Origin of the sequence: Kitasatospora sp. NPDC096140 (assembly GCF_040303045.1) — a bacterium.
In the GTDB taxonomy this organism is placed as follows: domain Bacteria; phylum Actinomycetota; class Actinomycetes; order Streptomycetales; family Streptomycetaceae; genus Kitasatospora.
Genome location: NZ_JBEOUW010000007.1, coordinates 1 through 56015, shown reverse-complemented (window position 1 = coordinate 56015; position 56015 = coordinate 1). Strand labels below are relative to the sequence as shown.

At 74.3% G+C, this 56015-nt stretch carries 50 protein-coding genes (1 of these 50 running past the window's edge); 20 read left to right on the top strand and 30 right to left on the bottom strand.

The genetic code is table 11. From position 1 onward, the window contains the following. Positions 1-1325, bottom strand: partial view of a helix-turn-helix transcriptional regulator gene (locus ABT048_RS08970; RefSeq protein WP_502893987.1) — the 5' portion only. The gene continues 1564 nt to the left of window position 1, outside the view; 1325 of the gene's 2889 nt are visible here — the first part of the coding sequence; its start codon is at positions 1323-1325; the stop codon falls past the left edge of the window. A 158-nt stretch (positions 1326-1483) separates the two neighbouring features. Here ABT048_RS08970 and ABT048_RS08965 point away from each other — a divergent pair, with 158 nt between their 5' ends. After that, positions 1484-2041: a TetR/AcrR family transcriptional regulator gene (locus tag ABT048_RS08965; protein ID WP_350520648.1), complete on the top strand. Its 558-nt coding sequence runs from the start codon at positions 1484-1486 to the stop codon at positions 2039-2041. 292 nt (positions 2042-2333) lie between these two features. Next, a complete protein-coding gene (locus ABT048_RS08960; protein WP_350520647.1) occupies positions 2334-3380 on the top strand; it encodes a hypothetical protein in 1047 nt (348 codons plus the stop codon). Positions 3381-3536: 156 nt separating this feature from the next. On the opposite strand, the gene ABT048_RS08955 is transcribed toward ABT048_RS08960, so the two are convergent. Then, entirely contained in the window at positions 3537-4646 is a 1110-nt protein-coding gene (locus ABT048_RS08955; protein WP_350520646.1) for a DUF5937 family protein, read from the bottom strand. 237 nt (positions 4647-4883) lie between these two features. Between ABT048_RS08955 and ABT048_RS08950 the strand changes: the two genes are divergently transcribed. The 3 genes from ABT048_RS08950 to ABT048_RS08940 all read left to right on the top strand — a co-directional run bounded on the left by ABT048_RS08950 (position 4884) and on the right by ABT048_RS08940 (position 7769). Continuing rightward, positions 4884-6578 carry a DUF885 domain-containing protein gene (locus ABT048_RS08950; RefSeq protein WP_350520645.1) on the top strand — a complete coding sequence of 565 codons (1695 nt, stop codon included), beginning with the start codon at positions 4884-4886 and terminating at the stop codon, positions 6576-6578. A 68-nt stretch (positions 6579-6646) separates the two neighbouring features. Next, positions 6647-7123, top strand: coding sequence for an HIT family protein (locus tag ABT048_RS08945; RefSeq protein WP_350520644.1), 477 nt, complete (start codon positions 6647-6649; stop codon positions 7121-7123). Positions 7124-7217: 94 nt separating this feature from the next. Continuing rightward, a complete protein-coding gene (locus ABT048_RS08940) occupies positions 7218-7769 on the top strand; it encodes an SMI1/KNR4 family protein (RefSeq protein WP_350520643.1) in 552 nt (183 codons plus the stop codon). On the opposite strand, the gene ABT048_RS08935 is transcribed toward ABT048_RS08940, so the two are convergent. Both ABT048_RS08935 and ABT048_RS08930 read right to left on the bottom strand, forming a co-directional pair. Then, positions 7747-10329: an alpha-amylase family glycosyl hydrolase gene (locus tag ABT048_RS08935; RefSeq protein ID WP_350520642.1), complete on the bottom strand. Its 2583-nt coding sequence runs from the start codon at positions 10327-10329 to the stop codon at positions 7747-7749. The two genes, ABT048_RS08940 and ABT048_RS08935, sit on opposite strands and share 23 nt — an antisense overlap. A 288-nt stretch (positions 10330-10617) precedes the next feature. Further along, positions 10618-11832 (bottom strand): serine hydrolase domain-containing protein, encoded by a 1215-nt coding sequence (locus ABT048_RS08930; protein ID WP_350520641.1) that lies wholly within the window; start codon positions 11830-11832, stop codon positions 10618-10620. Positions 11833-12052: 220 nt separating this feature from the next. On the opposite strand from ABT048_RS08930, the gene ABT048_RS08925 reads away from it, so the two are divergent. Further along, complete coding sequence (locus tag ABT048_RS08925; RefSeq protein WP_350520640.1) at positions 12053-12799, top strand: GbsR/MarR family transcriptional regulator; 747 nt, start codon at positions 12053-12055, stop codon at positions 12797-12799. A gap of 25 nt (positions 12800-12824) precedes the next feature. On the opposite strand, the gene ABT048_RS08920 is transcribed toward ABT048_RS08925, so the two are convergent. Next, complete coding sequence (locus ABT048_RS08920) at positions 12825-13769, bottom strand: helix-turn-helix transcriptional regulator (protein ID WP_350520639.1); 945 nt, start codon at positions 13767-13769, stop codon at positions 12825-12827. A 49-nt stretch (positions 13770-13818) separates the two neighbouring features. On the opposite strand from ABT048_RS08920, the gene ABT048_RS08915 reads away from it, so the two are divergent. Together ABT048_RS08915 and ABT048_RS08910 are read left to right on the top strand one after the other, a co-directional pair. Beyond that, complete coding sequence (locus ABT048_RS08915) at positions 13819-14601, top strand: SDR family NAD(P)-dependent oxidoreductase (protein WP_350520638.1); 783 nt, start codon at positions 13819-13821, stop codon at positions 14599-14601. Positions 14602-14745: 144 nt separating this feature from the next. Continuing rightward, a complete protein-coding gene (locus ABT048_RS08910; protein WP_350520637.1) occupies positions 14746-15318 on the top strand; it encodes a hypothetical protein in 573 nt (190 codons plus the stop codon). Positions 15319-15376: 58 nt separating this feature from the next. Here ABT048_RS08910 and ABT048_RS08905 read toward each other — a convergent pair whose 3' ends face one another. Further along, positions 15377-15730, bottom strand: coding sequence for a hypothetical protein (locus ABT048_RS08905; protein ID WP_350520636.1), 354 nt, complete (start codon positions 15728-15730; stop codon positions 15377-15379). 144 nt (positions 15731-15874) lie between these two features. Between ABT048_RS08905 and ABT048_RS08900 the strand changes: the two genes are divergently transcribed. Beyond that, positions 15875-16642: a hypothetical protein gene (locus tag ABT048_RS08900; protein ID WP_350520635.1), complete on the top strand. Its 768-nt coding sequence runs from the start codon at positions 15875-15877 to the stop codon at positions 16640-16642. 106 nt (positions 16643-16748) lie between these two features. On the opposite strand, the gene ABT048_RS08895 is transcribed toward ABT048_RS08900, so the two are convergent. After that, positions 16749-17750, bottom strand: coding sequence for a hypothetical protein (locus tag ABT048_RS08895; RefSeq protein WP_350520634.1), 1002 nt, complete (start codon positions 17748-17750; stop codon positions 16749-16751). 363 nt (positions 17751-18113) lie between these two features. Between ABT048_RS08895 and ABT048_RS08890 the strand changes: the two genes are divergently transcribed. Then, the gene (locus tag ABT048_RS08890) at positions 18114-18620 is read left to right on the top strand and encodes a hypothetical protein (protein ID WP_350520633.1); all 507 of its coding nucleotides are present in this window, start codon (positions 18114-18116) and stop codon (positions 18618-18620) included. Between the two features lie 129 nt (positions 18621-18749). Here ABT048_RS08890 and ABT048_RS08885 read toward each other — a convergent pair whose 3' ends face one another. After that, positions 18750-19052 (bottom strand): hypothetical protein, encoded by a 303-nt coding sequence (locus ABT048_RS08885; protein ID WP_350520632.1) that lies wholly within the window; start codon positions 19050-19052, stop codon positions 18750-18752. 573 nt (positions 19053-19625) lie between these two features. After that, the gene (locus ABT048_RS08880; protein WP_350520631.1) at positions 19626-20159 is read right to left on the bottom strand and encodes a GNAT family N-acetyltransferase; all 534 of its coding nucleotides are present in this window, start codon (positions 20157-20159) and stop codon (positions 19626-19628) included. Between the two features lie 70 nt (positions 20160-20229). Between ABT048_RS08880 and ABT048_RS08875 the strand changes: the two genes are divergently transcribed. Beyond that, a complete protein-coding gene (locus ABT048_RS08875) occupies positions 20230-21138 on the top strand; it encodes a hypothetical protein (protein WP_350520630.1) in 909 nt (302 codons plus the stop codon). Beyond that, complete coding sequence (locus ABT048_RS08870) at positions 21111-22319, top strand: tetratricopeptide repeat protein (RefSeq protein ID WP_350520629.1); 1209 nt, start codon at positions 21111-21113, stop codon at positions 22317-22319. The genes ABT048_RS08875 and ABT048_RS08870 overlap by 28 nt, the downstream gene beginning before the upstream one ends. A 191-nt stretch (positions 22320-22510) precedes the next feature. On the opposite strand, the gene ABT048_RS08865 is transcribed toward ABT048_RS08870, so the two are convergent. Beyond that, on the bottom strand, positions 22511-23869 hold the full coding sequence (locus tag ABT048_RS08865) for a helix-turn-helix domain-containing protein (protein WP_350520628.1): 1359 nt from the start codon (positions 23867-23869) through the stop codon (positions 22511-22513). A gap of 224 nt (positions 23870-24093) precedes the next feature. Between ABT048_RS08865 and ABT048_RS08860 the strand changes: the two genes are divergently transcribed. Then, complete coding sequence (locus ABT048_RS08860; protein ID WP_350520627.1) at positions 24094-25266, top strand: glycosyltransferase; 1173 nt, start codon at positions 24094-24096, stop codon at positions 25264-25266. Between the two features lie 86 nt (positions 25267-25352). Here ABT048_RS08860 and ABT048_RS08855 read toward each other — a convergent pair whose 3' ends face one another. From ABT048_RS08855 to ABT048_RS08845, 3 genes are all read right to left on the bottom strand, one after another. Further along, a complete protein-coding gene (locus tag ABT048_RS08855; RefSeq protein ID WP_350520626.1) occupies positions 25353-26438 on the bottom strand; it encodes a hypothetical protein in 1086 nt (361 codons plus the stop codon). Between the two features lie 83 nt (positions 26439-26521). Further along, a complete protein-coding gene (locus ABT048_RS08850; protein ID WP_350520625.1) occupies positions 26522-28576 on the bottom strand; it encodes a protein kinase domain-containing protein in 2055 nt (684 codons plus the stop codon). 235 nt (positions 28577-28811) lie between these two features. Further along, positions 28812-29510, bottom strand: coding sequence for a hypothetical protein (locus ABT048_RS08845; protein WP_350520624.1), 699 nt, complete (start codon positions 29508-29510; stop codon positions 28812-28814). Positions 29511-29757: 247 nt separating this feature from the next. Between ABT048_RS08845 and ABT048_RS08840 the strand changes: the two genes are divergently transcribed. Next, entirely contained in the window at positions 29758-31359 is a 1602-nt protein-coding gene (locus tag ABT048_RS08840; RefSeq protein WP_350520623.1) for a sodium:solute symporter, read from the top strand. A gap of 244 nt (positions 31360-31603) precedes the next feature. Then, entirely contained in the window at positions 31604-32578 is a 975-nt protein-coding gene (locus ABT048_RS08835; RefSeq protein WP_350520622.1) for a DUF1906 domain-containing protein, read from the top strand. 74 nt (positions 32579-32652) lie between these two features. Here the strand turns inward: ABT048_RS08835 and ABT048_RS08830 are convergent, their stop codons facing one another. Continuing rightward, positions 32653-33273 (bottom strand): TetR/AcrR family transcriptional regulator, encoded by a 621-nt coding sequence (locus ABT048_RS08830; RefSeq protein WP_350520621.1) that lies wholly within the window; start codon positions 33271-33273, stop codon positions 32653-32655. Between the two features lie 196 nt (positions 33274-33469). Here ABT048_RS08830 and ABT048_RS08825 point away from each other — a divergent pair, with 196 nt between their 5' ends. Then, positions 33470-34921 carry an amidase gene (locus ABT048_RS08825; RefSeq protein WP_350520620.1) on the top strand — a complete coding sequence of 484 codons (1452 nt, stop codon included), beginning with the start codon at positions 33470-33472 and terminating at the stop codon, positions 34919-34921. A gap of 61 nt (positions 34922-34982) precedes the next feature. Here the strand turns inward: ABT048_RS08825 and ABT048_RS08820 are convergent, their stop codons facing one another. The 5 genes from ABT048_RS08820 to ABT048_RS08800 form a co-directional block, all read right to left on the bottom strand. After that, complete coding sequence (locus ABT048_RS08820) at positions 34983-35873, bottom strand: NAD(+)/NADH kinase (protein WP_350520619.1); 891 nt, start codon at positions 35871-35873, stop codon at positions 34983-34985. Next, a complete protein-coding gene (locus ABT048_RS08815) occupies positions 35870-36877 on the bottom strand; it encodes an SPFH domain-containing protein (protein ID WP_350520618.1) in 1008 nt (335 codons plus the stop codon). The genes ABT048_RS08820 and ABT048_RS08815 overlap by 4 nt, the downstream gene beginning before the upstream one ends. A gap of 154 nt (positions 36878-37031) precedes the next feature. Continuing rightward, complete coding sequence (locus tag ABT048_RS08810) at positions 37032-37361, bottom strand: hypothetical protein (RefSeq protein ID WP_350520617.1); 330 nt, start codon at positions 37359-37361, stop codon at positions 37032-37034. A gap of 96 nt (positions 37362-37457) precedes the next feature. Then, on the bottom strand, positions 37458-37844 hold the full coding sequence (locus ABT048_RS08805) for a hypothetical protein (protein WP_350520616.1): 387 nt from the start codon (positions 37842-37844) through the stop codon (positions 37458-37460). Positions 37845-38644: 800 nt separating this feature from the next. Then, complete coding sequence (locus ABT048_RS08800; RefSeq protein ID WP_350520615.1) at positions 38645-39514, bottom strand: hypothetical protein; 870 nt, start codon at positions 39512-39514, stop codon at positions 38645-38647. Positions 39515-39772: 258 nt separating this feature from the next. On the opposite strand from ABT048_RS08800, the gene ABT048_RS08795 reads away from it, so the two are divergent. Continuing rightward, positions 39773-40474, top strand: coding sequence for a LysM peptidoglycan-binding domain-containing protein (locus ABT048_RS08795; RefSeq protein ID WP_350520614.1), 702 nt, complete (start codon positions 39773-39775; stop codon positions 40472-40474). A 170-nt stretch (positions 40475-40644) separates the two neighbouring features. Here the strand turns inward: ABT048_RS08795 and ABT048_RS08790 are convergent, their stop codons facing one another. The 6 genes from ABT048_RS08790 to ABT048_RS08765 all read right to left on the bottom strand — a co-directional run bounded on the left by ABT048_RS08790 (position 40645) and on the right by ABT048_RS08765 (position 47901). Beyond that, the gene (locus ABT048_RS08790; protein ID WP_350520613.1) at positions 40645-41736 is read right to left on the bottom strand and encodes a Fic family protein; all 1092 of its coding nucleotides are present in this window, start codon (positions 41734-41736) and stop codon (positions 40645-40647) included. Then, a complete protein-coding gene (locus ABT048_RS08785; protein WP_350520612.1) occupies positions 41733-42404 on the bottom strand; it encodes a DUF6426 family protein in 672 nt (223 codons plus the stop codon). Before ABT048_RS08785 ends, ABT048_RS08790 begins: the two co-directional genes overlap by 4 nt. 178 nt (positions 42405-42582) lie before the next feature. Further along, a complete protein-coding gene (locus ABT048_RS08780) occupies positions 42583-45636 on the bottom strand; it encodes a helix-turn-helix transcriptional regulator (protein ID WP_350520611.1) in 3054 nt (1017 codons plus the stop codon). A gap of 223 nt (positions 45637-45859) precedes the next feature. Then, positions 45860-46354 carry an ABC transporter substrate-binding protein gene (locus tag ABT048_RS08775; RefSeq protein WP_350520610.1) on the bottom strand — a complete coding sequence of 165 codons (495 nt, stop codon included), beginning with the start codon at positions 46352-46354 and terminating at the stop codon, positions 45860-45862. Continuing rightward, positions 46351-47082: a 2OG-Fe(II) oxygenase gene (locus tag ABT048_RS08770; protein ID WP_350520609.1), complete on the bottom strand. Its 732-nt coding sequence runs from the start codon at positions 47080-47082 to the stop codon at positions 46351-46353. Before ABT048_RS08770 ends, ABT048_RS08775 begins: the two co-directional genes overlap by 4 nt. A 165-nt stretch (positions 47083-47247) precedes the next feature. Then, positions 47248-47901 carry a TetR/AcrR family transcriptional regulator gene (locus ABT048_RS08765; RefSeq protein ID WP_350520608.1) on the bottom strand — a complete coding sequence of 218 codons (654 nt, stop codon included), beginning with the start codon at positions 47899-47901 and terminating at the stop codon, positions 47248-47250. Between the two features lie 205 nt (positions 47902-48106). Here ABT048_RS08765 and ABT048_RS08760 point away from each other — a divergent pair, with 205 nt between their 5' ends. Both ABT048_RS08760 and ABT048_RS08755 read left to right on the top strand, forming a co-directional pair. Beyond that, positions 48107-49081, top strand: coding sequence for an alpha/beta hydrolase (locus ABT048_RS08760; RefSeq protein WP_350520607.1), 975 nt, complete (start codon positions 48107-48109; stop codon positions 49079-49081). A gap of 62 nt (positions 49082-49143) precedes the next feature. After that, entirely contained in the window at positions 49144-49968 is an 825-nt protein-coding gene (locus ABT048_RS08755) for an AAC(3) family N-acetyltransferase (RefSeq protein ID WP_350520606.1), read from the top strand. A gap of 39 nt (positions 49969-50007) precedes the next feature. Here the strand turns inward: ABT048_RS08755 and ABT048_RS08750 are convergent, their stop codons facing one another. Both ABT048_RS08750 and ABT048_RS08745 read right to left on the bottom strand, forming a co-directional pair. Further along, complete coding sequence (locus tag ABT048_RS08750) at positions 50008-51006, bottom strand: hypothetical protein (RefSeq protein ID WP_350520605.1); 999 nt, start codon at positions 51004-51006, stop codon at positions 50008-50010. Positions 51007-51137: 131 nt separating this feature from the next. Further along, positions 51138-52061 (bottom strand): NADP-dependent oxidoreductase, encoded by a 924-nt coding sequence (locus ABT048_RS08745; protein ID WP_350520604.1) that lies wholly within the window; start codon positions 52059-52061, stop codon positions 51138-51140. Between the two features lie 124 nt (positions 52062-52185). Here ABT048_RS08745 and ABT048_RS08740 point away from each other — a divergent pair, with 124 nt between their 5' ends. Beyond that, the gene (locus ABT048_RS08740) at positions 52186-53262 is read left to right on the top strand and encodes a GlxA family transcriptional regulator (RefSeq protein ID WP_350520603.1); all 1077 of its coding nucleotides are present in this window, start codon (positions 52186-52188) and stop codon (positions 53260-53262) included. A gap of 58 nt (positions 53263-53320) precedes the next feature. On the opposite strand, the gene ABT048_RS08735 is transcribed toward ABT048_RS08740, so the two are convergent. From ABT048_RS08735 to ABT048_RS08725, 3 genes are all read right to left on the bottom strand, one after another. Beyond that, a complete protein-coding gene (locus ABT048_RS08735) occupies positions 53321-54067 on the bottom strand; it encodes a hypothetical protein (RefSeq protein WP_350520602.1) in 747 nt (248 codons plus the stop codon). Between the two features lie 127 nt (positions 54068-54194). Beyond that, positions 54195-54761, bottom strand: a complete 567-nt coding sequence (locus ABT048_RS08730; RefSeq protein WP_350520601.1) for a Uma2 family endonuclease — start codon at positions 54759-54761, stop codon at positions 54195-54197. 229 nt (positions 54762-54990) lie between these two features. Further along, a complete protein-coding gene (locus ABT048_RS08725; RefSeq protein ID WP_350520600.1) occupies positions 54991-55470 on the bottom strand; it encodes a ricin-type beta-trefoil lectin domain protein in 480 nt (159 codons plus the stop codon). Positions 55471-56015: the final 545 nt, after the last annotated feature.

Below are 56015 nucleotides of genomic sequence, written 5' to 3'. Positions count from 1 at the left end.
GTGGAGGCGGCCTGTGCGAGGCTGCGGGCCTGGCCGAGCCGGTCAGCTTGCCCGGCGACGTACGCCGCGTCGCCGAGCCGCCGGGAGCGGTCGGCCCGGTTCTCGCTGAGCTCGGCGGCACGGGTGAGCCAGGACACGGCCATGCGCGCGCCCCCGCGCCGGGTCGCCGACCGGGCGGCGGTTTCGAGGGCTGCGGCCACCTCCTCGTCGGGGTCGACGGTGGCGGCCGCGAGGTGGGTCGCGCGCCGTTCCGGGCTCTCCCGGTGGAGGTGCGCCAACACCCGGTGGGCGGCCCGGCGTTCGTCCGTGGTGGCGAGCTGGACGACGGCCGACCGGACCAGCGGGTGCCGGAAGACGAGGTTGCCGGTGGCCGGCTCGACGACCAGCAGGCCGCACCCGACCGCCTCGTCGACGCCGCGCATGCGGTACCCCGCGGTCGGGGCGTGGCCCTCGCCCGGCCGGGCCGCCGTGCCGTCGAGGGCGCCGGTCAGCAGTTGCGCCCGGACGGTGTCGCCGAGGCGGGCGAGGCGGGTGGCGTAGATCTCCTGGATCCGCCGGGGCAGCGGCACGCCGTGCGGGCCGAGCAGGTCCTCCGGCGCCCGGTCGCCCGGCTGGGAGGCGGTGTGGGCGGGCAGCTCCAGCAGTGCCAGCGGGTTGCCGCGGGCCGTCTCCAGCACGAGGCCGCGCAGGTGCCTGCCGAGCTGCGGGTGGTGCCGGTCCAGCAGGCGGGTGGCGTCCGTGTCGGCGAGCGCGTGGACCGGTGCCTCGGGCAGGGCCGCGGTGTCGAACCGTGAGGCGATGTCGCTGCGGACGGCCACCAGGAGCTTGACCCCGGGGCTGCCGGCCAGCCGGCGGCCGACGAACCCGCAGACGTCGGCGCTGGCCTCGTCCAGCCACTGGCCGTCGTCGAGGACGAGCAGCAGGGGCCGGGTCGCGGCGGTCGACGACAGCAGGTTGAGGACGGCGATGCCGAGGGCCATGACGGACGGCGGCGAGTCGTCCGTCCGGTCGAACACGGCGTCGAGCGCGGTGCGGGCGGCGGCGTTCAGCGGTGGCCGGCCGGGCTGTCCGCCGTCCGCGAGCAGCGGGTAGAGCAGCTGGTGCAGCCCGGCGTAGGGCAGTTCGGTCTCCGCCTCGACGCCGGTCGCGCGGATCACCAGGTGGCCGTCCCCGGCCGCGATCCCCGCCGCCAGGTCGAGCAGGGTGCTCTTGCCGACGCCGGCCTCGCCCCTGAGCAGCAGGGCCTGTCCGTCGGGGGCCTGCACGAACGCGGACAGCCTCGCCCGCTCGCCGTCCCGACCGACCATCACCGTGCCCGGTTCCACGCCCGGTCCCCTCCCCTGCCCCGAGGTGCGCGACCCCGCCCCGAGATGCGTGACCCCACCCCGAGGTGCACGCCCGTCCATATTCAACTGGACGGTTAGTTGATTAGACTGTGTCGTGGTGACCCTGTCAAGTAAACGGTTAGTTAGGAGCTGGGTAGATGGAGCGCGACGCCGAAGCCACCAAGCGGAGACTCATCGCGGCAGGCCGGGCCGAGTTCGCCGCGCACGGGCTGAACGGTGCCCGCGTCGACCGCATCGCCGCCTCCGCACGCAGCAACAAGGCGCAGATCTACCACTACTTCGGGAACAAGGCCGGGCTGTTCGACGCCGTCTGGAACGAACTGGTCGAGCAGATCGTCGTCAACGTGCCGCTCGACGTGAACGACCTGCCCGGGTTCACGGCAAGCCTGAGCGACCTCTACGCCGAGCACCCCGACATCCCCCGGATCATCACCTGGCAGCGGCTGGAACACGGCGACGCGCTCAACGACCTCGGCATCGCCGAGGTGCGCAGCAGGAGTGCCGCCATCGCCGAGCTGCAGGCCGAGGGCCGGGTCTCGACCCGGTTCGACCCCCGGGTCCTGTTCGCCCTGCTCGCCCACGTCGCGATGCTGTGGGCGGCGTCCAACCCCGAGGTGCTGGCGGTCCTGGACCCCGCCGACCGGGCGCAGCGCCGCGAGACGATCCGCCGCATCGCCGCCGCCCTGGTGGAGTGAGCCCCGGGGCGCTGCCGGGTCCCCAACCTCCGCTGCACGTCGGGTCGTTCTTCCCCCCCGACGGGGTGGGAGTTTCGGGCGAACGCTCATCGCGTCCGGTCCGCGGCTGCGAGCATGGAGTCATGCCGCAGGATCACCCGGAACCGCCCTCGACCTCCTCGGTGGAGAACCTCCTCGCCGACGGGGCGACCGTCAACGGCTCGGTGCTGCAGGCCGGAAGCGTGCACGGAGACGTGCACCTCCACCCGGCGGCGCGGCCGGTGCGGCCGGCGCGGCCGACGGGCCCGGGACGGTGGACGTCCTCGTCGAGTACTTCGAGCCCGGCCAGTGGCTGGTGATCCCCTCGCGAGCGGCGCTCGACGAACCCCCGGTGCTGTTGCCGGGGCAGCGCCCGGGCCAGGAGGACGTGGCCGAGTGGGCGCGCGGGCACGGTGGCGTGGACTTCGCGACCACGGAACTGTCCGTGACCGTGACCAACCGCTCGGACGCCCACCTCACCCTGCGCGGCATGTGGGCCGAGGTCGTCGACCGCGCCGAACCGCTCACCGGAGCGCTGGTCTCCCGGCTCCCGCAAGGTGTCAGCGGCGTACCGGAGCTGGAACTCGACCTCGACCAGGAACGCCCGGAGCTCTGGGAGGTGGACGAGTTCACCCGCCGACGTGTCGGTGCCCGTCCGTTCCTCGACCGTACCCACGTGCGGCTGGCCCCGGACGAGTCCCAACGCTTCATCGTCACCGCGCGGATCCGCAGCTCCTGCTGCACCTGGGAGCTCGTCCTGGCCTTCCGCGGCGACGACGGCACGGAGTTCGCCGTCCGACCTGCGCCAGGCTTCCGCACCACCGGGCTTCCGGTGACCGGACTCGCCCCCGTCGTGCGGTGGGCCTGGTTCGAGGATCCGCCGCGGTTCTGGCGGGACACGGCCCGGCTGGACTGGTGCAGTCAGGGCAACCCCGATCCGGAACTTCCCCCGGCCCCGAGGGAATTACGCAAGCTGGCCGGGCGCTTCGGCCCGCATCTGACGCACTTCCTCAGCACGGGCACCACCGGCCCGGAGCAGCAGCTCCGGCTGGCCACGGTGCTGCCCGCGGTACGGCTGGCGGTCGACCTCGTCAAGGCCGACCGCAAGGGCCGGCACGCCGACGCCGCCCGGCTGCGCGCCGAGCTGCGCCGGCGGTTCCCGCGCCCGGTCCTGGAGCAGGCCTACGTGGCCGCCCTGCTCGCCGCGGGCCTCACCCACGGAATCCCGTCCGGCCACCGCGAGAAACTGGTCGGCTACCTGGCGAGCACCCCCGCCGCCGAGGTCCTGCGCCCGATGATCGCCGCCGCCGCCCGCCGCTGAGCCCCGGCCTCCGCGTCACCCGCGGCTCGGCGGGAGCACGGCACATTGCGCGCCGGCCCCGCCAATATGAGACCCCGCCGGCACGAGGCTCCCCGGCGCGTGACCCCGGCGGCGCCGGGTCGGGGGTGCGCCGGGGCCGTGGGTGGGGCGGGCCGGTCAGCGGAGGACGCCCTCCAGGAAGTCGCTGCCCAGCCGGGCGACGACGGTGACGTCCAGCTGGTGCAGTGCGTAGCGTCCGCGGCGCTGTGTGGTGACCAGGCCCGCCTTCTTCAGGACGCCCAGGTGCCGGGAGATCTCCGGGGCGGTCAGGCCGTGGATCTGGGCGAGTTCACTGGTGGTGAAGGCACCGCGGGCGAGGTGGCGGCAGAGGCGGATGCGGACGGGGTGGGAGAGGGCGGCCAGGCGCCGGGTGACCTGCTCGACGGAGGGCGGCGGTGTCGCCAGCTCGGGGGAGGCGATCGGGTAGTGCACCACCGGCTGCCAGCCGTCGCGGTGCAGGACCATCAGGTGCGGCCAGCCCATGCTGGTGGGCACGAGGAGCAGGCCGTGGCCCGCCGTGGCGGTCCGGCCGGCGCCGACCTTGTCGACCGTGACCAGGGCCTCCGCCTCGTCCAGGGTGACGGCCGCCGACAGGGAGGTGAGCGCCTCGGCCACCCCCTTGCGGCGCAGCAGTTCGGTCCGGTGGCGGGTGTCGGCCGCGAGTCGGGGGCACAGCCGGGCCCAGGTGTCCGCGAAGAACGCCTCGTCGCAGTCCTCCAGGAGGCGGCGCAGCCAGTGCCGGATCCGGGGCGGGTCGGTCAACAGGCGGTCGGTGAAGCTCATCTGGCGCGGGCCGCGCAGTGCGGCCAGCTCCAGGACGCGGCGGTGCTGTCCGGGGTCGTCGAGCGGTCCGTGGCTCGGTTCGCCGTACGCTGTCGGGTAGTTGAACTCCAGCGCGGCGTCGACGAACTGCTCGTCGGTCAGCTCGTCCAGGAGGTCGAGCTCCTCGCCGAGCGTGGCCCCGGGGCGGGCCGCGTCGCCGGGGATACCCGCGTAGGGGAGGAAGAGATCGGAGAAGGTGGTCCGCCAGAGGAAGTCGACCTCGTACAGCCGGTCGGCCAGGTGCGGGTCGAGGCGGGCGGTCACGCCGGCCGCCCAGCCCTGGAGCCCCGGGTGGTGCCCGGGCTCGGCGAGCGCGTGCAGCGCCATGCCGAGTTCGGCCAGCGGGGAGGGGGCGGCGGCGACCTGCTCAGGTCGAAGCCCCGCGATGTCGATGCGCACGCTCATGCACCCATGCTGCACCTGACGCACCCGCGACACGGTGCTCGTTTGACGGAATCCGTCAAACGACGGGACTATTCGCGGCGCATCCGGGCAGGATGGCGACCGCCACCCCCGCAGCCACCGCCGTACCCGTGCGCGCCCACCGATCCGACCCCGACCCCGACTCCGAGACCAGCGGCACCAGCCTCGGTCGGAGGGCTCCCTCCGGCCGCCCGAGGCCGACCGAGCGAGAAGGACGACATGCCCGACCAGGTGATGACCCCCCGACAGATCGCCGACGACTACGTGGCCCGGGTCGCCGCACACGATCCCGTCACGTCCACGGCCCTGGGCCTGGCACCCGGCGACGACACGATGCCCGACCTGTCGCCGGACGGCATCGAGGAGCAGGTCCGCCTCGCGCGGCAGGCGCTGGCCCGACTCGACGCCCTGCCCGCGGCCGGGCCCGGCGGGGACCCGGCGGAGCACGCCTGCGCCCGGCTGCTGCGCGAGCGGCTGGAGGCCGAGCTGCGGGCGCACGACGCCGGCGAACACCTGCGGACCGTGGCCAACCTGCACACGCCGGTGCATCAGCTCCGGAACATCTTCACGATGATGCCCACCGCCGCCGGCGAGGACTGGGCCCCGGTGCTGGGACGGCTGCGGAACCTGCCCGCCGCGCTGGACGGCCACCGGTCCACCCTGACCGAGGGCGTCGCGCGCGGACTGCTCGCCGCGCCCCGGCAGGCCGACGTCCTCGGCGCGCAGCTCACCGCGTGGACCGGGGAGACGGCCGGCGGCCCCGGCTGGTTCGCCGACTTCGTCGCCCCCGCGCCGCAGCGGCTGCGCCCCGACCTCGACGCGGCCGCGAAGGACGCGACCGCCGCCGTCGCCGCGTTCCGGGACTGGCTCCGCGACACCTACCGGCCCGCCGCGCAGGGCACGCCGGACGCCGTCGGCCGCGAGCGCTACCTGCTCGGCGCCCGCCGGTACACCGGCGCCGACCTCGACCTGGACGAGGCCTACGGCTGGGCGTGGGAGGAGTTCCACCGGGTCTGGGCCGAGCTGCGCACGGAGGCCGGACGCGTGCTCCCGGGCGCCACCGTCGGGCAGGCCCGCGCCCACCTCGACGAGCACGGGCACACCGTGCAGGGCGCCGAGCGGATGCGCGCCTGGCTGCAAGGGATCACCGACGAGGCGATCGAGGCGCTGGACGGGCGCCACTTCGACATCACCGGCCCGCTGCGCCGGGTCGAGACCCGGATCGCTCCGGCCGGCGGCGCGGCCGCGCCGTACTACAACGGGCCGAGCCTGGACTTCGCCCGCCCGGGCCGGACCTTCCTGCCGCCGGCCAACGGCGACGCCGAGGAACGGTTCCGCACCTGGCGGCTGGTCAGCACCTGGTACCACGAGGGCGTCCCCGGCCACCACCTGCAGCTCGCCTCATGGACGGCGGCGGCAGGGCAGCTGTCCCGCTACCAGGTCACCCTCGGCAAGATCAGCGCCAACGTGGAGGGCTGGGCCCTGTACGCGGAACGCCTGATGGACGAGCTCGGCTTCCTCACCGATCCCGCACGCCGCCTCGGCTACCTCGGCAAGCAGATGATGCGCATCGTCCGCGTCGTCATCGACATCGGCATGCACTTGGAGAGCGTCATCCCGGCCCACTCCCCGTTCCACCCGGGCGAGCGCTGGACCCCGGAGCTGGGCGGCGCCTTCATGGAGGAGTACGCCGGGCTGATGCCGGCCGTCCTGGACAGCGAGATCGTCCGCTACCTCGGCCGCCCGGGCCAGGCCATCGGCTACAAGCTCGGCGAGCGCGCCTGGCTGGCCGGTCGCGAGGCGGCCCGCCGCAGGGCGGGCGACGACTTCGACCTCAAGCGCTGGCACATGAAGGCGTTGCGCCAGGGCTCGCTGGGCCTGGACGACCTGGAGGCGGCCCTGACGGTCCTGTGACCGCACGTCGACCGGGGCGCAGGAACCCGGCCGACGGGCGGGCGGCCGTGGCCGGGTAGATTCCGGCCATGGCTGACGACTGGCGGACGGATCGGATCGGGAGCGCCCTGCGGGGGGAGAACCCCACGGTGCTGCGGCGGCTGACCGCGGGGTTCGCCGTGATCGGCGACGTGCAGTTCCTGCCGGGCTACTCGGTGCTCCTGGCCGACGATCCCCGGGTGGAACGACTCTCGGACCTGCCCAGGGACGGACGGCTGGCCTTCCTCTCCGACATGGACCGGCTCGGTGAGGCGGTCGAACGGGCGTCCCGCCGCCTGGACCCGGCGTTCCGGCGGGTCAACCTGGAGATCCTCGGCAACACGGACGGCTTCCTGCACGCGCACGTCTGGCCGCGGTTCGATTGGGAGCCGGCCGGCCTGGTGGGCAGGCCGGTGTGGCTCTACCCCCGGGACCGGTGGTCCGACCGGCGGTTCGCCCTCGGCCCGCGGCACGACGTCCTACGCGCGGCGATCGGGGAGGAACTGGACCTCCTGCGCCCGGCGTGACCCGACGGACGGCGTGACCCGGCGGCCGGTGTGACCCCGCGCCCGGTGTGACCCGACGGCCGGGCGCGTGCGGCCGAGCCGTAGGCTGCCCGTCATGGCGCGATTCGACGAGGTCACGGCGACGTTCTGGGGTGCCGGTGAGCACGGCGTCCACGAGCCCCTGACGGACGAGGCGGTGCGGGAAGCGGAGCGTCTGCTCGGTGTGACCCTGCCCCCGGCCCTGCTCGACCTCCTGCGGATCCGCAACGGCGGCATCGTGGCCGACGAGCACGACGCGTTCCCCACCGGCCGGCCGACCTCGTGGAGCGAGGACCACGTTCCCTTCGACGTCCTGCTGGGCATCGGCCGGAGCGAGCGGACGATGTCGCTGCTGGACACCCCCTACCTGATCGAGGAATGGGCGCTGCCGTCGCCGCTCGTCCTCCTCTCGGGCGACGGTCACCACTGGATCGGTCTCGACTACCGGGATTGCGGCCCGGACGGCGATCCGTCGGTCACCTGGTTCGACACCGAGCTCGGCACCGAACTCGAACTGGCCGCGGACTTCAGGACGTTCGTCGAGCAGCTCACCGCAGCCGAATCCTTCGACCTCGACCCCGACCCCGACCTCGACCCGTCGCCCGTCACGCGTCCTGGGACAGGATGACCGCGCTGTACTTCCCCACCCCGACCGTGCCCGTGCACGGCTGCCCGTCCCTCGGCCCGGGGCGGGTGCGGACGTCGTGGCTGGGCGCGTTCCCGAACGTCGAGTCGTAGGCCTGAGCGTCGCTGTTGAACCGCACGTGCCAGGTCCCTTCGCGGGGGAACCCGAGGTCGTACGCGGGGTACGCGTGGTTGCCGAAGTTGAGGACGACGACGGTGCTGTCCTCGGGGTGCTCCGTCGGGTAGCGGCGGAAGGCGATCACCTTGTCGGTGTCGTTGCGGTGATAGGTCTCCACCCCCGTGCCCCGCAGGCCGGCGGTGGTGTTCCCGCGGTTGCGTCGCAGCTCGATGAGGTCCCGGTAGAGCTGCGTGATCCCCGCGTGGCGCTCCCGCTTGGTGGCCCAGTCGAGTCGAGCGCGGTCGTCGAAAGCGGTGTCCTCCAGGTACTCCTGCCCCTGGAAGATCATGGGGATGCCCGGTGCGGTCAGCACCGCCGCGGCGCCGAGGGTCGAGCGCTTCTTGGCGAACCAACTCCTGGGGCTCTCCGGGCAGATCGCCTCGGGCAGGCGGCGGCGTTCGTGCGTGCGGGCGACGTCGTCGTGCGACTCGGTGTAGATCACCCGGGCGAACGTGCGGCCGCCGATCCGGTGCCCGACCGCCTCGCAGACCCGACGCATGTCGCGGTCCTCGTCCCGGGCGGGGGTGAGCGCGTCCCGCAGGGCGTTGACGAAGCCGGCGTCCCACTGGGAGTCGAACCCCGCCCCTACGGGTGCGGCGGTGGTGAGCGCGGGTTCGTCCTGCAGGTCCTCCGCGATGCGGATCCTCCCGGGCAGGGCGGTTCCGATCGCGCCGTTGACCTCGCGCATGAGGCGCCAGCCGTCGGGTATCCCGTCGCCCAGCCCGCCGCCCGCCTCGTTGCCGACGCCGACGCTGCGGATGAACGCGGTGCCGTCCCACCGCAGGCCGTCCATGCGGTACTCCCGCAGCCAGTGCAGTGCGCTGTCCGTCAGGTACCGGCAGACCTCGGGCCTGCCGTAGTCCGGGCGCGGACCCCACCCGGTATCGCGGCGTTCGTCGTTGTAGAAGTAGATCCCGTCGCCGTCGTTCTCGTACCAGCCGTCGAAGCGGCGCAGCCCGGCATCGAGGTCGTTCGGCCCGAAGTGGTTGTACACGACGTCGCACAGCACCGCCAGGCCGAGCCCGTGGGCCTTCCGGACCAGGGTCCTCAGCTCGTCCGGGGTGCCGTAGTCGCCGGCCACCGCGAAGGCCGAGACCGGGTTGTAGCCCCAGGACCTCTCCCCGGCGTACTCGGTGACCGGCATCAGCTCGATGGCCGTCACCCCGAGCCCGGCCAGCACGTCGAGCCGCTCGGTCAGCCCGGACAGCCGACCGGGCGGGCCGTCGGCGCCGCTGAAGGTGCCGACGTGCAGCTCGTAGATGACGAGGTCGTCCAGTGCCGGGGTCTGCCACTCCTGCTCGCCCCAGTCGAAGGCGGCGGCCTCGATCACCGCGTTGCCGACCGAACCGGTCAGCCGGCGCGCGTACGGGTCGATCTTCCACAGCTCGCGGTTCTTCCGCAGCTCGGCGTCGCTGGCGGTGACCAGGTACTTGTACTCGTCCCCCGGGGCGGCCTCGTCCAGCCGGACCGCCCAGTTGCCGTGACCCTCGGTGGCCATCGGGTGCGGCGTGGCCCAGCCGTCGAACGACCCCAGGACGCTCACCGCAGCGGCGTTCGGGGCCCAGACCCGGAACTCCGTGCCGTCGGGCCCGGGGACCGCCCCCATCGGAGGGACCTCTTCCTCTTCCTTCTTCCGGCCCTCCGCCCCTTGCGGCGTGCCGTCCGGTGTGCGCGGAGCCCCCGGCGTACGCAAGGCCACCGGCGTACGCAGAGCCTCCGGCGTGTTCCGGGCGAAGTCCACGTCCTCGTGGTCCGGTTCGTCGTACCAGCCCGACCTCATGGCGTAATCCACGATGTCTTCCCAGTCCTCCGCCCGGCCGAAGTCCTTGCCGGCGATCGTCACGTCCCCTTGCCGGCTCACCTCGATCTTGGGGGTCCAGTTCCGGTACAGCTCAAGGTACTTGCTTCCCATGGCGGTGAGGACCACGTACGTCGACAGCGGGAACTGCGTGACCGGGTCCGATTCGAATCTCTCCTTCATCCCCACCAGGCCGGGGGACTCGGGCTTCGGCTTCACGTATCCCAGATGATGCAGCCGCTCCAACTCCTGGTACATCGACGGCCGGTACTGGACCTTTCCGTCCTGGTTCCCGGCCACCAGCTTCCGTAGGTGGCTGCGCTCGTACCGGGTGACCAGACTGAGCATGGCCAACTGGAGCGACTGGACCTCGTCTTCGAGCTTCTTGATGTGCTGCCACTTGGCCTTGAAGGGTCCGAACGAGAGCTCCTCCAGTGTTCCCGGGCTCGCCAGGGCCAGCAGGGCGAGGACCAGCGCCCCGAACACCGCGATGATCGCGGCGGTCACGTTCTGCGTGTGGCTCACGGCGCTGTCGACGAAGACGTCGACGAGCATCGCGAAGATCGCCACCGCGAAGACGACCGTCAACGTCCGGAGCCAGAAGACGGGTGACTTCTTCCGGAGCCGGGTAATGAGCGATTTCAAACGGCCCGACATCGCAGGCACCGCCTCTCCCGGTCGTTTCCGACAGCGAAGAGCCCTGCTCGGCCGGGCAGCACCTCCAAGATCCAGTATCCCCCCGCCCGCCACCCGATTCCACCCCCCCCCGAGGTCGAACGCGCAGCGTGACGCGGTGCCGGTCACGTCGGGTCACGCACCCCGTGGGGCGCCGGGCGCCGCGAGGGCGGTCGGTTCAGCGCCGGGCGGGCGGGCGGTTCAGGAGGGGGTGGTGGCGGTCGTGGTGGGGGTGCAGAACTCGGCCTCCAGTTCGGCGGTGAAGACGCCGATCGGCCAGGCCCACGTGCCGTTGGCCCAGTCGCCGTTGACCTCCGTGGAGAGGACGTGCCGGCCGTCGCGGGTGCCGAAGGTGTAGGACCAGGATCCGTCGATCGCGCCGCCCATGCCCCACACCGTGCCGCAGGAGAGGTCGAGGGAGGCGATGCCCAGGCCGTAGCGGGTGTTCGGGATCCACCCGCCGCGCGGGTCGAGGGTGGTGAGCATCTCCTGCTGCTGGGCGGGCGGCAGGAGTCGGCCCTGCAGCAGGGCGCGGAAGAAGGTGGCGAGGTCGCCGTTGGTGGAGATCATGTCGCCGGAGCCGAAGCCCAGGGAGGGGTTCTGCTCGGTCACGTCGTAGAAGGGGGTGGTGTCGCCGGGCACCATCAGCTTGGAGTAGGCGCGGCCGTGCGGGCCGTGGATGCGCGGGTCGTCACCGGTCGGTTCGTAGGTGCTCTTCAGGTGCAGCGGCGTGGTGATCCGCTGGGCGATCTGCTGCGCCGTGCTGCTGCCGGTGACCCGCTCCACGATCATCCCGGCGAGCACGTAGTTGGTGTCGGAGTACTCCCAGCCCGTTCCCGGGGCGAAGGTCGGCTCGTAGGCGAGGGCGATCTCCACCAGTTGACGCGGGGTGAAGCTGTCGAACCGGTGCTGCAGGAACGGGACGCCGACGAAGTCGTCCGCCGCGAGCTTGGTCCGGGCGAAGTTGTGGATGCCGCTGGTGTGGTCGAGCAGCTGGCGGATCGTGATCCGCGAGCCTTCGTAGCCGTTGCCGTCGACCAGGCCGGGCAGCCAGTGCTCGACGCTGTCGTCCAGGCTGAGCCGGTGTTCGGCCTCCAGCTGGAGGAGGACGGTGGCGACGAAGGTCTTGGTGGTGCTGCCGATCCGGAAGCGGTCCTGCGGCGCGAGCTTGCGGCCGGTGTCCAGGTCGGCGGTGCCGGCCTGCCCGAACCACGTCGAGTCGCCGTCCCGGACCTCGGCCATGGCCCCCGGCAGGCCGGCCTCGGAGACCGCGCGGTCGAGTACCGACTGGACGCCGGCGTGCCGGCGGTCGTGGTCGCGGTCGGGTGTGCGGTCGGCGGCGCCCGCCGCCGGAGCGGCGGCCAGCAGGGCGCCGGTGAGCAGGGCGGTGACGGCGGTGCGGACGGTGGTCTTCACGGTGACTCCTCCTGGGGCAATCCGGTTTCGCGATTCGTGAAGAGACTAGGCATCAGTTCGCGGATTCATCAATGCCGATGATGCTCAACTGGCATGTATGGGCAGGTCAATGACGGTCAATCCTTGCAATGAGCCTGCGGGCGAATGCAATGGGTATGCCCTGTCTGCTGCAATGGGATCGACGGTGACGGCATACTCGACCGCGACGAGAGGAGCATCCATGCCGGGTGCCAGGCTGACCCAGGAAGACCGCCGCCGGATCGCCGCAGGGCTCACCGCGGGGCTCGGCTACGGAGAGATCGCCCGGGAGCTCGCGCGCCCCACGTCGACGGTCACCCGGGAGATCGCCCGCAACGGCGGCCCCTCCGGCTACCGCGCCGACAACGCCCAGCGCGCCACCCTGCGGCGCTCCCGGCGGAGCAAGGCCGGGCCGGCCCGGACGCCCGGCGGCGGCGTGAGCGCGGCGCACGGGCGCGATCCGGCGGCGGTGGGGGAGTTCGCGGCGCAGTTCGCCGAGCTGCTGGTGCACACCGGCCTGCCGCGCATGGTGGCCCGGGTGCTGACCTGCCTCTACGTCACCGACAGCGGCAGCCTGACCGCGGCCGAACTGGTGCAGCGGCTCGGGGTGAGCCCGGCGTCGGTCTCCAAGGCGATCGGCTACCTGGCCGGCCAGGAGCTGGTGCGGCGCGAGCAGGACGAGGACGGCCGCCGCGAGCGGTACGTCATCGACGACGACGTCTGGTACCGGGCGCTGCTGGCGAGCGCCCAACGCAACGCGATGATCGCCGAGTTCACCCGCGGCGGGGCCGACCTGCTCGGCGCGGCCACGCCGGCCGGGGCCAGGCTGGGCACGGCGGCCGCCTTCCTGGAGGACACCGGGGCGGAGATCGTCCGCGCCGTGCAGCGGCGTCGGCGGAACGAGGACGCGGCGCGGTCCGCGGCAGCGCACCGGAGCACGCCGGGGTGACCGGCCGCCGCCCGGTGCCGGTGGCTCAGTGCGCGGCCTCGGCGGACCGGCGGCGGAACTGGCTGGGCGTGCAGCCGTGGTGGGCGCGGAAGCGGCGGCTGAGGTGGGGGTGGTCGGTGAACCCGGCCGCGGCGGCGATGTCGGCGAGCGGCAGGTCGGTGCGGCGCAGCAGGTGCCCGGCGGTGTCCAGGCGGACGGCGGTCAGTTCGGCCTGGAAGGTGGTTCCGGCGGTGCGCAGGGCGCGTTGGAGGGTGCGCGCGGACAGGCCGAGGCCGGTGGCGGTGTCGCCGACCCGCCAGGGGGCGGCCGGGTCGAGGGCGATCCGGCGGCGGACCTCGCCGAGCAGCCGCCGCCCGGCCGGGTGGGGTGCCGTCGGGGCCGTCGCGGTGTCCGTCCAGCGCAGCCGCCAGGCGGCGATCGGGGCGGGCGCGTCGGTCGGGTGGACGGCGGACGGCGGCAGGGTGCGGCCGTCGCCGGTGAGCAGGACCGCGTCCACGTCCTGGGCGGTGACGGTGGCGACGGCGGTCAGGTGGAGGGCGCAGACGAAGAGCGTCTCGGCGGGCAGCGGCCGGTGGCCGAGGTGGCCGAGGTGGCGCACGGTCAGCTCGCCGGGGCGCAGGTCGGCCCGGGTGGTGTGGCCGATGTACAGCCAGGGCTCGGCGAGCCGGGACCGGGTGAGCAGGTCGGCCACGTCCTCGGCGGCGACGAGGGAGCGCAGCAGCGGGTCCCGCGGTCGGGCGAACAGCCGGCGGGCGGCGGCCAGGACGGTCGGCCAGCCGAGGCGGTGGAGGTGGGCGAGCAGCTCGCGGTGCAGCTGCTCGGGCACGGGGGCGCCGTCGGCGAGGTGGCGCTCGGCGAGCCGGGCGGCGGGCGCGGGGGGCGTGGCGCCCGCGGTGACGGCCCACAGCACCGCGGCGGTGAGTTCGGGGTGCACGGTCCGGCCGGAGGGCCGGGACGGGGGAGGCGCCATGGCGCGATCGTACAAGTGCGGGGTGCGGTGCCGGGCCATCGTGGCGGGCATGAACGTGAGTGGAAAGCGCATCCTGATCACCGGCGGCACCAGCGGGGTCGGGGACGCCCTGGCCCGCGCCCTGGTCGACGCCGGCGCGCGGGTGGTCACCTGCGGCCGCCGCAGCGACCCCGGCGTGCCCGAAGTCCCGGACACCGCAAACGGTTTCACCGTTCCGCCGCAGCCCGCGCGGCAGGCGGTGGTCGCCGACCTGGCGGTGCCCGGGGAGGCCGCCCGGGTGGTCCGGCTCGCCGCCGGGCAGCTCGGCGGGCTGGACGTGGTGGTCGCCAACGCCGGTGTCCAGCACCTGGATTCGCTCACCGGCGGGCCGAGCCCCGAACTGCTGGACCGGGTCGGGCAGGAGATCGCCGTCAACTTCCGCTCGGTGGTCGAGCTGGCGGCCGCGAGCTGGCCGCACCTCGCGGCGGCGGGCGGCCCGGCGTCCTTCGTCGCCGTGACCTCGGGCCTGGCGTACGCGCCCAAGCGCTCCGCACCCGTCTACTGCGCGACCAAGGCCGCCGTGCACACCCTGGTGCAGTCGCTGCGCTACCAGGCGCAGGCCGACACGCCGTCCGTCCGGGTGCAGGAGGTGGTGCTGCCGCTGGTCGACACGGCGATGACGGCGGACCGGGAGGGTGCGGTCCGCAAGCTGTCGGCCGCCGAGGCCGCCGCCGCGATCGCCCGGGGCATCGAACGCGGCCGCCCCCTCGTCCCGATCGGCGCCTCCCGGGCCCTGCTGGCCCTGCTCCGCGTGCACCCGCCGATCGCCCACCGCATCCTCCGCGACGGCTGACGGCCGACGGCCGACGGCTGACAGGTGACGGCGGACGGACGGGGACCGGGCGCGGCGGGCCTCGGATCGAGTACGGATCCTCCCCGGTGGTGCCGTAGCATCCGGACTGCAGATCGCACGCTTGTTCACGGGGGAGTACCGCAGTTGTCCAAGAGTTCGACGGCCGTTCCGTCCGGTGCGGCCGTACGGGGGGCCGGTGCGGCCGTGCTGATGGTGGCGGGCGCACTGGTGCTCGGATCGTGCTCGCTCGTCGGCGGGTCGGACGCGCCGAGCAAGCCGGTGCGCGTGGAGTCCCGGGAGGAGGCGCGGACCCGGGCGGAGCGCATCGAGGACCACGTGCGGACGCTGACGGGCCTTGAGCGGAATCCGTGGGGCGGCATGTCCGGCTTCTTCAAGTGCCCGGGCCGGGGGATCAGCGTCGCCGACGAGGGCGAGCCGTACCAGCTCGGCTCGGCGATCCAACTGGAGGCCGCGGACGAGCAGCGTCCCGAGGTGGTCCGGGCACTGCGCGAGAAGCTCGCGGGCGAAGGCTTCAAGATCGCCTCCAAGGGGTCCGACGCGGACACCTGGGACTTCAAGGCCTCCCAGGAGTCCGAGCACTACACCATCACCGTGGGCGCGGTGAAGCCCGGCCAGGGCGTGAGCGTCATGGTCACCCTGCCCTGCCAGGCCCCGCCCACCGGCGTGGCGTCGCCCGCGCCGACGCCCACCACCTGACGGCGACGCCCACCACCTGACGCCGACGCCCACCGTCCGACGGCGGCGCGGGCCCGCGTCAGTCGCGCAGGACGCTCACGCCGCCGAGCAGGCCCCAGGCGGCGACGTGGACGGTCGGGCCGCCGGGGCGGCTCGGGCCGTCGTCGCTGACCCCGCCGAGGCGGATGCCGCCGACCACCACCCGAACCTCCGGGCGGACCCGCAGCTTCACCCCGCCGATCAGGCTGAGCTTGGTGATCCGCACCTCGGCGCCGTCCGGGATGTCCACGTCGGTCAGGTCGATGTCGGCGCCGCCGATGAGCGAGGCGGTCACGGTGCGGCTGTGGATCTCGTGTCCTGCAAGGCGGTTGCCGCCGAAGATGCTGATCCGGACGTCGGTCTTGTCGCTGTCCGGGGTCCCCGAGTTCGTCATGCCGACCACCGTAGGGCCCGGCCGTGACCATCCGTCAACCGCCCCCGGTCCGGCGACGGCCGGGCCGGGGGAGCCGTTCCGGGCCGGGTGGGCCGGGCCGCCCGGCGTCCGGTGCCCGGACCTGCCCCCGTAAGCTTTCCGATCATGCTCTCCAGACGACTCGCCGGGGTACTCGTCGGCGCCCTGGTCCTCACCGCGGCCTGCACCGGCTCACCGGCCCCCGACCGGGCCGCCGGTTCGGCCGCCCCGAGCCCCGCCGCCTCGGGGTCCGCCACCCCGGTCCCCACCGCCGCCGGCTCCACCGCCTCCGCCGCCGCGACTCCCTCGCCGAGCGTCCCGGCGACGCAGGAACCCCCGCCCGACGCGAACCCCGCCTACACGGCCAGGGTGCAGGCCATCCGGCCGTACGACGTCCAGGCGAGCTGGTGGAGCTGGGCCGCCTCGATCGAGCAGGCCCGCAATCCGGTCCTCGACCGCGACGGCCACCTCTGCGGCCAAGGGCAGAAGGCCGACCTCTGGTTCCTCGCCGGCACCACGGGCGGAGCCGTCACGCGCTCCTGCACCGTGCCCGCCGACATGCCGATGATCTTCCCCGTGGTGAACCTGAGCGGCGGCCGCACCGACTGCCTGGACTTCATGGCCGCCGCCCAGGGCAGCGCCACCCTGGACGGGCGCGCCCTGCCCGTCGAGACGATCGAGCCGACCCTGATCGGGTTCGACACGGTCAAGGGCAACCCGTTCACCGCCGGCTCCGGGAAGGTCTACCGGTACGCCTGCGGCCTGTGGGTACGGCTGGAGCCGCTCGCCCCCGGCCGCCACGAACTCAGCGTGCGGGGAGCGGCGGGCGGTTTCGCCACCGCCGCCGACTACCACCTCCAGGTCGGCCGGTCCGCGCCCACCGGCGCCTCTTGAGCCCCGCGTCCACCGGTGCCCATTGAGCCCCGCGTCCACCGGTGCCTCCTGAGCTCCGCGTCCCCGGCGGCCCGGGGCGCGCCGCGCCGCCACCCCGCGCGCGGTGTCAGGCCTTCCGGCGGCGGCCGGCGTCCAGCCGGCACAGGTGGAGGATGCCCTGCGGATCGGCGGGGAACGCCGGGTCGAGCTTCCAGCCCTGGTCGGCGGCGATCCGCAGGACGGCTGCGGCGCCCGCGCCCCGGAAGTGCCGGGGCCCGACGCTGACCCGGCGCATGACCCGGCCCGCCCCGTCGAACCGGTAGGTGTCACGCCTGCGCTCGCGCGCCGACTCGGCCCGGAAGCGCTTCTCCAGGTACGTCCGCAGGTGACGCACGTACGCGTGCGGGCTGCGGCGGAGCTCCAGGAAACGCACCCGCGGCGCGAGGACGAGGGTGAGCAGTGGCACCACCACGCGGCACCGCATCGGACCCCACGGCGTGCCGGGCGCGGGCGGCGCCCCGTACGGATCGGGTACGCCGACGTGGACCGGGGGCGGCATGCGGCGGAAGAAGTGCAGCCGGCCCTGCACGGAACTGCTCTTCGTCCGGTCCACCGACCACCCGTGCCGCTCGGCGGACTCCTCGACCCGCGTGGGCGCCAGGCCGCGGTAGTGGTGGCGCCCCAGGCCCGTGACGGCCCGGCGCACACCGCTGGGCGGCAGCTCGGCCGGGTCCCAGCCGCTCTTCTTCTCCGCGCGGGCGAAACGGTCCTTCAGGAGCCCCTCGGTGAACGTCTCCCAGTCCTCGGGCCTGCCGTTCCACTCGACGCGCAGGCGGCGCCAGGAGATTCCGGACCGCGACAGTCCGATCAGCACGTCGGCCGGATCGGTGATCTCCGCACCGCCGCCGCCACCGGCGGGAGCCGTTCCGACCAGAAAGGCCACCCAGCCGATCACGAGCAGGAATCCCAGCGGAATGTAGAGGAACTGCAGGACGAACTGTGCCGCCAGGCCGGCCCGCGCCCGTCGCGGCGCCGCACTGCGTGCAGGAGCCGTCCACGGCTGGACCGGAACGTCGGTCCGGGACGACCCCGGTCCGTCCGAATCGCCGTACGGTGTGGTGGTAGGCATCGAATCCCCCCGGTGCTCTGGTGCCCGGACCGGCCATGCCCGGCCCGCGCGACGCCAACCATCCTGTTGCACAACCGAGTTACGGGCTAGGCGCGGCGTCGTTCCCCCGCCGTCACTCCGTTCACCCGCGTCGCCTCACGTGCCGACCGCGGGGAACGGGGCATAGTCGGAGAAACCGTTCCGGAGCGACGAGAAGACCCATCTCGGCACCATGGGTCATTCGCCCGACAAAACGCGTCGGCGGCAATCGGCGGCGCCATACGAAAGCTTTACGGGAATCCGGTAAGTCGATGGCTGGACCGGGGTCCGGATTCCGTGGCACCGTTCGAACGAGGAAGTTCAGCTCACAAAGGGGGACGTGAAATGAAACTCCGCACCCGGATCCGGGCCGGCATCACCGCGCTCGCCGTCGCAGCCGGCGGCCTGACGGTGGCCGTCGCCGGCCCGGCCGCCACCGCGCACGCCTGTGGACTGTCCCAGCTCGGCCCGACCCGCTACATCTGGAGCGGTGGCCACACCATGGGCACGTTCTACCTCGCGTGGGACTCGTGCACCTCGGGCGCCTACACCGAAGCCCACATCACCAACACCAACTGGACCAGGGCCAACGGCTTCATCGAGGTCCGGAACTCCTCCGGCGGCGGCTCCGAGTACGGCCCGGCGTCCCCGACGGTCGTGTGGGACGGGACGGCCTGGTGGGACTCGTTCCTCCCCGGACACAGCAAGCTGTCGATCTACTCCAACCCCTCCAGCGACCGCTACTACTACGGCATCGCCGAGTTCAGCGGCTGCTCCCGCGAGGGGCACACGCCGGAGTGGAACTTCTCGAACGGCTCCGTCGTCAACAGCGGCCAAGACATGCTGTGCTGACCGAGCCGCCGGGCACGTCAGGGCCCGTCGTCGAACCCCCGCCCGCGGGGGCCTTGACGGCGGGCCCTGACGCTGTCCGGTCGGTCGGGTGACCGTCGCCCGGCCCCGCACCGACGCTGTGTCACGGCCTCAGCTCACCGAGGCACCCGGCGCCAGCACCAGACCCGCTGCCGCGAGGAAGTCCCCGAGGCTGATGACACCGCCGTCGGTGCCGTCGTCCCACTCGACCAGGAGCCCCGAGAGGCCCGCGTTCCAGGACTCCGGCGTGTCGGCCTCATCGTCAGGCCCGGGGTGCCACTCGACGCTGCCCTCACCGTGCCGGTACCGGAGGTACAGGTACTGGCCGTCCGCCGTCCAGGCATCCCACTGCGACGGGCAGGCAGAACACGTCTGCACCACCCGAACCAGCTTCCGGCCCTCGTCCGTTTCCATCCGACGATGGTCGCGCAGCGGCCGAGCTCCGGCAATCGACTTACGGCCGCCGCCACCGGCGCCTTAGGAGAGCGAGGCGGCAGCCGGAACACGCCGTCGACGAGGCTGTGCACGCCCTTCTCGAAGGCGACTCGGACTGCCTGTGGCTGTACGACTCCTCGCCCCACCCCCGCCCGCCCGAACGGAAGGAACCCGCCCTGAGCATCCACCCGACAACGTTCAGCCCGACGGCCAATGGAATCCGCGGTGCTTCGAACTCGACTACGAAGTGGCCGCTACCGGGTCGTCCGGGGCCTGGGCGAGCAGATCGGTACCGTCGAGAAGCAATGGGGGCGTCTGGATGCCCAGGGACGCTGCGGGGGCCTGGGTGGGTGCAGCCGCCAGCCGACGGGGCTACCTCACCGCCGGGTCGCCGCGATCGAGCTGTCCGTCGCCGTCCTGCTCCCGTCACCGGAAGAAGAGGAGAAGTACCAGGTGGCTCCAGGCCCCGCCCCCGCCTGACCGGGGGGTGAGGCCCGAGACGCGAAGCACACTCGCCTCCGTGAGGAAGCGGGGGTGCGCCGGGTCGGTGAACTAGCGGACCATGTAGCGGTACACCGGGGCACCGTCCCACGCAGGTACCTTGTCTCCCAACTCGCGGTATCCAAGCGCTTCGTAGAGCTTCATCGCAGCCTGTGCGTCAGGGCGGACGGCAAGCGTGACCCGTTCCACCTCGACCCCGTCGAGTACAGCTGTGTGCAGCTCTCGGCCCAACCCCCGTCGACGGTGATCCGGAGCCACAGCAATCTCTCGGATCACGAACGTCCGGTGTCCGTCTTCGCGGGTGAAGCCCTCGTCCAGGCCGAGACCGCTCCACCAACGGCTGTCCGACTGAAGGAGGAGACCGAAGGCGAACCCGACCAGCGACGAACCAGAGCGTGCCAGCACCAGCCGAAAGCCCGGCATCGTCCGGAAAGCTTCGTAGCCCTCCAGAAACCCAGCGAGGTCGCGGGCGCCCTCGAAGTAGGGCGGCTCCGCGAACACCTCCTCGTACAGCGGGGCTATGTCGTCCAGCATGCGGGCAGCGGTATCCGGATCTGTGAAGGTCTCGAAGACGGGAGTCTGCACGGTTCTCCTTTAAACGATCAGGTGGGCGGTGCTCGCAGCGGCCAGGGAGGGGTTCAACACGTTCGCCCTGATGGAGCGACTGGTGAAGTCGGGCACCCCCTACGCGGAGCACGCCCGCGCCCTGCGCCGCGAACCCGTGACCGTGGCCGGAACGACGTTTGACTGGTTCGACGCCGCGCTCCCGCGCGAGATCGCCGACGAGATCAACCTGACAGCCTACGAGATCGTGGAGCACACCGACGAGCGGCGCGCGGCATTGATCCACGCCCTCGACCGCCTGTCGCTGGTTCACCCCGAAGGGTTCGACCGCGTGCGCGAATTCGTCAGGGGACTCCTGTGGGTCGGCCTCAAGCCCGATGTCCGAATCTCCTCGTTGACCAGCTCCAGCGACCCGGCGCTCCCGTACGTCATCGTGTTCTCCGACAAGGCGTCCCGCCACATCCCGCCGAACACTGTCAGCGAGCGGCCCTCCCCTCTGTTCCTGGCGGAGAACATCCTGCACGAGGGCACTCACCAGTCGATCAGCTTTCACGTCCTCCAGTACCAGGTCTTCGCCGACAGGTACTCCTCCAGGACCTCTCCCAAGATCGAGATCAGGTGGCGGGCCGGTCAGGGTGAGGACCGCAACCAGTACTGGGAGATCGACAGGGCCTTCCACGCTACCTGCGTGTACAACCAGCTGCTGCGTTTCCGCCGGACCGAAATGGCCCGCATCGACCTCACGCCCGACGAGCGCGCCTGCTTCCAGGGCTCCTACGACGAGGGGCTGCAGGCGGTCCGCTACCTCATGCGCGAACTCGAACTGATGCGCGAGCACTTCACCCCCACGGTGTGGAGCTGCTGGCCGGCCTGCGCCACCAGACCGACCAGCTGTAGTGCCAGGCTGAGCAGAACCGAACGACGGAGGGTCAAATGCTCGGGCACCTCATCACACAGGACGACAACCTTCGGATGGTCCCCACCGACCACCTTGAGCTGACCACCGCGGTCGGCCAACTCGGCGAGGAACTGCGGGCCCTGGCCGACGGGGCCGACCCCGCCCGTGCCCGGGTCCTGACCCGCTGGATCGGCATCGGCCAGTTGAGCCTGGGGAACTACGACGACGCCCGCACCTTCCTGCGGCAGTCGCTCGACCTGGCCGCGACCCTCGGCAACACCCACGCCGTCGTCGCCACCGGGCTCAACCTGGGCGACGCGCACCGATACGCCGGGGAAGTACAGGACGCGGACGCGCTCTACCGCAGCGCGCTGGGCACCGCGCGCCAGCAGCACCCGGAACTTGTGGACTACGCGCTCCAGCACACGGGCAAGGCGCTGATGGAGCGCGGCGACCTTGCAGGTGCCCAGGCCCACCTGCAAGAGGCGCTGCGCCTGCGGATCGCCAAGGAAGACGCCGAACTGGTCGAGTCCACGCAGGCCGCACTCGACCGGGTGGAGCTGCTGCTCGCCAAGACCGCCGCATCCCCGGCCCCGGCCCCGAGCGACTGGAGCAGCAGGTGGACCTCCTGGCTCCAGTCCCACACCACGACACGGACGCCGGCCCGATGGGCGGAGGACTTCACTGCCCTACGGGACGGCACGCGGGCACTCACCGCGCACCAGCGAGTGCACCCGCGCCACCTGCGCCACCTGCGGGATCAGTCGCTCCCCGCCACCCTGATCGCCGCCATGGCGGAGGAGGCCGAGAAGGCCGTCGCCACTGACGGATACCTCCACAACGGCAAGTGGAACGCGGCCGTCGGCGACGCCGCCAACCGCTTCGCCGAACAGGTGGACCTCGCCTCCGTCGTGGCACGGTCCACCGGACTGGCCGTCGAGCAACCGCACACCGCCGTCTACATCGTGTACACGGAGGAAGGGCAGTTCCTCGACTTCCACGTGGATGAGCTGGGCTTCGGCGAGGCGAACCTGATCCTGTGCCTGTGGCACGAGCGCCCCAGCGGGGCACCCCTGGTCAGCGCCACCGCCTTCATCAACGCTGACGGCTACCTCACATGCGAGCTCGCCCCGGGCGACTGCGTCGTCTTCGACGGAGCCCTCACGCCACACGGCCGGACGCCGCTCAGTGCCGGAGAGAGCGTCACCCTCATCAGCTTCGGCTTCCGTGCGCGGGATGAAGCGCTACGCGCACCCACGAACCTCCCCTCGGCCCCTCAGTAAACCGGAGTGCCCCATGGAACGCGCCGCCTTCGTCCTCGCCTGCTCGTCCACGCCGTGACCGGCGTCCGGTACTACAGCACGCCCCAACGCGGACCCCGAGTCGTAACCCACACCCTGTTCCGGTACCGGCTCCCGGGTCGGTACCGGAACAGCGGTCTCCTGTCACTACCGACAGGGGACCGGAATCCTCACTACCCGTCCGTCCGCTTGATCCACTCGTTGGGGCCCAGCGGGTAGTCGTAGCCCGGTCGGTTGACGTTGGCGCTGGTGCGGAAGGTGGTGCCGCCGTTGTCGATGCGGATGGTGCCGCGGCGGCTGCCGCTCGACCAGTCCAGGGTGAGGTCCCAGCGGACGTCGTGCGCCTTGGTGTGGCCGATGACGTAGAAGACCTCCGGGTCGGACTCGCTGACCTTGTACGGGAAGTTCCGCTGGCCGCCCTTGACGGTGACGGTGGGGCTGCCCCGGTCGAGGTCGATGTCGAAGGACTTGATGTCGACCTCGCCGCCGCAGCCTACGGCCATCGAGTAGTCGTTCCAGGCGAGCGGCGCACCCCTGGACACGACCCGCACGTGCAGCGCCTCCAGGACGACCGTGTCCGCCCCGGTGCCCTGGACGGTGAAGGCGATCTCCTGCTCGCCGGAGGACACCGCGCCGTAGGCGGCGGCCCAGCGCGGGGCGTCGCGCTCGGGGGCGGGCGGCCCGACCTGGGCGGGCGCGCTGTTGACGAGGAAGTGCTGGCTGCACGGGTTGTCGTAGACGTACGGCCGGGTGCCGACGGTGAGCGGCGGGGGTGCGTCGGCCGATGGGGTGGCACCGGGGGTGGCGGACCCGGGAGCCGCGGTCCCGGGCGGGGTGGCGGCTGCCGTGGCGGTGTCCGACGGGCTCGCCGTCCCGGCGGTGGAGGCAGCGGAGACGGCGGAGGGCGGCGGCCCCGGCAGCGCTGTCGTGCCCGTGGCCGTCGCGCCCGACGCGGTGGCGCCGGCCGCTTGCCGGCCGCCCGAGTCGTCGCCGCCCCAGCCGCCGGGACGCACGAAGACCACCACGGCGGCCAGCAGCGCGACGGCCGCGGCGGAGGCGATCAGCACGTTGCGGCGGCGCCGCGGCGATCCGGGCGGCGTCACCACCTCGACGACCGGTTCAGCGCCCGCTTCCCCGGCCGCCGGGGAGGCGGGCGGCGCTGGAGCCGGAGCCGGAGTCCGAGCCGGATCGGGCTTGGGTTCCGGCGCCGGCGCCGAAGGCTGCGCCGGCACCTGGGCCGGCGCCGGCTCCGCGGCCCGCTCCGTCCGCCGCCCCCGTACCGCGTCCGCCAGGATCCAGCTCCGGTGCAGTTCCACCAGCTCTTCCGGCGTCGCCCGGCACAGCCGTGCGAAGCGCTCCGCCGCCATGTACTCGTTGGGCAACGCCGTGCCGCTGCAGTAGCGGTGCAGCGTCGACGTGCTCATGTGCAGGCGCTTGGCCAGCGTCCCGTAGCTCAGGCCCGAGCGGTCCTTGAGTTCCCGCAGCAGCCGCGCGAACTCCTCCGCCTCCCCGGCCCCCGTGTCCTGTGACACCTGTCCCCTCCGATCCCCCGGCGTCCCGGTCCGGCGTTCCAGGCCCGTTCCGCCCCCGCTGGTCAGAGCCCCATCAGCCGTTCCACCCTACCCATCGTGCCGTCAGCTCTGGTCGCCGGGACGGACCGTCACGCACGCTTCGGTCGTAGAGCCCGGTCATCCGGTCGACGCACCGCCCGCGAAGCCCGCAACGCGGGCCCGCACCACACCACTTGGAGTCCCCCGTGGCCTTACGGATCGCCATCACCGCCGAGCCGGTCCCCTCGCACGTGTCCGCGCTCGACTACGTCATCGGCCCGGCCCTTGAGCAGGGCCACAGGGTCGCGCTCCACGCCCCTCCCATGTTCCGCCTCGAAGCCCGGCGCCGAGGAGTGGAGTTCCACCGGGCAGGGTCGGACTGGACCTGCGATCCCGCCGTGCAGCAGGAGGCGAGCGAGATCTGGAAGGAGTACGGGAACGCGTCCTTCAACCGCCACGTCTTCGGTCGGCTCTGGCCGGACCAGGCCGAACGGAAGGCCCGCGACCTGATCGCCGCGTGGACCCGCACACGGCCCGATCTGGTGATCGCCGAGTGCAGCGACCTCGGCGCGCACCTCGCGGCGAGGGTCCTGCACCTGCCGCTGCTGGCAGCGGACAACGGGCTCGGCCCGCTGCTCCTGGAACTCTGGGACACCGACGTCGTACCCGCCCTGGCGCCCCTCCACGACCGGTACGGGCAGGACGTCCCCGTACTGCCCCCGATGCTCACCCCCGCGCCGCTCCCGTGGTTCCACGCGGCGCCCCCGCCCTCGGCGCACGCCGTCCGACGCACCGTCGCGAGCTTCCGGACCGCTGAGCCCGACCGTCGGGGGCGTGCCTCCTCCTCGTCCCGGCCGCTCGTCTACGTGAGCCTCGGCACCCTCACCACCGCGATGGCCGGTCTCCGCAGCGTCGTCGGGGGTGCGTACCGGGAGATCACGGCCGCACTCTCCGACATCGGCTGCGAGGCGATCGTGTCCGCAGGACGCCTCGCCGAGGACCTGCACAGCGCGGACCCGCGCATCACGGTGGTCGAGCACGCCCCGCAGCCGGCGCTCCTGCACCGCGCCGACCTGTTCGTGACACACGGCGGCCGGGCCTCCCTGCTCGACGCCGTCCAGGGCGCAACGCCCCTCCTGGGCATGGGCGTTCTCGCCGACCAGCCCGGCAACACCGCCGCGTTCACCCGGCGCGGGCTCGGTCGTGCGCTCGAACTCACCGCGACCCGCGACGAGATCGCCGAAGCCATGACGGCCGTCCTCGGCGACCCCCGTCACGCCGCCGCGATGAACACCGCCCGCACCACGCTGTCACGGCTCCCACCGCTCGACATCGCGCAGCTGTACGACCACGCGCAGGCCCCCGTCCGCCTCGGGTGAGACACACCCGGCCTGCAACCCGGCCTGCAACCCGGCGTTCCACCCGGACCGCCCGCCCGCGTGGGGCAGGCGGCAGGCGACGGGCTTCAGCTGCAGTGGTAGGTGAACGAGGTGGCGGCGGTGCGGGGGGCCGGGGCGAGGAGTTGCAGGGTCGCGGTGGCCTGGAGTGCGCCCTGGCCCTCGAAGCTCCAGCGCAGCACCAGGTCGGTGTGGTGCACACCGGAGCGGACGTCCTGGACGATCTCGTCCGAGGTGGTGCCGTCGCTGCGCACCCAGCGGTAGCGCAGTGTGCCGGCACCGCCGTTGGTCTCGACGGCGGCGGTGACCACCGCGGTGGCCGCGCAGCCGGGGTTCGCCTGGTCGGTCGTCACGGTGACACCGGTGACGGCCAGGGCCGGGGGGCGCAGGTGGCGCCAGAACAGGAAGGCCGCGAGGGCCAGGAGGACGACGAGCAACGGGGTCAGCCACCGCCACACCCGGCGAGGCGGCCGTGGCTGTCCGGTCTCCGGCACCGTCTGGCCGTGCCAGGCGGCGGCCGCCCGCGGCGGGACGCCGGGGCCGAAGTGGCGGAACTCCCCTGAGGCGAGCGGGCGTTCCGCCGGGGTGGCGGACCCGGAGGAGGACGACGAGGCGGCGGCTGCACTGGCTGCACTGTCGGCGGGGACGGCAGGGGCAGGGGGGACGGCGGGAGCCGCTTCGGCGTCCTGGGCTGCGGCCGGAGCGGTGGACTCCTCGGTCCGCGTGGAGTCGGTGAGGGTGAGGGTCTGCCCGCTCCGCGGTTCGCTGCCCCAGACCCGGGGGTCGAGGAAGGTCGCGCTCTCCGGCTCCGACTCCGCCTCCTCGGCGCCCGCTCCCGTCCCTCCGGGGGTGCCGGTGAGGCGGACCGTGGCCTCCGTCTCGCGGGGCAGCCGGACGGTCGCCTCGCCCACGGCGGCTCCGCCGCCCGTACCGCCGTCGGGTCCCTCCGACTCCGCCCCCTCGGCGCTCGCTCCCGTCCCGCCGGGGGTGCCGGTGAGGCGGACCGTGGCCTCCGTCTCGCGGGGCAGTCGGACGGTCGCCTCGCCCACGGCGGCTCCGCCGCCCGTACCGCCGTCGGCGGCCGGGTGCTTGCCGAGAACGACGGTCCTGTCCGCGCCCGGGTCGGGCGCGGAGTCGGGGCGGGAGGTGGACATGGCTTCTCCAGGACGGGAACGGGGACGGAAAGGGGGAGCAGACTGGAACGGCACGGGCAACGGGAGGATCAGGTGCCGGGGCGTCAGCGGGGCGGGTTGCAGAGGAAGGCGGACGTCTCGGAGGACGTGGTGCCCGCCTTGCCCGCCGCCGGGGTGGTGGTGACGCGCACGCCCCAGGTCGGGAAGGTGTCGGCGGAGCCGAAGTCGTGCGCGCGGCTGATGGTGGCGGTGCCGTTCACCACGGGCACGGTGTCGGTCGCGACGGTGACCGCGCGGCCGCCCGAGCTGTGGTACCAGCTGAACGTCAGCGTCCCGCTGCCGGTGCCCCGGGCGGTCACCGTGGCCGTCGCGGTCAGGCTCCAACGGCCGCTGCAGGTGACGGGGGCCAGGCTGACCGAGTCGACCGTCAGGGTGGCGGGGGCGACCGTCGGGCTCGGGCTGGGGCTCGGCGGGGCGGTGACCGGGGGCGGTGCCGGCGCGGCCGTGGTGGGGGCGGGTGCGCCGGGGGTGGACGGTGCGGGCGGCCCGCCGGGGGCGGGCCGGCCGGGCGTGGCGGGTGCCGTGGGCGCCTTGGTGGTCGGGGTGGCGGTGGGGGTGCTGCCGGGCGTGCTCGGGGTGGCCGTGGGCGAAGCCGTCGGGGCGGGGGTGGAGGCCGTCGGGCTCGGCGTGGAGCCGTCGCCGCTCGGGGTGGGGGAGGCGACGCCGTCCGTCGGCGTCTGCGGGTCGATGCTGGTGGTCGCCTCCGGGGAGGCTGCGCCGACGACCGTGCGGGCACCGCCGTCAGTCGCCCCCGCAGCCGCCAGGCCGGCCAGCGTGGCGAGGGTGAGGGCGCCGGCCGCGACGCCGGTGAGGGCCTTGCCGCGGTTGCGCCGGAGCACGCCGCGGCCGGGCGGGACCGGGTGCGGGATCTGCTGGGCCGCAGGAGCCGCGCCCTGGGTGCCGAGGGCGCTCACGGCACCCTGGGAGCCCAGCGACTCCAGGAAACCCAGGGAGCTCTGGGAACCCACGGACGTGTGGGCCAGCGAGGTGGCACCGGCCGCGCCGGCGCCGGGCAGCAGCGGCGCGAGCAGCGCGAGCAGGCCCAGCAGGTCGAGGCGGCCCCGTTCCTCCCAGCCCGGCCCGTAGCCGGTCGTCGCGACGGCCTCCAGCTCGCGGACGAACGCGGCCGCGCTGTCGGGACGGGCCTCCGGGTCCTTGGCCAGACCGGCCAGGATCAGCGGCCGGACGAGGTCGGGCGCGAGTTCGGCGGGGATCGGCGCCTCGGCGTGCTGGACGGCGAGTTCGGCGATCGTGGCGCCCTCGAAGGGACGGGCGCCGGTGAGGCACTCGAAGAACGTGACGGTGGCGGCGTAGACGTCCCCGGCCGGGGAGGCCGGGCGGCCCGCCCACTGCTCGGGCGGCATGTAGGCGGGGGTGCCGGAGACGTCGCGGTCGTCGCCGCTGGGCACCGCGATGCCGAAGTCGACGAGCTTCGATGTGCCGGCCGTGTCGACGAGCACGTTGGCGGGCTTGTAGTCGCGGTGCACCACCCCGGCCTCGTGGGCGGCGGCCAGGCCCAGCAGGGAGCCCTTGAGCACCACCAGGGCGGCCTGCGCGCTGGTGGCGCCCTCCGCGCGCAGCAGGTCGCGCAGGGCGATGCCGTCCACCAGCTCCATCACGATGGCGGAGCCCCGCGCCCCCTCCACGTACTCGTAGAGCCGGGTGATGTGCGGGGAGTCGATCCGGGCGAGGACCTCGGCCTCGGCGCGCAGCGCGGGCGTGCCGACGCGGTCGTGCAGGTACTTGATCGCGACCGGCGTGCCGGTTTCCAGGTGGTGGGCGAGTACGACGCGGCCGCTGGCTCCGGCGCCGAGTTCGCGGTCGTGGAGGTAGCCCGGGAGTTCCCAGGCCCCGCGCGCGTCCTCGGGCCGGGCGTCCTCGACCTGCGGCTTCTCGACCTGCGGCTCCTCGGGCCGGGCCTCCGCGGACTCCGCGGTCTGCTCGGTCTGCGAGTCCTCGGCCCGGGTCTCGTCGACCCCGGCCTCGTCGACGCCGGCCTCGTCAACCCGGTCGTCCTCGGCCCGGGGGGCCTCGCCGGGGGCGGTGGAGGGCGTGCCGCCCCCGCCGGGTCTGTCGCCCTGCTGCGTCCGGTCGTCCATCGTGTGCTGCTCCCCGCTCCGTGTCGTGCTCGCCGTGCGCCACCGCCGACTGTGCCTGCCGGCGCGGCACCCTACGGCACGCCGACCGACGACGAGGACGCACCCCGTGGACACCGGGTTCCCGGCCCCCGGGGGCGGGTGACGGCGGGGCGAGTGCTTCGCACACCGTGCCAATCGTTCGGCGGACGGCCGGCAGCCCCCGGCGGGCGAGCCGGGATCCCGATCCGGGCGGGCCTCACGCGGCCGGGAGGCCGTTCGCCATCTCCCGGAAGCGGGCGGAGGGCCGCATCATCCCGTTGTCGCCGACGTTCAGGTTCTCCAGCCAGCCGTCCCGGTACCAGAAGATCGAGGAGGTCAGCGGGGCCGGGTCGTTCGCCTGGAGCTGCTTCGACAGGTCGATCATGAAGCGGATCGCGTTCAGCGACGAGCCGGTGCGGATCGGTGCCGCGCAGAAGGCGTTGCTCGTCGGCAGCGTGACCAGCGCGCCGTACGGCAGCTCGGCCCCGCCCAGGGCGTTCTCCAGGCGCAGGGCCTGGGCGGCGCCGGGCCACACGCCCATCCCGTTGACGGCGTACAGGACGTCGCCGTTCGTCGCGTTGAAGGACTGTCGGTTGAGCTTCTCGGTGGCGAGGTTGGCGAAGGCCCGCTCCCAGAGCTCGGCCCGGCTGACACTCCACTGGTCGGCGGCGTGCTCGGCTATCGACAGGGCCTCGGTCGCCCCGCCGCGCTTGCCGCCGTTCACGCACAGGACGACCGACAGCTCGTCGTCGATCGGCCGGGCCATGGGGTCGGGGCCCAGGGACCGGGTCGGGGCGACCAGCAGCCGCAGCCGGTCCCGGACCTCGAAGACCGAGATCGCGGCCAGCGCCTTGCACGGGCCGTGCTCGTCGCAGAGCGGCTTCGGAAGGTTCTTGCGGTTGCCGAACAGCGGCATGGGTGGCTCCCGGGTCGGTGCGGTGGTCGGACCAAGGGCACAGCATCCCACCGGAGGTCACCGCCGTCTCACAGATCATCCGATTCTCAGATTGTGATCGGACGGCACGTCAGCAGGCATCCGGGCTTTCGGCCCTGAGACCGGCTCCGGTGCGTGATGATGAGGAGACGTCGGGAGCGGGCCCGGAGCCGGGAGAGCGCAGGGGGCGGGAGGGAACGGCGGCCGGGAGAGAGACAGGAGAGAGAGCGTGCGCCAACTCGACCTTCTCGTGGTCGTCGTCTACCTGGTCGCCATCGCCGTGATCGGTCTGCGGCTGGCCGGCCGCCAGCGGACCGCGAAGGACTACTTCGTCGGCGAGGGCCACATGCCCTGGTGGACCGTGTCGTTCTCCGTCGTGGCCACCGAGACCAGCGTGCTGACCGTCATCAGCCTGCCCGGCGGCGCCTACGGCGGGCAGGGCTTCGGCAACGTCGAACTGGCCCTGGGCTACGTCATCGGCCGTGTCGTCGTGGCCACCGCGCTCATCCCGCTGTACAAGCGCGGCGGCTTCGTCAGCGCCTACCAGTACCTGGGCAGCCGGTTCGGCCCCGGGCTCCAGGGGCTCGCCTCGGTGACCTTCGTCGTCACCCGGCTGCTCGCCGAGGGCGTGCGCCTGTTCGCCTCGGCGATCCCGATCAAGCTGCTGCTCGGCGAGTTCGGCGTGCACACCGGCTACCGCACCATCATCATCGTGCTCACGCTGATCACGGTCGTCTACACCTACCTCGGCGGCATCAGGGCCGTCATCTGGACCGACGCCATCCAGATGGGCCTCTACCTCGGCGGCGCCCTCCTCACCATCGCGGTGCTGTCCGGCCACGTCGGCACCGACGGCTACGCGCGCGCCCTGGACGCCGGCCGGTTCCGGCTCTTCGACACCGACTTCGCCCCCGCCCACGTCCTCACCAGCCCGTTCGCGCTACCGACCGCGATCGTCGGCGGCGCGATCTTCGCCATGGCCAGCCACGGCTCCGACCAGCTCATCGTGCAGCGCATCCTCGCCACCAGGACCCTGCGCGACGGCCAGAAGGCGATGATCGCCTCCGGCGTGTTCGTCACCCTCCAGTTCGCCGCCTTCTCCCTCGTCGGCGCCCTGCTCTGGTCCTACAACCAGGGCAAGAGCTTCAAGGCGCTCGGACTCGGCAGCTCCGACAACCTCTACCCCGACTTCATCCTGCACGGGCTGCCCGTGGTGGTCTCCGGCCTGCTCGTCGCCGGCATCCTCGGCGCCGCCATGGGCTCGCTGTCCTCGGCGCTGAACTCCATGTCGAACTCGACGGTCGCCGACATCATCCACAGCTTCTTCCGCAGCACGCCCTCCGAGGAGTTCCTCCTCAGGCTCGCCCGCGTGATGACCCTGGTGTGGGCCGCGCTGATGGCCGTCTTCGCCTGCGCCTTCAGCACCAGCACCGGCAACGTCTACCTCACCGGCCTGACCATCGCCGGCTACACCTACGGCGCGCTGCTCGGCGCCTTCCTGCTCGGCCGCCTCGTGCGGCGCGCCAACGGGACCGACTCCGTACTCGCCTTCGTGGTCACCGTCGCCGCGATGACCTACCTCGTGCGCGGGGTGAAGATCGACGTCACCACGGCCGCCGGGACGGTGCCCACGGCCATCGCCGCCCAGTGGCTGGTCCCCATCGGCGTGGTGGTCACCCTGGCCGTCGGCGGCGGGCTCAGCCTGCTCCACCGCGCACCCGAAACCCCGCGCGTCCCCGCGCGCGCCGCACAGCCGGGCCCCGTTCTGGGCCCCGGTGCCGACCCCGTTGGCGGCCCCGGCCGCCCCGAGGCGGCCCCCGCCCCGGACTGATACCGGGCCGACGCGGCACACATCGCCCGCCACGCGGCCGCCTTCACGGCCGCGCTGCGCCGGACCGCCCGACCGCGGTGAGGTCCCGGTCGGCCGGGCGGGAACGGTGTGGTGAGGCTCCGTCCGAGCCGGCCGGCCCGCGTCCGGTGCGTTCGGCTCGGCGGTGTCGCGCTTGCGGGTGAACGGGTGCGGCACGGCCGCCGTGTGACGCGGGGGCGTCCCCGGCGGCGGTTAGAACGGGGGGATGCGCCTTTCGTCCCTCGCCGCGCTCCCCGCCGCGGCCGTGCTCGCCATGCTCCCCGGCGCCGCCCACGGGCTCGCCCACGACGCGCGGGAGCCGGCCGTCCGGCCCGTGCCCGTTGCCGCGCCCGCTTCCGGCCCCCTCGCCGGGCTGCTGTCGCCCGTACCGCTGCCGGCCGGACTGCTGCCGCCCGTGCCACGACCGCCCGTACCGCTGCCGCCCGTACCGCTGCCGAGCGGACCACGACCGGACGAAGCGCTGCCCGAGTACCGCTACACCGGGCCCGGGTTCGACGCCTGCTCGGCGCCGTCGCTGGACGCCATGTCCGTCTGGTGGACCGCCTCGCCGTACGGCGCGGTGAACATCTACAGCAGCGGTGGCCAGCGCGCCTGTACGCAGAGCCGGCTGACGCCGCAGTGGGTGGCCCAGGTCCGCGCGATGGGGTGGCAGCTGGTGCCCACGCACGTCGGGCTCCAGGCGCCCTGCGCCGCGCGCCCGGACAAGCCGCTGCGGATCGACCCGGAGCGGGCCGAGGAGCAGGGCGGGGAGGAGGCGGCGGAGGCGGCGCAGGCGCTGCAGACGCTCGGGCTGGGGCCGGGCAGCCCGGTGTACCTCGACATGGAGGCGTACCCGTCGGGCGACGCGGTGTGCAGCCGGGCGGTGGTCGACTTCACCGCCGGCTGGACCAGGGCCCTGCAGGAGGCCGGGTACCGCTCGGGCTTCTACTCCAGCATGGACTCCGGCATCGCGGACATCGTCGCCGCCGCCCGGGCCGGACGGTCCCCGCTGCCGGACGCGATCTGGTACGCCCGCTGGGACGGAAAGGCCACGACCACCGGCCAGGCCGGGCTGCCCGACGACCTGTGGACCGGCCACCGCATCCACCAGTACCGGGGCGGCGTCAACGAGACGTACGGCGGGATGGCGCTCAGCATCGACCGCGACCAGGTGGACGGCCTGGTGGCGGGCGGCTCCTGACCCGCTGCCGAGCCGGCCGCCGGCCGTCCGTCAGGCGTTCCCCGGCGGTCGGCGCTCCCTTCCCCGGCCGTCCGTCAGCCGTTCCCCGGCGGTCGGCCGGTCCGGTGCCGTGACGGGCCGTCGGGGGCAGGGGCCGGGTGCCGTTCCAGGACGGCCCCGACGATCCTCATGAGCCGCTCGCCCGCGTGCTCGACGCTCCCGTTCTGGGCGCTCACCTGGGCTCCTTCCAGGACGAAGGTGAGCTCCGCAGCCGCCTCGTCCGGGTCGGGCAGTCCGGCCCGGGCGCACAGGTCGGTGAGCCGGCGCAGCTGGCCGGCCTTGTGGGCCTCGATCAGCCGCCGCGCCGGGTGCGCGCGGTCGGGCAGTTCCGCGATGGAGTTGATGAACGGACACCCCCGGTGGGAGATCCCGGGAAGTCCGTCGGCGATGAACCGGGCCATCCCCAGGATCTGGGCCCGGGGGTCGTCGGGGTGGGCCTCCGCCAACCGGTCGAACACGGCGGTGTAGTCGGCGGCGACGATGCGCAGCCATTCCTCCACCAGGGCGTCCTTGGTCGCGAAGTGACGGTACAGCGCCATCTTGGTGGTCGAGGCCCGGTCGGCGATCGCCTGGACGCCGACGGCCTTGATCCCCTCGCGGGCGAAGAGCTCCTCCGCCGCGTCGAGGATCCGCTCCCGGGGCGGCAACGTGGCCACCCTGCTCCGCCTGCCGGCCCTGTCGGCTCCGCCGATCCCGTCCGTGCTCACCCTGCGGCCCCTCCTCGTTCCAGTGGGGCGTTGCGCCGCCTGCTTCCGATGCTACGGTACCGCTCAGTCCCGGACGATACCGATCGGTCTCATGCAAGACCGATCGGTATCGCCGACCGGTGTCGACCCTCCAGAACGGACGAAGATGAAGCTCTCCGAGTACGTGACCTATGACGGCGTCGGCCTGGCCGACCTGGTGGCCCGCGGCCAGGTGACCGCCGCGGAACTTGCCTCGACCGCCCGGCGCGCGTCCGAGGCGGTGAATCCGCGGATCAACGCCGTCGTCGAGACCTGGCCGGCCCAGGACGCGCCGGCCCCGGGCAGTACCCCGCTGGCGGGGGTGCCCTTCCTGATCAAGGACCTCGCCGTCACCATGGCCGGCCGGCGGGTCGAGCTGGGCAGCCGGCTCGCCGCGGGGAACGTCGCCGGAGCCGACTCGACGCTCATGACGCGCCTGCGCCGCGCCGGACTGGTGACGCTCGGACGCACCACCACTCCCGAGTTCGCGTACAGCACCACCACGGAAGGCGCCCTGTACGGCCCCACCCGCAACCCCTGGGACCCGACCCGCAGCCCCGGCGGCTCCAGCGGCGGCTCGGGAGCCGCCGTCGCTGCCGGCATCGTCCCGATCGCGCACGCCACCGACGCGGCGGGCTCCATCCGCGTCCCCGCCGCCGCCAACGGCCTGTTCGGGCTGAAGCCGACCCGCGGCCGGATATCCATGGGCCCCGACGCGGACGAGGTCTTCAACGGCCTCGCCGTCCACGGTGTCCTCAGCCGCTCGGTGCGCGACAGCGCCGCGCTGCTGGACCTCGTCCACGGCGCCGAGGCCGGTGACCCGTACTCCGCGCAGCGGCCCGAGCGGCCCTATGCGCAGGAGGTCACCCGCTCCCCGGGCAGCCTGCGGATCGGCCTGCTCACCCGGCCCTGGGGCGGCCGGGCCGTCGAGGGCACCGTCGTCGACGCCGCCCTCCGCTCCGCCCGGCTCGCCGAATCGCTGGGGCACCGAGTGGAGGAGGTCAGGGTCGACCTCGGCGTCGACTGGGAGGAGTTCGTCCTGGCCAACGCCCGCCTCTGGACCACCAATCTGGCAGTCTGGATCGACGGCCTTGCCGCGGCCTCCGGGCGACCGGTCGACTCCACCACCCTCGAACCCGAGACGCTGACCAGCTACGCCTACGGGCGGACGGTCGGCGGGACGGAGTTCGTCCAGGCGCTCGCGATGCGCAACGGCGTCGCCCGCGCGATCGGCCGCTACTTCGCCGAGTACGACCTGCTGCTCACCCCGACCCTGCCCGAACTGCCCGTCCCCCTGGGCAGGTACGCCGAGGGCGCCGAGGGCGGCGACGCGGTCGGCTGGCTCCGGCAGGTCCTGCACCGCTCGCCCTTCACCGCCGCGTTCAACGTCGCCGGCACCCCCGCGATGTCCGTGCCGCTGGAGACCGACCCCGCCACCGGACTGCCCATCGGCATCCAGTTCGCGGCGGGACACGGCCGCGAGGACCTGCTCTTCCGTCTCGCCGGACAGCTGGAACAGGCCGCTCCCTGGTCGCAGCGGACCCCCGCCGTGTGGGCGGGCGGTGCTCACGGGGCCTGACCGTCCTCTCCTGCCCCGGCGGGCCGCCCGGCGCGCTTGCCGGGCGGCGCGCGGGCCGGGCTCACGCCAGCAGGCGCAGGCACGTCGTGGAGACCCCGAGGCGGACGCTCTGGCCCCAGGCCAGTTCGAGGGCGTCCGCCTCGATGCCGTCCCCGAAGGCGACCAGGTGCTCGGACTCGACGGTCAGGACCAACTGCCGCCCGCCGTCCAGCAGTCCGTGCACCCGGGTGGTGCCGGTGGTGGGGGAGGGCCACGCCTCGCGGACGAACCAGGCCAGCGCCGGGGCGCCCGGGGCGGGGAGCGCGAGCGGGCCGCCGCGCTCCAGCCATGCCGAACGGCACCAGCCGGTGGCACCGGTCCCCGTGCCGACCAGCACCCCCGAGGAGGCCTGGGGTTCCGGGTCACCCTCGACGGCCAGCCGGTAGCGCGCCGTCTGGTGGCCGGGCTGCCCGACGTACACCTCGTTCAGTGCGAGCAGCCGCTGGCCGTCGTCCGCGACGGCCTCGACCATCGTCCGCTCCTCCAGCGGCCCCTCGCCGCCCGCCGCCGCCCGCAGCAGTGCGGGCAGCGCCTCCACCCGGTGGCGGACCAGCACACCGGCGTTGCGACCGGGCTCGGCGTCCACGCCGACCACCGGCTGGCCGTCCAGGTACTTGGCGACGTTGGCCACCAGGCCGTCCTGCCCGACCACGGCCACCACGTCCCCCGGCTCGAAGAGGAAACGCGGCAGGTCCGCCCGCTCGACCCGGCTGCGCCGCCAGTCCAGCGGCACGGCCGCCGCCGCCCGCGCGAGCGCCGCCGCCTGCCGGGCATGGCGCTGCTCGACCTCCTCCACCGAGCGGCCCCGCGAGGCGAGGAAGAACGCCGCCTGCCCGGGCGTGCCGTGACGGGCCACCAGCTCCTCGTACTCGGTGCGCCGGTGCACCAGCACCACCCGCGGGGCGAGGGTCACCGCTGCGCCCCGGGGGCGCCGAGGCGGGCCAGCAGACCGGTGAGCACGTCCGGGGTGAGCGTCACGCTGTCGATCCGCGGCAGGTGCTCCGCCAGCCGCATCAGCGCCAGCGCCCGCAGCACCGCCGGATCGGCCTGCTGGTGGGCGGCCAGCCAGGCGGCCTCGGCCGCCGCCCTGGCTTCGCCGAGCTCGCGGGCGGCCTGCGCCTCGGCGGCGGCCAGCCGGGTGCGGCGCTGCGCCTCGGCGTCGGTGCGGACCCGGTCGGCGACGGCCTCCTCCTCCGCTTCGAGCCGCCGGTTGGCGCCCTGCTGGGCGAGCAACTGCTCCTCGCGGCGGGCGAGTTCGATCCGGTTGGCGAGCTCGTTCTCGGCGATGCCGCGCTCGTGCTCGACGGCCACCGCGCGGCGCTCGAAGGTCGCCCGGTCGGCCTCCTGCTGCACCAGCTCGCGGGCGGGCGTGCGCAGCGCCCGCTCGACCTCCGGCTCGGGCCGCAGCGCCACCACCCGGACGGCGATCACGGCGAGCCCGGTCTCGGTGATCCGCGGCTCGTCGGCCAGGCCCTCGGTCATCCGCTCGCGCACCGCGCTGACCCCGTCCACGAGGGCGGCGGCGAGCGGGGTGCGGGCGAGCAGGCCGAGCGCGTGCTGCTGGGCGGTCTCGGTGAGCAGGGTGGCGAGCTGGTCGAGCGGGGCCGCGCGCCAGGCGCCGGTGTCCGGGTCGATCCCGAAGTCGACGCGGGTGGCGGCGGTGGCCGGGTCGGTGATCCGGTAGGTGAGCGTCGCCTGGACGGTGACGTCCTGGAAGTCGGCGGTGCGGGCGTGGAAGAGCATGGCGAGCTCCCGGTCGTCCACCGGGACCTCGGAGATCGCCGCGGTCAGCGGCCGGAACCAGAACGCCAGCCCGGCCCCCTCGTGGGCGACCCGCCCGCGCCGCAGGTGGCGGACGTGGGCGGTGGGAACGGCGCGCAGGTGGCGCAGCCCGAATCGTCGGGTGATGTCGGCCATCGGAGGACCCCCTTTTCGTCATAGCGACGATATGGCGCGCACCCCTTTTTCGTCAAGATGACGAAAAAGGGGTGCGGGGGTCGGCCGAGAGCGGGAACTCGCGGCCCGAGCCGAGCGCGTCCTCGGACGAGGACGGGCGTGATCCGCCTCGCGGTCAGCAGTGCTCCTCCACGTAGAGCATGCGGCGGTCGGAATCCGCACGGAACTCGTGCGCGAGGTAGCGGCCCGCGGTCCCGCCACCGCCGGGCCCCCGGTAGCCGTCCTTGACCTCGTCCCAGAGCTGCGGGCGCTCGCTGTCCGCGACGAGCCGGGGGCGAGTGCCCCCGCTCTCGCCGAGGACGACCGTCGCGGCGCGGTCCTTCATCAGCCGGCGCACCGCGCGAAGGTCGATCCGCTTCTTCCGGAGCTGCCACGCGGTGCCGGTGTCGTCCGTCAGCTGCACCGGCGCTTCGAGCCGGTCCGGGTTCGTGGGGAAGGCCTGCATGGCGCCGAGTATTGGACACCGCGACGGGTGAGGGCACACGGTTTTCGTGGCGCGAGGGGGCCCGGCTCGGGCAGGCCCCGTACCGCCCGGGCAGGGCTACGGTCGGAGCTGGAACGCCAGTGCCGTCGTGTAGCCCACGAGCAGGCCGAAGAGGCAGACCGCCGTCACGTACCGGGGGGTGAACGGCAGCCCGGCCAGGGCCGGGTAGAGCAGCACGGCCGTGCCGGCTGCGAGGTCGGCCGCGTACAGGCCGCCGGGCGGGGTGATGCCGGTGCTCCGGGCGGCCCAGCCGGTGGCGATCAGGAAGCCGGTGAGCAGGGTGAAGCCGGAGAGCAGACCGGAGCCGATGCTGGCCAGCGTGGCGTGCGGTTCGGGCGGGGCCTCGCCCTCGGGGGAGCGCGGGCGGAGCCGGTGGGCCACGGCGAGGGACGCGGTGGCGAGGGCGGCGGCGGTGACGGCGGCGATCAGCGGTCCGGGGTTCAACGGCGGCTCCTGACGGGGGCTCGGTGGTGGCCGAACACCGCGGCGAGCGCGGCGGGCAGCAGAACGGTGAGGACGACGACGGTGGCCCACACGGAGGGCGCGAGAGCCGGCACGGTGGGCGCGTCCGGTCCGTCGGGCGGCGGGGCGGCGACCGCCGATGCGGTCGTGGTGGCGCCGATGTCGGCGACTGGCAGGGGCGTCGGTGCGGCGGGACGCGACGTCGCGGGTGCGGGCGTCGTCGGGCCGGGCGTCGCCCGGGGCGCCGTCGGCCGCGTTCCCTCGTGAACCCGGGCCGGCGGCGGCACGGGAACCTCGGCGGCCGGCCCGGGGTGCGACGGCGACGGGTGGATCGGCGACGGGTGGGCAGGCGACGCGGACGGTGCGGTGGGTGCGGGCGAGGTCGTCGGTGGCTGCGTTGCCGGGGGACCGGCTGTGGGTGTGGGCGTGGAGCTGGGCGTGGGGCTGGGCGTCGGGCAGTCGGTCGGCGGTGGTTGGGGCCGGGGCGGCGGGGACGGCGGATGGACGTGCGGTGGCCGGGGCGGCAGCGGAACCGGGGCCATCGGGAAGGGAACCGACGGGAGCGGAAACGGGTACGGGCTCGCGGCGTGGGCCATCCCCCGATCATCCGACCGTCGGCACCGCCGCCGTCCTGCCTTGCGCCCCAAACCCCCGTCCCCGGTGAATAGTTGGCCCTCGCAACGGAACGCACGTGTCCGACCGATCCGGGTGTTCGACGGCCCGGCCGGTCGCGGGTGGCCGGTCGTGCCCGTGGCCGGTCGCGCGCGTGGCCGGCCGGGCCGTCACCGGTGGAGGGCGGCGTCGCACCACTCCTCCGCGTAGGGCCGGCAGAGCGTGGACGGGGTCAGCGCCCCGTACACCACCAGGTCGTCGGTGCCGGAGGCGAAGGTGAGGGTCAGCGTCCGGCCCGGGCCGACCATGTCGGTCAGTTTCCAACGGCCTTCGCCCTGGTACCAGGGCTCCGTGAGGGAGTGTCGCGCCCCCGCCGCGGCCGTCGCGGTGGTGGCAGCGGTGGCGCGGAAGGTGCCGTCGGCCGCCAGGGCGAGGGTCTCGCCGTTCGGGCCGCTCCAGGTGCCGACGACGGCCCGGTCGGCGGGATCGCCGGACGTCCACGGTTGCTCGGCCGCGTAGCCGGTGACACCCCACACCGCCCCGGCGACGGACAGGCACGCCCCCGCCAGTGCCCCACACCCGCGCAGCCACCGGGCCCGGCCACCGGCCCGCACCCGGCCACCGGCCCGCACTCCGGTGACGGCGGCGAACCCGACGACGGCAGCGACGGCCAACACCTGCAACGGCCACAGCAGCGCGAGCACCAGGCCGAGGTCGCACCAGGCCAGCCAGGCCAGGTCCGACCCCTCGCCCCGGGAGGGCCGCAGCTGCGCCCCGACCAGGCCGGCCACCCCCGCCCCGACCGCCCAGAGGGCGGAAACCAGCAGGTAGTCCCCGAAGCCGCCGGTGTCGGTCGGGTTCGGGCCGCTCCAGTCCACCAGCCACGCCAGCCCGAGCCCCAGCAGGAGCAGGGCGATCCCCGCACCGGCGAACGCCGTCAGCAGGAACCGCACCGTCCTCTGGCCGGCCCTCGCCCAGGCCGCCGTGCCGGTTCCCGGCGCGACCTCGTTCCCGCCGTCCGCGCGTCCCCCGTCGTTCACACGTCCCCTGTCGTCGCGATGCTCGATGCCCGGCCGACGATAGCCACCGGCGGCTCGTCGGTGATCGGACCGCCGGGTTCCGGTACAGAACTGCGACAACCCGCCGGGCGACGCCTCGTGCCCACCGGCGTTCGAGTGGTGTAGGGCGGCCGCCCGGAGGAGTCACCGGCCCGTCGGCGGTCGGGCGGCCCCGGAGTGGTGAATGGCTGGAGGGGGCACCGCGGTGCCCAGTGCTCGTTCCCGAGTCCAGGAGTGCTCATGTCGCTGCTGCCCGTGGCGGTGCGCCGTCTGATCGTCCTTCTCCCGCTCGTCCTGCTCGCGCTCGGCGTCGTTTCCGGCGGTCCGGGAGCGTCGACCGCTGCCGCGGCGGCGGGAGGTGTCCGGGCCGGTGCGGACTGGGACGCGGTGGCCCGGTGCGAAAGCGGGGGGCGGTGGAACACCTCCACCGGCAACGGCTACTACGGGGGCCTGCAGTTCGACGAGGCGACCTGGCGCTCCAACGGGGGCCTCGCCTACGCGCCGCGCGCGGACCGGGCGACGAGGGAGCAGCAGATCGCGGTGGCCGAACGGCTCGCCGCACGCCGCGGCCTGACGCCCTGGCCGGCCTGCGGGGCCCGGTCCGCCCACGGCGGTGACCGCTCCGCCGCGCACCCCACCGCCCACACCGCCGCGCGCACCGACGGCCGCGGGCGCGGCAACCGCCCGGTGTACGCCCGGCCGCACGTACCCGCGGCCTCCCTCGCCCCGCAGCACACCGCCGACCCGGACACCGCCGCGGAGGCGAGCGGCGACCGGCGCACCGACACGTGGACGGTGGGGGAGGGCGACACCCTCGGGGACATCGCGCAGGCGGCCGGCGTCCCCGGTGGCTGGCCCGCTCTGTACGCCCTCAACCGCGGCACCGTCGGCGACGACCCCGACCTGCTCCTGCCCGGCCAGGTCCTCACCCTGGCCGCCTGACCGCGGGGAGCCCCCTCGGCCACCGGCCACGGGTGATCCCGTCGGTCCGTCGGCGCTTCGAGCCTGCGCACCGGGGCCCCGGTTCCGGAACCCGCCGGCGCACTCCGGACCACCCGCGACGACGTGACCGACACCGTCGACCCCGTCGGTGCCGTCGACAGCACGGCCCGTCAGCGTGGCCGGGCTCCGTCAGGCAGGCGGGCGGCGAACGGCGTGTCGAGCAGCGCCAGCAGGCCCGGGTGGACCAGGGCCCCGGGCAGCCGGGGGTGACGGGTGAGCAGCCCCGCCCGACGCAGCCGGGCCAGCGCCGGGGCCGGGTCGTAGGGCAGCCGCGGCCGCAGCCAGTCGGCGGACACCGCCGGGGCGGCGGTGAACCCGCGCAGCACGCCCACCGCCTGCCGGTCCTCCCGGACGGCGTCGATCGCGGCGGTGAGCAGCCGCCGGTGGGCGGTGAGCGTGGCGGTGCGGTGCCGGGCGGTCTCGGTGACGGCCTCGGCGAAGACCGCGCCCCAGCACGCCCAGTCACCGTCGGCCGCGGCCACGATCGCCTCGTCGTGCACGGCGCGCCGGGCCTCCACCCAGCCGTCCAGGTCGAGCAGCAGCCCGGGCAGCAGGCCGGCCGCGACCAGGTCGCACTGGGCGAGCAGCCGGGCGAGCCGGCCGTTGCCGTCCGGGAACGGGTGGACGGTGTACAGCCGCAGCACTCCGAAGGCCGCCAGGTCCAGGGGCGGCGAGTCGGTGGTCACCGTCCAGTCGTGCCAGCGCCGGAGGTGCCCGTGCAGCGGCCGGCCGGGCGGGACGGCGATCGCGAACCGCCGCCCGTCCGGCCACACCACGTGGGCGTCGGTGCGGCGCAGCCCGCCGCCGCCCGGTACGGACGGGTCCTCCGCGACCAGCAGGCGGTGCAGGTCGACGAGCGCGTCCGGGGTGAAGCAGGCCCGCTGCCCCGGCCGTTCCCGGAGCTCGGCCCGGACGGAGGCCACGGCCAGCAGTCCGGCGGCGGCGCGGTTCCCGGCGGAGGCCGCGGCCTGCTCGGCCAGCCGGCCGGGGTCCGTGCCGCCGAGCCGGCCGGGGTGGAGGCGGGTCCGGAGCCGGGGGCGGTGGAACAGGTCCGGGTTGTCCAAGTCGGCTGCGGCCTCGCGCAGTTCGGCCAGCGCGGCGAGGGCCGGACCGCGCGCCCCGGCCGGCACCGCCACCGCCCCGGGCGGGGGCACGACCGGACGGACCGGCCGTGCCCCGCGCTCGGCGAACGGAGCGGTCATCCGCAGGGACCGGAGATCAGGCTGCCGGTCGGCTGGGTGACCGTCACGTACTGGGTCTCGGTCTGGCCCATCCAGTTGGTCGCGGTGATGGCGTACTCGACCGTCTGGTACTCCACCCCCAGCGCCCAGGTGCCGTGGGCCGGTATCTCCACCGAGACCTCGGTGGACTGGGTGGACACGGTGTTCAGCTCGTGCCCGACGGTGAGCTTCAGCGCGTTCAGCGCCTCGATCCCGAGCTCCATGCTCACCCTGTACGACACCGAGTAGCTGGTCGTGGTCTTGATCGTGGTCGGGTGGTCGGACGTGTTCTGGACGCAGTCCTTGCGGATCACCTTCTTGTTGACGATCTTCACCGGCGTCGCCCGGGTGCCGGGGCTCGAACCGGTGGAGCCGCCGCTGGGCGGCGTCCACTCCGGCTGCACCGGGACCGGGTCGGGCTGCGCCCGTCCGATCACCCGGATCACGTCGTCGTCCGGGAACGGCGTGCTGTCCAGCGGGAGGCCGTCGACGTCCAGGACGAAGCCGTCGCCGGTGTAGTCGTGGTCCCAGGGGTCGCACGAGGTGTAGCAGTCCGCCGCGAAGGCGGCCTGCGGCAGGACGGTCGCCGGAACGGCGGTGAGGACGGTGACTCCGAGCGCGACTGCGCTCAGGGCGGTCCGGAGCTTCACGGGGGTCTCCACGGTGGGCGAGGGGGGCGGACGGAGGGTCCACGACCGCTTCGGCGCTCCGGGTCGCGGTGCGCGGGCGGCGGTCGGCCGTCCGCCGTCGAGTCTGGCCCCGGGGTGCCACCGCGGGCATCGGTAGACCTACGCAAGATGGTTACCGAGCAGTTGCCCTGGCGGGGCGTCAGGCCGCGGGCCCGGCGCCCGGCAGTCCGCCGTCGGAGTCCAGCGGCAGCCGGGCCAGCGCCGCGCGCGAGGCCACCCCGAGCTTGCGGTAGACGCTGCCCAGATGGGTCTCCACCGTGCGCGGGCTGAGCACCAGGTGCTCCGCGATCCGGCGCGAGCTGAGCCCCTGCGCGGCGAGTTCGGCCACCTCGCGTTCCCGCGCGCTCAGCCCGCTCAGACCCGTCGACCCGCTCAGCCCGCTCAGACCCGTCGACCCGCTCAGCCCGGTCAGACCCGTCGACCCGCTCAGGCCGGTCAGGCCGGTCGATCCGCTCAGGCCGGTCGGCCCGGTCGCCTTGCTCAGCCCGGTCGACCTGCTCAGCCCGGTCGAACCGCGAGTGGCCGCCGCAGATCCGCCGGTGGCGACCGTCGGCGCGGCCGGCTGCTCCAGCAGCGCCGACCTGACCCGCGCGCCGTCCTCGCACAGCCGCAGCGCCCCGCACCGCCGGGCCGACTCCACGGCCTCGTCGAGCCGGCCGAGCGCGGCCCGCCGGCCCAGCGCCGCCGCCATCGCCGGGGCCGCGCCGATCACCGTCCAGGCGGACAGCAGCGGCACGCGCAGCGCGTCGAAGGCCTCGGCGGCCCCCAGCGCCAGCCGCGCCGCCGCCCGGTGGTCGCCCTCGGCCAGCGCCAGCGCCGCGCCCGCCCGGTCGGCGTGCGCCTGCTGGAAGGTCGGCCGCCCGAGCCGCCGGGCCGCCTCGTCGGCCGCCGCCGCGCTGCGCCGCGCCGTCCCGAGGTCCCCGCACAGCGCGGCGGCCGTCGTCATCACCGCGAACAACGAGGGCCTGGACGGTGGTTGCAGCCGTTCGAGGTCGGGACCGCCGCCGTCGGCGAGGGTGCGCAGACTGCCGGCCGGATCGCCGCCGGCCAGCCGGGCCACCGCGAGCAGGCCGAGCGCCGAGCCGGCCCACCACCCGGCCCCCGGGACGGTGGTCCGCAGGCCCTGCTCGGCCAGCGCCACGGCCTCTGCCGTGCGTCGCCGGGGCGAGGCCCAGAGCAGTGCGGAGGCGCGCATCGCCATCGCCAGCCCGGCGGCGTCGGGGGCGCCGATCTCGTCCGCCAGCCGCTCGGCGCGCCGGGCCCGGCGCTGCGCCAGGTCGAGCCGGCCCGCCCACTGGTCGAGCATCGAGAGGCCGAGCAACTGGTCGACGGCGAGGTGCTTGTGCGCGCCGTCGCCGGACACCGACAGGCCCCGGTCCAGGTGGCGGTAGGCGTCGGTGAACCGTTCCAGGTACAGCTCGGCGCAGCCCAGCAGCGCCAGCAGCTCCGGGGCCCGGCCGGCGAAGCCGTCCGGTCGGGAGTCGACGAGGTGGGCCAGGGCGGCCACCGCCGGATCGGCGCGGGCGAAGTCACCCGCGTAGCTGTCGCAGAAGCCGGCCAGCACCTGCAGCGCGGTCCGGCCGGGCTGCCCGGCCACCCCGGCCGCCTCGTGGGCCAGGTCGCGGACCTCGGCGGCGGTGCCGCGCAGCGCGTGCAGCAGCCCGTAGTCGAAGACCAGCTCGGCGGTCTCGGCCGGCAGCGGGGCCGTCAGCGGCCGGGGCAGCGAGTCCAGTACGGTGCGCGCCATGGCGTCGGCCTCGGCGTACCGCCCGAGCAGCCGCTCCGCGCCGACACAGGCCGCGAGGACCGCCGAGCGCGGGCCCTCGCCCAGGGTGAGCGAGCCGTGCAGGACCCGGTGGGCGAGCTCGCGCGCCTCGGCGGGCCGGCCGGCGGCGGTCAGCGCCCGGCAGCAGTCCACCGCGAGGCGGACCCGGGCATCGGTGTCCCGGCTGTCCCGCGGCGGGTGCGCCAGGACGATGCGCAGCCAGCGCGCCGCGGTGGCGGGCGCGGTCGCGAAGACCTCGGCCGCGCCCTCGGCCAGCAGCCGCAGCGCCTCGGCCGGGTCACTGCCGCGGACCATGTGCTCGGCGTGCCCGGCCCGGGCGGCGGCCGGGGCGTCCCGGGTCTCCAGCAGGGCCAGGGCGCGCCGGTGGAGCGCCGTCCGGAGACCGGGGTCGATCCGCCGGTGGAGCAGCGTCCCGAGCACGGGGTGACGGAAGGCCAGTTCGCCGCCGGGCCCGGCGGCGCGCACCAGGTCGGCCCGGGTCAGCTCGGCCAGCGCCTCGGCGGCGGGGGCGGCGGCGAGGCCGCGGACCTGTGCGAGGTCACCGGGCCAGAACGGTTCACCGAGCACGGCCGCGGCGTCCAGCAGCTCGGCGGCGGCCGGGGAGAGCAGGTCGAGTTCGGCGAGCAGCGGTGCGGCGGCCCGGGGCGGGCGGCCGCCGGCGGGCGACGGGCCGGGCTCGGGCCCGTACTCCAGCAGGATCCGCGTGATCCGGGGATTGCCGCCCGAGGCCGCCCGCAGCCGTTCCGCCTCCCACCGGGCCGGGGCGGCGCCGGGGCCGGTGAGCCCGGCCGGCGGGGCCTTCGGCGCTGCGGCCGGGTCGGCGGCCGGGTCGGGCGGCCCGGCGGGCCCGGTGCGCTCGGCGTGCGCGCGCAGCAGTGCGGCGACGGCGGCGGTGTCCAGCGGCCGGGGCTCGATCCGGGTGGCGGTGCCGGCCTGTTCGGCCTCGTCGAGCGCGCTGAGCAGCGCGGGCGGGGTCTGCCGGGGCCGGTGGGCGAGCGCCAGCAGCAGACCGGGCGGCGGCCGGTCGAGGAGCTGCCCCAGCAGCCGGGCGGACGACGGGTCGGCGTGGTGGAGGTCGTCGAGCAGCAGGACCGCGCCGTCCCCGCCGAGTGCGCCCAGCGCGCGGGCGAGTTCCCGGTCGGCGGCGGAGTCCCAGTGGGGGAGGCGTGCCGGGCCGGACGGCGCGGGCGGTTCGGGCGGTTCGGGTGCCGAGCACCAGGCGTCGCGGAACACCTGGTACGGCTTGGCCTCGCCCGGAACGGCCCTGGCACGCAGCAGCGCCGCGCCGCGGTCCGCCGCCAGCCGGGCCAGGGCGTTCAGCAGGTGGGTCTTGCCGGTGCCGGGGTCGCCCACCAGCTCCAGGACACCCCCGCGACCTGCGAGGACGCCGTCGAGGAGGCGGTCCATCGCCGCCATCGGATCCGGCTCCGCCGGTAACGCCGGCCGCTGGGACACACCGCTCCTCCCCGGCCGCGTCGGCGGGCGGCCCCGGGGGCGATGCTAGCGATCTTCACGAAGGGTCCACAAGAGCGGGCGGGGCCGGCCCCGTCGTGCACGCCCGGCCGTCCGGACGCACCCTTCGGACGCACCCTTCGGCGAACGGAGGTCGCACCGGTCGTCCTGCCCGGGGTCAGCTGCTCGTCCCGCTCGGGGGGTCGGAGGTGAGCCGGTCGTCCAGGATCCGGTCGTCCCGGACCTCCCAGGTGCCGCCGTCCGCGGTGGCGCCGCGCAGGCCGTCCAGGGTGCCGGGGCCCGCCAGGGCGGGCAGGCGGGGATCGCCGAGGGAGGCGAACGCGACGGCGCGGGCCGGGTCGAAGTCGGTGGACCGCCGCAGGCGGCGGGCGAGCCGGGCGAAGCCGGGGACGGCGGCCGCGATCACCCAGGCGTCGGGCGTCTGGGCGGTCAGACGGCGTGCGGGGCGCAGCCAGGAGGCGGCGTCCTCCGGCCAGTCCACCCGGGCGAGGACCGTGCCGCCGCGCGCCTGCCAGGTCTCGGCGAACGCGTGCGCGGCGGCGCGGGAGGCGTCGTCCCGGCCGTGACCGATCGCGACGGTTTCGACGCCGGCCCGGTCGGCGGTCAACAGGCCCACGAGAGAGGCGAGTTCGGCGTCGGTGTGGGCGGTCACGAGGCCTCGTGGAAGACGAGGCCGAGGGTGTGCCTGCGGCCGGAGCGGACGGTGCTCACACCGTGCCGCATCGGTGCGGCCGACCAGCCCCGCCTGCTCGCCACGGGCCGCTCCCGGGCGGTGAAGACCAGGCCGTGGCCCTGCGGGAGGAGGGTGGACGAGCCGCGGGACTGGGCGCGGGCGCGCTGCTCGGTCATCAGGAACTCGCCGCCGGTGTAGTCGGTGCCGGGAGCGTCGAGGCCGATGACGACCTGCAGCGGGAAGAGCATGTCGCCGAACACGTCGCGGTGCAGGGCGTTCCAGTCGCCGGGGCCGTAGCGCAGCAGAATCTGCGCGGACCTGGCCTGACCGGCGGAGTGGCACAACTCCAGCCACTCGTCGAGGCGGTCGGGCCACGGTGCGGGGGCGCCGAGCCTGGCGGCCCAGGCGCGGGCGACGGGCAGCAGGCGGGGGTAGAAGGATTCCCGCAAGTCCCGTACCAGGGCGGGAAGTTCGTGAGTGAAATAGCGGTACTGGCCGGAGCCGAAGCGGTGCCGGGCCATGTCGACCGTCGTGCGGAAGTGCTCGGGTTCGTCGTAGCGGTCGGAGATCGTCCGGCACTCGGCGGGGGTGAGGAGCGGGCCGGTGAGGGCGTGCCCGTACTCGTCGAGTTCCCCGACGAGGGCCGCCCAGTCGGTCCCGTCGAGCCGGTCGGCCACCGCCCTGTCCGTCGTCGTGTGTGCCGCCATCGGCCGGTGTCCCTTCGAGGTGGTCCTGCGGGCTTCCCCCACACGGACCACCCTCGTCGTTCCGGCTTCCCGAGTCCGGCGGATTTCGGACGCCGCTCTGCGGGTGGGCGAGGGGGAGGCCCACGGGTACCCGTGCCCCTCGCGTACCCGACCTCCGCCGGCGCGTCAGGGGATCGAGGCCTCGATGTGGGCGAGCTGGGCGGCGAGGATCTCCTCGAAGGCGGCGCGGCGGTCCGCTCCGAGGGGACGGACGTCGCGGGCGAAGTGGGCCAGGGTGGGGAACCGTACCGGGTCGGCGCCGAGCACCGCGACGCGGAACTGCTCCATGCCCTGTTCGTACTCGGTGGGCGAGATGGTGCTGATGCCGGCCTCGGAGGCGATCAGTGCGGCGAGGAGGATCACGACGCGGTGGTACCGCACCGGCACCTCCTCGTCGGGCAGCCCGGACGCGCGCAGGGCCTGCAGCAGCTCCTCCATCACCAGCCGGGATCCGGTGCCGCCGGAGGCGTAGCGCCCCCACACCGTGGCGAGTTGGGGTTGCTCGCCGAAGGCCTCGCGCAGGCGCAGGGCCAGCGCGGTGATGCGCTGCTTCCAGTCGCCCTCGGGGCGGTAGCCGTCCATGGCGGCCAGCAGGACGCGGTCGGCCACCGCGCGCAGCAGTTCGGTCTTGTTGCGGAAGTGCCGGTAGAGGCTGGAGGAGTCGGTCCCGAGTGCTGCGGCGAGTTTGCGCACGCTGAACGACTCGGCATCGGTCGTGCGGAGCAGTTCCGCCGCCGTGTCCAGGATCTCCTCGGTCGACCATCGCCTTCGGCCGGTCATCCCGCCCCTCTCGTCCTTCTCGTCTTGTCTTGTCTTGCTCGACTTGCTCGTCCGGCGCTCAGCCTAACTCATGCACTCGGCTTTGCACTTGGCAATGCACTTGGCAATGCACTTGATGATGCACGCGGTGCGTGCATACTGAGGACAACGCACCGTCAGGCCACGACGAACACCCGGCATGCGGCCGGGAGGGGGAGAAGGACACATGGGCGAGACCACGACCACGACCACGTCCGCGACACGACCGCCGGAGCCGGACCTCTCGGCGATCACGGCCGAGGAACTGCGCGCCTACCGCGACGCGGAGAACCGCTGGCGGGCGTCCGGCACGGCCCGGGCCGTGCTCGGGGAACCGGATCCCGGCGCCGCGATCACCTGGCAGCACCTGGCGCTTCCCGGCCGCGACCTCCCCGTCCGGGTGTACCGGCCGGTGGCGTCGGGGGACGGCGCCGACGACGCCCGGACCGACCTGCCACTCGTGGTCCACGTCCACGGAGGCGGCTTCGTGGGCACCGCGGCGCAGTGCGACTGGACCAACAGCCACCTCGCCGCCCACCTGCCCGCCCTCGTCGTCTCGGTCGAACACCGCCTCCTCGCCCCCGACAGCCCGCTCGCGAACGCCGCCGACGACGGCTGGGACGTGCTCCGGCACGTGGTGCGCCACGCGGCGCAGTGGGGCGTCGACCCTGCGCGCGTGGCCGTCTTCGGCGAGAGCTGCGGCGCGCTCATCAGCGCGCTGACGGCCATCCGGGCCAGGCGGGCGGGCCCGGAGCTCAGGGCACAGGTGCTGGTCAACCCCGTGGTCGACGTGACCGGGACGATGTTCGACCACCCCTCGATCGCCGAGTTCGGGCACAGCCCGACCCGGGCCCTGCCGCAACTGCGGTTCGTCCAGCGGCTCGCGGTCCCGCCGGGAGCCGACGCCGCGGCCGTCTCGCCGCGGTACGCGGACGATCTGAGCGGGCTCGCCCCGGCGCTCGTGGTGGTGCCCACCCGGGACGCGGTCGCCGACCACGGCCGCCGCTACGCCGAGCAGCTGCGCGGGGCGGGGACCCCGGTGCGGCTCTCCGAATACCCGGGAGCGAAGCACGCGTTCCTCACCCTGCCCGGCGTGGAACCACAGGCCGAGGCCGCCCGGGCGGAGATCCTCGCGTTCCTCCGCGCGGCCCTGGCGACGTGACGGCGGAACGGCCCGAACGGCGACGACCGATGACACACGGCCGATGACACACGACAGACGACATGACGACAGACGACGGGGGCATCGACATGAACACCGCACCACCCACCGAGCCACTGAACGCGACAGCCCTGCAAGGTGAGTTCGAATCGCTGGGCGTGCGGCCGGGATCCGTCCTGATGGTCCACTCGTCGCTGTCCGCCTTCGGGCGGGTGGACGGCGGCGCCGACGCCGTGGTGCAGGCCCTGCGCGCCGCCGTGGGCCGGAACGGCACGGTCGTCGTGCCCGCCTACACCCGGCAGGTCGCCGATCCGCACCCCGACCGCCACGCCTTCGACGACCCGCGAACGGCCGCGGCGCGCGCAGCCGTCCCGACCTTCCACGACGCGCTGCCGACGGCGATGGGTGCGATCCCCAGCGCCGTGCTGGCGCACCCGGACCGGGTCCGAAGCCGGCACCCCCAGGCATCCCTGGCGGCCCTCGGCGCGGACGCACGCACCATCTGTGCCGAGCAGCCACTCGGCTACGCCCTCGGGAACGGTTCGCCCTTCGCGAGGATCCACCAGCTGGGCGGGTCCATCCTGCTGCTCGGCGTCGGGCACAACCGCAACTCTTTTCTGCACCACGCGGAATCGCTGGTGCCCACCCACCGAACGAAGCTGCGCCGCTTCCCGTACCTGGTCGACGGCGAGCGGGTGTGGCTTGAGACGCCGGACGTCGGCGACGACAACGACACCTACTTCCCGCTCATCGGCGAGGAGTTCGCCGCCATGGGGCTTTCCCGCAGCCGGGTGATCGGATCGGCCGTGTGTCAGCTGGTGCCCGCCGTCGGCTTCGTCGACTACGCCCGGAGGCGGCTGTCCCAACTGCTGCCCCGCACCGGATGAGTGACAGCCGACCGCCGCCCTTCCTCACCCGCGCCGTGGTCACCGTCCTCCGTCGTCCTCCAGGGCCCGCAGCCGGGCGGCCGCCTCCTGCCCGGCCTCACGGGCCCGGGACGCCCGGGCGCGGGCGGCGTCGGCGGTGTCCTCGGCGGCCCGGACCCGGTCGTCGGCCCGGGCGAGGGCCGTCCGCGCGCTGCCGTCGCGCTCCCGGGCCTGCGCGAGGGCTGCCGCGGACCGGGCGGCCTCCTCCTGGGCCCGCTGCCGGGCCGACGTCGCGCGGCGCAGTTCGCGTGCGGCGTCGGCGGCCCGGTCGGCGGCCTCCCGCTCGGCCCGCTCCGAGGCGGCCACCGCGGCTCGGGCCTGCTCGCGCTCGCGCTCCCGTTCGCGTACCCGTTCCCGTTCGTTCTCGCGTTCCTGTTCGTTCTCGCGCTCGTGTTCGCGTTCGGCGCGTGCCCGTGCCCGGGTCCGGGCTGCGGAGCCCTTCCGGTCGGCGGGTGCCGCCTCGGCGGTCCGGGTGGCGGCCGCGGCCGGGCGGCCGGTCTCCGTGCCGGCGGGAGCGGCGCCCGGCCACAGGGGCGGCTCCAGGGCGGCGGTGAGCCGGCCGCCGGCCAGAGCCCGGGCCGCGTCCGGGTCCGCGAGGGCGGCGGACAGCGTGCGATCGAGGTCGGCGGCCGCGTCCGCGCCGAGCGGGTGCCCGGCCGCAGTGGCCTCCTGTTGCGCCTGCTCGGTCAGCTCCCGGACCAGTCGGCGGCGCCGGTCGGTGAGCGTGCGCAGCCGGTCCCCGGCCAGGTGCTGCTGGGCGTCGCGCAGCTCCCGGCCGAGGTCCAGGAGCTGCCCGACGAGGTCCCCGTGCCGGTGGGCGAGCAGGTTGGCGGCCCAGGCGGCGTGGGTGGGGCGGTGCAGGGCGCGGACCCGTTTGGCCAGCTGCGGGTCGGCCTTCTTGACCTCGTCGGCGCGCGCGTTGCGGGCGACGGTGAAGTCGGCCGGCGCGAGGGCGTACAGCGCGTCGGCGATCTCGTCGAAGACTGGCGGGTCGGCCATGCCTTCGGACTCTACGGCCGATGCCGCCTCCGGGCCCGCTGCGCCGGCCGGCTCGGCGGCCTCCTGCTCGGCCCGAGCCGCAGTGGCCACCTGCGGCTCGGGCCTGCTCGCGTTCCCTGGCCCGTCCGGGGTCAGGCGACCGTCAGGACGATCTTGCCGGTGGTGCGGCCCTGCTCGCCGAGCTCGTGCGCCTTCGCGGCCTGCGACAGCGGCAGGACCGTCTCCACCACGGGCCGCAGCGCGCCCCGCTCCACCAGCGCGGCGATCTCGCGCAGGCCCAGGTGGTCCGGCTCGACCAGCACCCACTGGGCCTGCACGCCGTCCGGGGCGGCGGGCACGTCGTCCGGGCCGGGCAGGGTGATCAGCCGGCCGCCGGGCCGGAGCACCTGCAGGGAACGCTGCGCCGTCTCGCCGCCGAGGCCGTCCAGTACCACGTCGACGTCGGAGACGGCGTCCTCGAAGCGCACGGTTCGGTAGTCGACGACCTCGTCCGCGCCCAGCTCCCGCACCAGGTCGTGCTTGCCGGCGCTGGCGGTGCCGATGACGTACGCGCCGCGGGCCTTGGCGATCTGCACCGCGAAGTGGCCGACCCCGCCGGCCGCCGCGTGCACCAGCACCCGCTCGCCGGGGCGCACGTCCGCCGTGTCCACCAGCGCCTGCCAGGCGGTGAGCGCGGCCAGCGGCAGCGCGGCGGCCTCCACGTGGGTCAGGGCGGCCGGCTTGGGGGCGAGGTGACGGGCCGGTGCCACCACGTACTCGGCGTACCCGCCCGCCTGGCGCGGGAACAGCGGCATCCCGAAGACCTCGTCGCCGGGGCGGAACACGCCCACGCCGGGCCCGACGGCCTCGACCGTGCCGGACACGTCCCACCCGACCGCCGGGACGTCGCCCCACTCGATGAGGGCGCCGCCGGCCCGGGTCTTCCAGTCCACCGGGTTCACGCCGGCCGCGTGCACCCGCACCAGGACCTCGTTCAGGCCCGGTTCGGGGCGCTCGACCTCGCGCTCGACCAGCTTCTCGGGCCCGCCCCACTGCTCCACGACCACCGCTCGCATGCTGTCCTGCCTCGTCCTTCGTTCCGTTCGGTGCGCCGCCGTTCCCCGGCGACGCAGTCCACGATCCGGTATCCGGGACGGCGGTGGTGTTGGCCGTCCGGCCACTATGTGACAGGATCTGGCCATGGGTACGGCGCAGCGGACAGGGGCGGCAGAGACGGCTCGGGACACGGACGAACGGGAGCCCGCGCAGGCCCGGAACCCCGGGTGGACGAAGCCCCCGCGGCACCGGATCGCCGTGCTCGCCCTGCCCGGCGTCCCGCCCTTCGAGCTGGGGATCCCCTCCCGGGTGTTCGGCAGCGCCCTCGACGCCGACGGCCGCCCGCTCTACGACGTCGTCGTCTGCACCGCCGACGGCGCCCCCGTGCTCAGCGACGCCGGCTTCACCGTGCAACCGGCCGCCGGGCCCGAGGCGCTGGCCGCGGCGGACACCGTGATCGTCCCGCCCACGCACGCCATGCCCGAGCTGGGCCGCGGCGGCCCGCTGCCGCCCGAGGTCGAAGCAGCCATCGCCGGCATCCGGCCCGGCACCCGGCTGGTGTCCATCTGCTCCGGCTCCTACGTACTCGCCGCCGCCGGGCTGCTCGACGGCCGGCCGGCCACCACGCACTGGAACCTGGCCCCGGAGTTCCGCCGGGCCTACCCGGCGGTCAAGGTCGACGAGGAGGTGCTCTTCGTCGACGACGGCGACGTGCTCACCTCCGCGGGTGTGGCCGCCGGCGTCGACCTGTGCCTGCACGTGATCCGCCGCGACCACGGCGCCGCGGTCGCCAACCGGACCGCCCGGATGTGCGTCGTGCCGCCCTGGCGGGACGGCGGACAGGCCCAGTACATCGACCGCCCGGTCCCCGAACCCACCGTCGCCAGCACCACCGCCACCCGCGCCTGGGCCCTGGAACACCTCGGCGAGCCGCTGCCCCTCACCCGCCTCGCCGAGCACGCCCGGATGAGCCTGCGCTCCTTCACCCGACGCTTCCGCGACGAAGCCGGCATGACCCCGGTGCAGTGGCTGACCGCCCAACGCCTGGAAATGGCCAAGCAGTTGCTGGAGACCACCGACCTCTCGATCGACCTGGTCGCCCACCGGGCCGGCTTCGGCTCCGCCAACTCCCTGCGCGCGCACATGCGGACGGCCTTCGGAGTCTCCCCGGCCGCCTACCGCCGCACCTTCAGCCCGCACGAGCTGCCGGCCGACGGCTGACACCAGGACGCAGGTGCCACGGACCGCTCGGGCGCACTTGGCCCGGGCGGTCGGGCCGTCACCAGTCGGCGGCGATCTGCTCTGCGACCGCGAAGTCGCACCCGCAGTCGGGGCAGGCGGCGTGGCCGAAGACGTAGGTCAACGCGTGCGCGACCTCGGGCTGACCCTCGGCGAGGGCGAGGTCGTGGAGGCGCCGGCCGATGCCGTCGAGGTCCGCGGGCGGCGAGGGGCGCAGGGCCCTCGTCTCGATCGTCGCGATGCCGCCGTCCGCGAGTGCGTGGTCCTCGCTGCTGGAGAAGAAGCCGCGTTCGCCGAAGACGATGAACAGGTCCGTCTCGCAGTCCGGGCAGGAGACCACGTACTCCTCGCTCCCGAGTCCCCAGGCCAGGCCCTCGCTCCAGCCGACGACGCCCTCGAAGCCGAGCGTGGCCTCCAGGAGGTGGATGTAGTCGGCGCGGTCGGAAGCCGTCCGGCGGTACCCGTCCACGGCTGTCAGCAGCGCGGCGATCTGCGGCGCGTACACCGAGCGGACGTCGTCGACCCCGCGGCACTGGTCGGCGCGGGCGACGATCGCGCCCGCCAGGACCAGGGCGTCGACCGCCTGTTCCCGGTTCCCGCCCGCGGCCGTTCCGGCCAGCCAGGGCAGTGCCGCGAAGCTCGCCGTGTAGACGCTGCCCTGGTGGCACAGCGCCGACCACAGGTCGCTCCAGAGCTCCCGGCTCGGCTCGGCGGTGATCCGGTCGAGCAGCGCCGGTATGTCCCCGGCGGCTCCGTAGGCATGGCTGAGTCGCGACCAATCCGTCATGCGTTGATCCAACCAGGTCCGCCGTCGCGGCATCGCGGCCACCCGCGCTCCGGGGGGCGCCCGCGCTCTGGGACCTCGGCCCGGCCCGGGCGGCGGGCGTGGTCCGGGCGGCGGGCGTGATCCGGGCTCAGAAACCCGAGGTGTCGAGTTCGAGGTCCAACGGCTGCGGCAGCCGGAGCGGAGTGCCGAAGGGATGGGGGCCCTCCACCAGGGTGTAGCCGAGTCGGCCCGGCTGGGAGAACAGCGTGCAGGTGCGTTCCTGCCGGTCCACGAGGAGGTACACCGGGGCGCCGAACTGGGAGTAGCGCCGACGCTTGGCGGTGCGGTCGGTCTCACCGTTCGACGGTGACGTCACCTCGACGACGAGCACGGTCTGGTCGGGGAGGAGCGCACCCTCGGTCTTCGCCAACTCGGCCGGTACGACGGCGAGGTCCGGTACGTAGAAGTTCTCCGTGCCCGGCAGGTCGAGGTTCCCGGAGCCGGCGCGGAGGCCGAGCTCGCGCATGCGGGGGCCGATCTGTTCACGGATCAGGTCGACAGCGGTCTCGTGGGCCCAGGACGGTGACACAGGGGTGATGACTCCCTCGACGATCTCGACCCGGTCACCCGCGATGTGCTGGATCGCGTACTTGAGGGCCTGCTCCGGATTCGGCACCGTGCTGTAGTCACCCGGGCCGGCATGCGCTGTGCTCATGTGCTGCTCTCCCTGTCCGGATCGTGTGTGCTGGAGCCCGGCTGTCACGGCCGGGACACGTGGCCGCCCTGCACAGCTCCCGGTCACGCTACCGGGTGCGGTCGTGCCGTGTCCGCTCCGTGCTCGTCCGGCGGTGCGGCCCCGCGGGTAGGGACCGACGGGTAGAGCCCTTACGGGGAGCACCGCTTCCGCTGCGCCGGCGCCGACGCAGCGGAAGCGGAGGCGGGGGTCAGGCCGCCGCGAGGCTGATCTGGTCGTTGAAGACCACCCAGTGCTGCCCCGGGTCATTGGCGTCGCACGGCTTGGTGGAGACCTTCGGGGTGTTCCAGGTGTTGGCGAGGCAGTAGGCCGGGGCGAAGGTCAGGACGATCTGCTGGCCCTGGATGCTCCAGTACTGCCCCTGGTCGCCGGTGCTGCACGGCTTCACCGAGACGTCCTGGGCGTTCCAGGTGTTGGCGAGACAGTAGGCCCGTGCGTTGGTGAGGGAGATCTGCTCGCCCGAGACGGTCCAGTGCTGCCCCTGGTCGCCGGTGCTGCAGGGCTTCGTCGAGACGTTCGGGGTGTTCCAGGCGTTGGCGAGGCAGTAGAGGCCGGGGGTGCGCGTCGCGGGGCGGGCGGTGTCGGCGGCCCCCGCCTGCCCGGCGGGGAGGAAGGAGGCCGTCAGTGCCAGCGTGGCGAGGGCGAGCGTCTTGCGGAGTGCGGTGGCCATGGAGGAGCCTTTCGGTTTCTCGCTGAGGGTCGTGTCACTCGGGCACGACCGTGAGGCGCTGTCCCGGTTGTGTCCCGAGCGCACGGCAAGTGGTAGCACCGATCGTCGGCGAACCAATGGTGGCGAGCGGCGCCATCATTCCAACGGGTCGTCAACGATGCACTGGCGATGACCGGATCGTGGGAATCCCGTCACCGGCGCCCGCCCCGGTTGACCCGACCACCGCGCGCGCCGAGGCGCGTGCGCCTGCGGAGCCCCGGAAACCGGGCGGCACGCCGGCCCGGGTCAACCCGGCCGCATGGCGCGGGAGTTCACTGCCCGCCGTGAAGTGGCCGGGCGACTGAACCGCATGCGGCCCCGCACGCCGCTCCGCCCGGCGGGGCCTCCGCCCTCGGCAGCCTGCGGTCGTATGTCGGGCCGGGAGGACATCTTCCGGTTCCCTCGTGCTGCTACTGAGGCTTTCAGGGTGGAGTCGGTGGGGTAAGTGAGAGACCGGTGCCGGCCAGGCATCCCTCAATCAGGTTGGGCCGAAGTTGGATGTGCCG

Bases quoted from the DNA above. Each gene is read 5' to 3' on its own strand.
- ABT048_RS08735 (WP_350520602.1), bottom strand. From the start codon at position 54,067: ATGACGGATTGGTCGCGACTCAGCCATGCCTACGGAGCCGCCGGGGAC.
- ABT048_RS08765 (WP_350520608.1), bottom strand. From the start codon at position 47,901: ATGACCGGCCGAAGGCGATGGTCGACCGAGGAGATCCTGGACACGGCG.
- ABT048_RS08815 (WP_350520618.1), bottom strand. From the start codon at position 36,877: ATGGCCGACATCACCCGACGATTCGGGCTGCGCCACCTGCGCGCCGTT.
- ABT048_RS08950 (WP_350520645.1), top strand. From the start codon at position 4,884: ATGCCCGACCAGGTGATGACCCCCCGACAGATCGCCGACGACTACGTG.
- ABT048_RS08795 (WP_350520614.1), top strand. From the start codon at position 39,773: ATGTCGCTGCTGCCCGTGGCGGTGCGCCGTCTGATCGTCCTTCTCCCG.
- ABT048_RS08920 (WP_350520639.1), bottom strand. From the start codon at position 13,769: ATGGCGCCTCCCCCGTCCCGGCCCTCCGGCCGGACCGTGCACCCCGAA.
- ABT048_RS08810 (WP_350520617.1), bottom strand. From the start codon at position 37,361: ATGCAGGCCTTCCCCACGAACCCGGACCGGCTCGAAGCGCCGGTGCAG.
- ABT048_RS08900 (WP_350520635.1), top strand. From the start codon at position 15,875: ATGCTCTCCAGACGACTCGCCGGGGTACTCGTCGGCGCCCTGGTCCTC.
- ABT048_RS08730 (WP_350520601.1), bottom strand. From the start codon at position 54,761: ATGAGCACAGCGCATGCCGGCCCGGGTGACTACAGCACGGTGCCGAAT.
- ABT048_RS08870 (WP_350520629.1), top strand. From the start codon at position 21,111: ATGGTCCCCACCGACCACCTTGAGCTGACCACCGCGGTCGGCCAACTC.
- ABT048_RS08725 (WP_350520600.1), bottom strand. From the start codon at position 55,470: ATGGCCACCGCACTCCGCAAGACGCTCGCCCTCGCCACGCTGGCACTG.
- ABT048_RS08850 (WP_350520625.1), bottom strand. From the start codon at position 28,576: ATGGACGACCGGACGCAGCAGGGCGACAGACCCGGCGGGGGCGGCACG.
- ABT048_RS08875 (WP_350520630.1), top strand. From the start codon at position 20,230: ATGGAGCGACTGGTGAAGTCGGGCACCCCCTACGCGGAGCACGCCCGC.
- ABT048_RS08790 (WP_350520613.1), bottom strand. From the start codon at position 41,736: ATGACCGCTCCGTTCGCCGAGCGCGGGGCACGGCCGGTCCGTCCGGTC.
- ABT048_RS08745 (WP_350520604.1), bottom strand. From the start codon at position 52,061: ATGCGAGCGGTGGTCGTGGAGCAGTGGGGCGGGCCCGAGAAGCTGGTC.
- ABT048_RS08835 (WP_350520622.1), top strand. From the start codon at position 31,604: ATGCGCCTTTCGTCCCTCGCCGCGCTCCCCGCCGCGGCCGTGCTCGCC.
- ABT048_RS08760 (WP_350520607.1), top strand. From the start codon at position 48,107: ATGGGCGAGACCACGACCACGACCACGTCCGCGACACGACCGCCGGAG.
- ABT048_RS08770 (WP_350520609.1), bottom strand. From the start codon at position 47,082: ATGGCGGCACACACGACGACGGACAGGGCGGTGGCCGACCGGCTCGAC.
- ABT048_RS08740 (WP_350520603.1), top strand. From the start codon at position 52,186: ATGGGTACGGCGCAGCGGACAGGGGCGGCAGAGACGGCTCGGGACACG.
- ABT048_RS08890 (WP_350520633.1), top strand. From the start codon at position 18,114: ATGAAACTCCGCACCCGGATCCGGGCCGGCATCACCGCGCTCGCCGTC.
- ABT048_RS08755 (WP_350520606.1), top strand. From the start codon at position 49,144: ATGACGACAGACGACGGGGGCATCGACATGAACACCGCACCACCCACC.
- ABT048_RS08885 (WP_350520632.1), bottom strand. From the start codon at position 19,052: ATGGAAACGGACGAGGGCCGGAAGCTGGTTCGGGTGGTGCAGACGTGT.
- ABT048_RS08945 (WP_350520644.1), top strand. From the start codon at position 6,647: ATGGCTGACGACTGGCGGACGGATCGGATCGGGAGCGCCCTGCGGGGG.
- ABT048_RS08955 (WP_350520646.1), bottom strand. From the start codon at position 4,646: ATGAGCGTGCGCATCGACATCGCGGGGCTTCGACCTGAGCAGGTCGCC.
- ABT048_RS08895 (WP_350520634.1), bottom strand. From the start codon at position 17,750: ATGCCTACCACCACACCGTACGGCGATTCGGACGGACCGGGGTCGTCC.
- ABT048_RS08825 (WP_350520620.1), top strand. From the start codon at position 33,470: ATGAAGCTCTCCGAGTACGTGACCTATGACGGCGTCGGCCTGGCCGAC.
- ABT048_RS08750 (WP_350520605.1), bottom strand. From the start codon at position 51,006: ATGGCCGACCCGCCAGTCTTCGACGAGATCGCCGACGCGCTGTACGCC.
- ABT048_RS08845 (WP_350520624.1), bottom strand. From the start codon at position 29,510: ATGCCGCTGTTCGGCAACCGCAAGAACCTTCCGAAGCCGCTCTGCGAC.
- ABT048_RS08965 (WP_350520648.1), top strand. From the start codon at position 1,484: ATGGAGCGCGACGCCGAAGCCACCAAGCGGAGACTCATCGCGGCAGGC.
- ABT048_RS08780 (WP_350520611.1), bottom strand. From the start codon at position 45,636: ATGGACCGCCTCCTCGACGGCGTCCTCGCAGGTCGCGGGGGTGTCCTG.
- ABT048_RS08915 (WP_350520638.1), top strand. From the start codon at position 13,819: ATGAACGTGAGTGGAAAGCGCATCCTGATCACCGGCGGCACCAGCGGG.
- ABT048_RS08925 (WP_350520640.1), top strand. From the start codon at position 12,053: ATGCCGGGTGCCAGGCTGACCCAGGAAGACCGCCGCCGGATCGCCGCA.
- ABT048_RS08940 (WP_350520643.1), top strand. From the start codon at position 7,218: ATGGCGCGATTCGACGAGGTCACGGCGACGTTCTGGGGTGCCGGTGAG.
- ABT048_RS08855 (WP_350520626.1), bottom strand. From the start codon at position 26,438: ATGTCCACCTCCCGCCCCGACTCCGCGCCCGACCCGGGCGCGGACAGG.
- ABT048_RS08905 (WP_350520636.1), bottom strand. From the start codon at position 15,730: ATGACGAACTCGGGGACCCCGGACAGCGACAAGACCGACGTCCGGATC.